Raw genomic sequence first — 57,671 nt, forward strand, 5'->3', positions numbered from 1 at the left:
TGGGCGGGTAGAGCATGGAGAGTTCGCGGCCCACCATCAGGCGCGCCATGTCTTCCTGCGTCACCGCCTCGGCATCATAGGTGCCGATCATCTTGCCGTCGCGCAGGACGGTGATGCGGTTGGCCAGTGCTTCGACTTCGTTGAGGCGGTGAGAAATGTAGAGAACGGCGACGCCGCGGTCGCGGAGGCCGCGGACGATGCCGAGCAGCGTGTCGACTTCGCTGGTGGTCAGAACCGCGGTCGGCTCGTCGAAGATCACCAGGCGATGGTCTTCGAGCAGTGCGCGGGCGATCTGTACGAGCTGTCGCTGTGCAATCGGCAGGTTGCTGACCAGGTCGCGCGGCGAGGCTGTGCAACCGAGATCAGCGAGGCGTTCGGAGGCAATTCGCTCCATGGTGCGATCGTCGACCACGCCGTTGCGTGTGCGCTCGCGACCGAGGAACAGGTTTTCGACCACGGTCAAGCCGTCTGCGAGCAGAATTTCCTGATGCACCAAAGCGATGCCGGCATGTTCGGCCGCAACCGGCGTATTGAAGACCACCTCTTCGCTAGCCAGGCGGATCGTGCCCTTGGTCGGTTTCACATGGCCGGAGATCAGCCGCATCAGCGTCGACTTGCCGGCGCCGTTTTCGCCGATAATGGCGTGTATCTCGCCCGACCGAATATCGAGATCGACATCGGACAGAACCGTCACCGGACCATAGGCCTTGGAGAGCCCCGAAAGCTGCATCAAGGGCGCAGATACTTGCGCTGCAGTTGGCCGGATCATGTCGACCGCGCTCATTCGTCGAATACCGGCAATAGACGATCGCGGGAACGTTCGATGTGGAGGCGCATCGCCTTCTCGGCCGCAGCGGCATCGCGCGCTTCAAAAGCGCTGATGATGGCTTCGTGCTCCGAAAGTGCTTCCTCGGTCACGCGCGAGTGGAACATCAGGCGGAAGATGTGGAAGTGCACATGCTGGTGGATCAGCGTGTCGCGGATCAGCTCGTTGCCCGCGACCTTCATGATCATGTCGTGGAAAACGGCGTCCTGGCGGGCGAACTGGGAATAACGGGCACGCTCGTCGCCTGTCTTGGCGCGGCGGCCCATAACGCCGGCTGCCTCAGCCAGCTCGGCCACCGACTCTTCATCGAGGCGGGCGACGGCGCGGCGGGCAGCGTCGGGTTCGAGCAACAGGCGCAACTCGTAAAGATCGGCGAACTGCTTGGCAGTGACCTGCGGGGCGGCGCTATAGCCGACAAGATGGGTCTTGTTGACCAGACCTTCGGCTTCAAGACGGCTTAGCGCTTCGCGGATCGGGGTCTGCGACACGCGCAGCTCACGCGCCAGATTATCGACAGTAATCCGCGACCCGGGCGCGATCTTGAGCGACATCAGTTGACCGAAAACCGTCTCGTAAACCTCGGTTGCAAGGCTATGGCGCGGGATGGCGGTCGCCACATCGGCGCTGCTGCTCTGTGCTGCTGAAAGCTCTCGGGCCATCTTTTCCTCTTGACTTAACCACTGGCTAACATGATGTTCGCCGCCATGCAATACGATATCGTATAGGATTTCCGATGCGGGTTTTGGTGGATGAGGCGGAGAGGGTTGCAACGGCGCTGCTGACAGCAGCCGGCGCTCCGCTTGCCCATGCCCGCATCCAAGCCGATAGTCTGGTGGGCGCAGAACTGCGTGGACATCCCTCTCACGGCTTGCAGCGGCTGCCGCGATTGCTTGACCGCATCGAGCGCCACTTGGCCGACCCCAAAGCACGTGGCGTGCTGAGCTGGCGCAGGCCAGGCTCGCTCCATGTCGACGGGCAGCAGGGTCTAGGACCAGTGATCGCCTTTGCAGCGATCGACACCCTGCTTGAGCGGGTTGACGACACGGGTATCGCTCTCGCAAGCGTCGGCAATTCCAATCACCTGGGCATGCTGGCGCTTTATGTCGAAGCGGTGGCGCGGGCCGGAAAGATCTGCATCGCCCTTTCCACCAGCGAAGCGCTCGTGCATCCGTTCGGCGGTACCCGCGCCATGCTGGGCACCAATCCAATCGCTATCGGCACTCCCACAGGCGGCGAGCCTTTCGTGCTCGACCTCGCCACGAGCCTTGTCTCCATGGGCAAGATCCATGACCACGCCCTTCGGGCAGCACCTCTTCCAAAGGGCTGGGCGCTCGATGACGAAGGGCAGCCAACCACCAATGCCGAGCGGGCAAAGCGCGGCTCGATCGCGCCGTTCGGCGGGGCGAAGGGCTATGGGCTGGGTCTTGCCTTAGAACTGCTGGTCGCCAGCCTGGTTGGCTCTGCTTTTGCCCCCGATGTTCATGGCACGCTCGATAGCGAGCACGTTGCCAATAAGGGCGATGTGTTCATCATCATCGATCCCGACCATGCCCAGACCAGCCGGATGGCCAACTACCTCGACGCCATTCGCCTGAGCCCAGCCACTGATGCCGAACGCCCCGTCAGCGTGCCTGGTGATGGCGCGCGGCGGCGCCGGCTCGCGGCGCTCGAATACGGCTTTGGTGTCAACGACAATCTCTGGCGCTCGCTTACCGAACGCCTGGATCAGACCTCACCCCCGCTTCATCAGGAACTCTCGTCATGAGCCTATTCGCAGCCCTTCGATTGCCGCGCGAGGTCCTGTTCGGCGCGGGACAACGTCATGCCTTGGGTAAGGTCGCGGCCCGCCTCGGCGAACGCGCCCTCATTTGCACCGATGCGCGTTTGGCCAACGAGCCGGTGTTCGCCGAGATAGTGGCGCAGCTTGAAGCCGAGGGCATCACGGTTGAGGTCGACTCCACCGTCGAACCCGACGTGCCGCGCGACTCCTGCAGCAAGGTGGCCGATGCGGCGCGTGGTTTTGCCCCCGATATGGTCATCGGGATCGGGGGCGGTTCTTGCCTCGACCTGGCCAAGACGGTGGCCTTGCTGCTCCAGCATGGGGGCACGCCGGACCAATATTATGGCGAGGGCAAGGTGCCAGGCCCGATCCTGCCGATGATCGCGGTGCCGACCACCGCTGGCACCGGTTCGGAAGTGACGCCCGTTGCGGTCTTGTCCGACCCTGACCGCGCCATGAAGGTGGGCATTTCGAGCGCGCACCTCATCCCTTCCGCTGCCATCTGCGATCCGGAACTGACCCTCACCTGCCCGGCCGGCCTTACCGCCATTGCCGGCGCTGACGCCCTCACCCACGCTATCGAAGCCTATACCGCCATTCGCCGCCAGCCCGGCCCGGCGCTGGCGCAGGAGCGCGTGTTCGTCGGCAAGAGCGCCCTCACCGACCACTTTGCCCTATTGGCCATCGAACTGCTTGGCCGCAGCCTCGAGCGCGCCTATCGCGAACCCGGCTCGATCGATGCGCGGGCCGACGTCATGATGGGCGCCCTTTGCGCCGGCATGGCTTTCGGCACTGCCGGCACCGCCGCCGCACATGCCATCCAGTATCCGATCGGCACGCTGACGCACACTGCCCATGGACTGGGCGTTGCCTGCATGCTGCCCTATGTTATGACCTTCAACCGCTCGCATGCGACCGCAGAATTCGCTGCTATTGGCCGCGCTCTGGGCTCCAGCGAAACGGACGAAGCCAAGCGCGCCGATGCAGCGATCGAGCTGGTCCGCACGTTGTTCGAGCGCATCGGCATTCCGGTTAATCTCAAGCTGCTTGGCCTCCAAGAAGAAAAACTCGGCTGGACGGGTGAGCAGGCGCTGACCATCGGCCGTTTGATCGACAACAATCCGCGGCCGCTCGATGCGTCCGCCATGCAACGGCTGATCGGGGCCGCCTTCAGCGGCATCCTGCAGCAAGCATCCTGATCCCCACGGAAAAACATCATGAGCACTGCCAACGTCCTGCCGCTGAACAACCCCAATAGCCTCGACTGCTCGCGCTACGCCAAGGGCCTTTACATAGGCGGGAAGTGGATCGCGGGATCGGGCATTCCCGTGGTCGACCCTTCCACCGAGGAGGTTCTGGCCGAGGTCCCGGATGCGAGCGAAGATCAGGCCCGGCAGGCGGTCGATGCTGCCCATGCAGCGGCGCCCGGCTGGCGCGCGACGCCGCCGCGGCAGCGTGCCGAAATCCTGCTGCGCTGCCACAAGCTGATGCTGGAGCGTGCCGACGAGCTGGCCATGCTGATCTCGCTCGAGAATGGCAAGGCGCTGACCGATGCGCGCGGCGAAGTGAACTATGCGGCCGAGTTCTTCCGCTGGTATGCCGAAGAAGCGGTGCGCATTGCCGGCGAATACCGGATGGCGCCTTCGGGCAGCAATCGAATCCTCGTCGACATGGAGCCGATCGGCATTGCCGTGCTGATCACACCGTGGAATTTTCCGGCGGCCATGGCCACCCGCAAGATCGCGCCGGCGCTCGCCGCCGGATGCACCGTGGTGCTGAAGCCGGCGAGCGAAACGCCGCTCACCGCTTATGCCTTGGCCGATCTTTATGCCGAGGCTGGCGTTCCGGCCGGTGTCGTCAATGTACTGACCACCAAGAAGCCCGGGCCGGTCACTGCGGCCATGCTCAACGACGCACGCGTGCGCAAACTCTCGTTTACCGGATCAACAGGGGTCGGTCGTACGCTCCTGGCGGAGGCGGCGAAGACGGTTCTCAGCTGCTCGATGGAGCTGGGCGGCAATGCCCCGTTTGTCGTGTTCGACGATGCCGATCTCGAGGCTGCGCTCGATGGCGCCATGGTCGCCAAGATGCGCAATGCCGGCGAGGCCTGCACGGCTGCTAACCGCTTTATCGTCCAAGACGGCATCTACGACCGCTTCGCTGAAGGACTGACCAAGCGCATGGCGGCACTTCGCGTGGGCGCGGGAACTGACCCGGCGACCGCTTGCGGCCCGATGATCACCAAGAAGGCGGTCGACAAGATCGAGAGCCTCGTCGCCGACGCTGTCGGCAAGGGTGCGCGCGCCCTTACCGGTGGCGAACGGCCGCAAGGTCAAGGGTTCTTCTATCCGCCAACCGTTTTGGTCGACGTTCCGGTCGAGGCCGAAATGGCCAGGGAAGAAATCTTTGGGCCCGTCGCGCCGCTTTATCGCTTCTCCACCGAAGACGAAGCGGTGGCGCTGGCCAATGACACCGAATATGGTCTCGCGGCCTATGTATTCACCGGCGATCTCAAGCGCGGGCTCGCCGTGTCGGGACGCATCGAGGCTGGCATGATCGCGCTCAATCGCGGTTTGGTTTCCGATCCGGCAGCGCCCTTCGGCGGTGTCAAGCAGAGCGGGCTTGGCCGCGAAGGTGGCGTCCATGGCATTGCCGAGTTCATGGAGCCCAAATACATCGCGACCTCGTTCTGATGGTCGACCTGTTCCGCACCCGCGACCATGTTGCGGACTTCGACGGCTATGTTTCCCAGTTCGTCACCCGCAGCGCTGCCACGAGAGCGACGCTGCGGGGGCAGCTGGATGTGGCCTATGGCGAGGGGCAGGACGAAAAGCTCGACCTCTTCTTTCCGGAAGGCCTGAGCGCCCCTGCCCCGGTGCACCTCGTCGTTCATGGCGGCTACTGGCGCATGTTCGCAAAGGCGGACTATTCCTTCATCGCCGACACGATCACCCAGGCGGGTGCCATCGCGGCGATCATGGATTATTCGCTGATGCCATCAGTGCGGATGGAGACCATTGTCGACCAGGTTACCCGCGCAGCGAGCTGGCTATACGAGCACGCGGGAGAGTTTGGCGGCGATCCAGCCCGATTCTCAGTCTCGGGTCACTCTGCCGGCGCGCATCTTTGCGCCATGCTGCTAGAGGGAAAGAGCCCCTTCCGGCCAAATGCCGGTCTGCTCCTCAGCGGCGTCTACGACATCGAGCCTCTTCGCCAATCATTCCTGCAGCCGCTGATCGGCATTACCGAGGAGGAGGCAGCCCGCTTCTCGCCGCTTCGGCTGTCGCTGGAGAAGATCGAGGACGTTCGCATCCTTGTTGGCGATGGGGAAACCGAGCCATTCCACACCCAGGCCGCCAGCTTGGCACACAAACTCGGAACAACGCCCGTGCAGATATCCGGCAACCACATGAGCGTCGTACTCGATCTTGGCGATGCCAGCAGTCCTGCGGGGCGGCACCTTTGGTCGATGTGCAGCAGGCTTTAGCTGACTGATATCGGAGCGCATTGGGATCAAGGCGCCTAATTTCTCATGCCGCTACCCGGCTGTCCGATATCAGCTCTTTGAGAGAATGGCCCGAGCCCTGGCTATGACGGGAGCGTCGACCATCCGGCCGTCGACCTCGAACGCGCCCTCCCCTCCGGCAGCGCGCTTAACGACCTTTTCGGCCCACTCGCGCTCCGAGGCACTGGGGCTGAAGGCGGTGTTGAGCAAGGGGACCAGACTTGGATGGACGCAGGTGGCGCCGTCAAAACCATGCTGGGCCGCTTCCCGCGCGGCAGCTTCGACCCTGGCCTGGTCCGAATAATCTGCGGTTGACTGCAAGAGGCCAAATGAGAGCAAACCCTGCTCTTTGGCGGCATAGTGAACCAAGAGCTTGGGCAGCCGGAGCACGTCGGGGGTCGGCTCCGCGCCGATCGACAGCGCGAGGTCCTCGCCACCAACCGAGAGGCCAAGGAGGCGTGGTGCCTTGGCGATGGCGCGTGCGTCCAGCACAGCGCCGATATTTTCAAGCAGAGCGACAAAGCTCATCGGCGAGCGGCCGGTGTCCGCCTCGGTTTTCTCCAACGCCGCCGCGAGTTGAGCGACTTCGTCGGCATGGCGGACCTTGGGCACATAAAGGCTGACCGCCCCGGCGCGGCATGCCGCCAGTGCGTCCTCGATGCGTCTTTCGCCGCTATTGATGCGCACGAATACGCTGGCGCCGTTTCGGCCTACCGCTTTGACCGTTTCGGCCAGGCCTTGCCGCGCCTCGTCCTTGGCATTTTCGGGCACGGAGTCCTCGAGGTCGAGGATGATCGCATCGGCGCCGCGCTCATGCGCCTTGGCAAGAAAGCGTTCGGAATGCGCCGGGACGTAGAGCAGCGAGCGGATCATGGGGCTTCCAAAGTGCGTGGATCGATCCCGGCTTCACGCAAGATCTCGGCCGTGTGTTCGCCCAGGCCAGGCGCTTGCCGGCGCCAAATGCCGGGCGTTCCAGACAGGCGCGGGACGATGTCGTGCATGGGCAGGGTGCCGAAACCATCATCTTCGGCGTCGACGATGATCTCGCGATCGCGAAAATGCTGGTCCGCCATGGCATCGGCGATGTTGTAGACCGGGCCAACCGTGGCGCCCGCTGCGCGCATCGTCGACAGAGCCTCTTCGCTGCTGCGGGTAGAAAACCAGGTGCCGATCGCCGCGTCGACAAGGCCGCGGTTCTTGACGCGGTCGGAATTGGTGGCGAACCGCGGATCCTCGTTCATGTCCGAACGGCCGATGACCTCGAAAATGCGTCTGGCCACGGCCGGGGTCGAGCCGGATAGCGCCAGATATTTCTCGTCGGCGCATTGGTAGACGTTGCGCGGCGAGGCCGTATTGGAAGCGCTCCCGACCCGCTGCTTGATCTTTCCGGTCACGGCATGGATGGCAGCTTCCGGGCCCAGCACCGAGAACATCGGTTCGAGCAAGGACAAATCGATGACCTGCCCACGCGCCCTGCCCGCCTGGCGCGCATAAAGCGCCATCATCGTCGCCGACGCGCCATAGATGCCGGCGATCATGTCGGCCAGTGCCAGGGGCGGCAGCACCGGCTCGCGATCCGGGAAGCCCGTGCGATCGGCAAAGCCGCTCATCGCTTCGACGATGGTGCCAAAGCCCGGCAGCTGCGAATAGGGCCCGGTCTGCCCGAAGCCGGAAATTCGAACGACGATCAGGTCAGGATTGCGCTCCAGCAGCTTTTCGGGCGCCAGGCCCATATTTTCCAGCGTGCCGGGGCGAAAATTCTCGATGAACACATCGGCCGTGTCGACCAGCCGCCACAGCGCGTCCATCGCCGCCGCCTGACGCAGGTTCAGCATGACCGAGCGCTTGTTGCGCCCATAGGTCTTCCAGAACAGCGAGTGTCCGTCGTCTTTCCAGTCGCGCAACGGGTCGCCCTCGGGCGGCTCAATCTTGACGACGTCTGCGCCAAAGTCTGCCAGCTGCAGGCTCAGCATATTGCCCGCCATCAACCGCGACAGGTCGAGCACGTGAATGCCGTCCAGGGGTCCGGTAGCGGTGGGATCAAAGCGCCTCGTCGCAAAACTCACCGCAGCCTCAATCCCGTCGCCTTGTCGAAGACGAAGAGCTTTTGCGGGTCGATCACGAGGTTGATCCGCTCACCCGGCGACAACAGCGCATGGTCGCGCACGACAATGGAAATGTCCTTGCCGCCGACACGGGCCAGCACTTCCTGTGCATCGCCGGTCGGCTCGACCACCACCACTTCCGCCGGCACACCCTCGGAACCGAGCGTAATGTGCTGCGGGCGCACGCCGTAGACGATCTCGATGCCCGCAACTGTGTCGAGCGGCGCCCCGAGCGGCATGGACTGGCCACCCGTGAGGGTTACCGCTGAACCGCCTTCGTAACGGGCATCGAACAGGTTCATTTCCGGCGAACCGATAAAGCCGGCGACAAAGAGGTTGGCGGGATTGTTGTAAAGCTCGAGCGGCGCCCCCGCCTGTTCGATACGGCCGCCATTGAGCACGACGATCTTATCGGCCATGGTCATGGCTTCGGTCTGGTCATGCGTCACGTAGACCATGGTTTTGCCGAGCCGCTGATGCAGCCGCTTGATCTCGCCGCGCATCTTGACGCGCAGCTTGGCGTCGAGGTTCGACAGCGGCTCGTCGAAGAGGAAAGCGCGCGGATCGCGCACGATGGCGCGGCCCATGGCCACGCGCTGACGCTGGCCGCCCGAGAGTTCTCGTGGCAGCCGATTGAGCAGATCGGTGAGCCCCAAAATATCGGCAGCCTCCGTCACCCGGGCCTTGATCTCCGCCTTGGGCGTGCCGGCGAGCCGCAGCGAGAAGCTCATATTGTCCGCCACCTTCATGTGAGGATAAAGCGCATAGGACTGGAACACCATGGCGATGTCCCGCTCCTTGGCCGGCATGTTGTTGACCACCTTGCCGCCAATGGTGATCTCGCCGGCGCTGATGTCCTCGAGCCCCGCGATCATGCGCAGCAGCGTCGACTTCCCGCAGCCGGAAGGGCCGACCAGCACGACGAATTCGCCATTCGCCATCTCGAGCGAAATGTCGTTGAGCACCTGGACCTGGCCATAGCTCTTGCCGACATGTTTGAGTTCGATTTCCGCCATGCTGGTCTCCTCCCGTTATGCCGTTTCGATGATCTCGAACCGACCCATGCTCAGCCGTCCGATCGCGCCGAGCCGAATGCCGGCCATGCCGTATTCGTAGTCACCATCGGTCGCCGTCAGGAGCTCCTGCCCGTCAACCGCAAAGCTAAGCTTGTCGCCCTTGGCCGTCAGCGCAAACTCATAGCTCCGCCCGATCTCCGGCTTAAACGGCGCGCGGGCGAGGACGGTCGATCCGAAATCCTCCTTGAGGATCACCACCTCGTCGCCCTCAAAGCCCGCCGCATAGAAGCGCCCGGTGCCTTGCACCCGCGCTGTCACCAGCTGCGATGCACCCGACAGCCGCTGCACATCGGTTTTCACCACGACGTCCCGGGCATAATAGTGCCCGGTCCACATATCGGCATCGGTCGCCGTATGGCCCTGGATGCGGCCAAAGCTCTTGGTCCAGTGACCGCGATTGAAGGTGAAGCGGGAAATGGCGCCCCATTCCTGCACCTCGGTTTCTGGCTCGATAACGGTGTGTCCCGCCCCATCGACACGGAAATCGGCAAGAAACAGCCGGCCCAAAAACTTCAGCCGCCCGAAATATTCGATCGAGATCCCGATCTCGTCGATCGCCTCGACGCCCTCCGGCACGACGAAGCTATAGTCCTGCCAGCCTTCCGCCGAGGGCACGTCCCATGCACCCGTCTCCTCGATGGCGCCGCTCATCGTGCGCCGCACGTAAGGCGCCACGCGCAGGTTGCCGTCGCCGTTCCAGGGATCGAGCCAGAGCTTGAAGCTGACGGTCTGCCCCGCATCCACCACCGGCGAGAACATCGGGCGATAGCGCTCGTCGTCGAAATCGCTGCGGCGGTAGAAGGGCTTCCAGAACACCCGACCACCCTGCCCGCGCTCCAGCCGATCGAGCTGGATTTCGAGCGAGCCGCGCGAACCGTCGACATGCCGTTCGCCCGAATGACGCAGTGAGATCTGGTTGAACCCCTCGGTGCGGAAGCCATGCGTCGAGCCCGGCAGGTCGAAGTCGAAGCGCAGCCCGCGGCGAGTGAAATCCTCAAGCCAAAGCGCGGGAACCTCGCGTCCGGCCAGCTGCAATGCCAAGACGGTCAGCTCGCGCGCAAAGCTCGGGATATCCACGATGTTGATGGTGCCGACGATGCCGGAGGCCACGAGAAAATCGTTGATCGGCTTCCGATACTTGCCCCAGCCTTCATCCAGCCCCTGGAAGGTCGCAACGATCGCTGCGGCATTGCCGGCATTGCAGTCGGTGTCCCAGCCCGCCATGGTGGCGATCTCGGCCGTGCGCGGCAGGTCGCCCTTGCCATAGAGGATGGCCATGATGGTCACCCCGGCATTGGGGATGATGTGGCACACTCCCGGATAGCGATCATAGCCCCAGTCCGCCGTCAGCATGTCGCGGCAGGCGCGCCAGTCGTCGGGATTGGCCTTGTGGAAGTCGATGACAGCCCGGCACACTCGCGCATAGGTCGAACTGGCATCGACGGTCGCCATCGCCGTTTCGACGATCTCGTCGATGCTCGTTGCCTCAAAGGCCGCCGCGATCGCCGCCGCGCAGAAGCGGGCGCCGTTGAGACCGTCGCCGTCATGGGCGACAGACGCAGCCATGGCCGACATGTCCGCGGCACGCTGCGGATTGCCCGGGTTTACCCAGCCCCACGAGTCGATGAAGATCTGACCGCCGATCTGCTCTGCGACGGTGGTGCCGTTCTGCGCAATCGAGCCAGACTGCGGCGCTGGAATACCGGCGCGAAGATTGCGATAGGCCGTGTGCTCGGTCGATATGCCGAAGCCGCCCCACCAATACATGCCATGCTCTTCGGCGGCATAATTGAGCCAGGTCTTGCCGACGTCCTCGGCCGTCGCGCCCAGGCCATAGTCTCGCAGCGCACGAATGAAATAGACGGGCCCGTTGGTGTCGTCGTCCGCGGCGAAATTTTTGAAATCGCGCAGGTACTGGGTCACCTCGCCATAGGTCTTCTGGATGCGTTCGTAGCTCCAGATGGTTGGCTCCACCGGGGCGCCGAGACGCACGCCAATGGCCTTGCCGATAAAGCCGGCATAGATCTTTTCGAGGATTTGAGTTTCAGAGAGCATCGTCGTCTTTCGAGTCTATGCGCCGAGAAGGCGCGAATTCGCGAAGACCTAATGGTGAGCTTGTCGAACCACGGGGTCGGGCGAGTGGAGATATCCGGGCACGACCTCGTCCTTCGACAGGCTCAGGATGAGGTCTACTGTTTGTTTCATCAGGCCAAACCCAGTTCCGCCCTGGCCACCCAGCGCGCCTCCGATGCCGCCCGATCGGCGGCGATGATTTTTCTCGCAACATCCGCGAAGGCGTCCGCTGAAGCTTGCAGAGGCATCCGGTTGGCCCGGTCGATCTGCGCCGCGTCCTCGCTTTCGATCACGGCCTCGCCATGCATGGCGCCAAGGATTGCGCCGGCCATGACGCCGATGGAGTCCGTGTCGCGGCCTGAATTGATACCGTCGACGATGCTGGTGCGGAAATCGCCGTCGTTCAGCAGGCAGAAGCCCAAGGCCAGCGGCAGTTCCTCGATCGCCATCAACCGGCTCGGGCGGTAGGCGTCGGACAGGCGGCCTGCCTTGTCGGAGCGATGATTGACGTCGTCGCCCATAACCGAATAGTGGCCGATCACCTCGTGGAAGGCCTTGTAGACCGCTTCATGGTCATCCCGCTGCCCGCGCAGGCGTCGCGCGGTTTCGGCGATATCGGCAATCGCGGCACGGGTGCCGTCCTTGGCCAGGCTCAGAACGGTGTCGACGATCGCCTCGATGGTAGTGTTGGGCACAAAAGCTGCCGCGACAGCTGCGGCCATCACTCCGGCGGCTTCGAGCCCGTAGCTTTCCTGGTGCCCTGCGGCAAAGGCGATGGCCTCCTCATAGGCCGCGCGCGGGTCGGCAGCGTTCACCACGCCGATCGGCGCGATATACATGGCCGCGCCGCAATTCACCATGTTGCCAATGCCGCCCTGTCGGGGATCGCAATTGCTGAGCTGGTGACGCTGGAAAATCCACTTTTCTGGATAGAACAAGCGGTCGATCAGCATGGCTTCGCGATCGAGCTCGGGCACCCAGCGCGGTGTCCAGGCGATCTGGCGCACCATGCCGTCGGCCATGTCCCAGGCATCGAGATGCCGGCCGGTCTCGGCATAGATATCCATCAGCGCCAGCGTCATCAGCGTATCGTCGGTGACGATGCCGTCGCCGCGAATGCGATGGTTCCGTTCGGCTGCCGGCAGGTCCATCTTGTGCCAGCGCGTCATCACCGACGTCACCCGCCCATAGCGCTCGCGAATCTGCGCGGCAGACAGCTTTTCCACCGGCGCCCCAAGCGCATCGCCCAGCGCAATGCCATGCAACATGCCGCGAATGCGAGACTGGAGGGTTGGGGTCATCGGCATAGGTCTTTCGATTTATCTATCAGTCACTGACGTTTCAGTCGACTCCTCCCCCTTCTTCAGGGGGAGGGTCGGGGTGGGGGTGCTGGCGCTTCCACGTGTTGGGAGGTTGCGGAAGGCGAAGAACCCCCACCCAACCTCCCCCTTAAGGAGGGGGAGGAGTCGTTGCGGAGCTAGCCGCCCAGAACCGTCGCCGCATATTCCGCCATGCGTGCACCGCCCGCGGCGTTGTACTCGTCGACGAATTGCTGCCACTGGTCGAGACTGGCTTCACCCGTCACGAAGCGGGCAACCCAGGAGCGATAGACCTGCTCGGCGGCATCGACTTCGGCGGCATATTCGGCCGGCCAGACAAAAGCATTGTCTGCCGTAAAGCCGTTCTTGATGTTGTCGAGTGCGGTCTGCGCCGTCGGCGACAGCAGCGGGGTCGGCGGGGTCCAGTTGGCGGCGTTGAAGAAGCGCGCATACCAAGTCGAAATCTGGTCGGTGAAGGTCACCGCGCCATCTGCGCCCACCGTGTGGTGCACATCGGCAAAGCCCAGGCGTTCGAGGTCCTGGCCTTCCTTGGACGCCATGAAGTCGAGCAGCGCGACGGCTGCTTCCTTGTTCTCGGACAGCGAGGAGATCGCCCAACCGCGCGATTCCTTGGAAACGTCAACCGCAGCCAGACCCTGTCCGCCAGGACCGGTTGGCGCCGGCAGAACGGCCAGTTCGATCTCTTCGCCAGGATGGGCCTGGCGCATCTTGCCGGCATAGATGTCGATGACTTCGGGCGAGGAGCCGAAGATCACCCCGGCCTTGCCGGTGTAGAACTTGTCTTCCTTGACGTCGAAGGTGTTGGTGACGAATTCCTTGTCGAACAGACCCTTTTCGGCCAGACGCGCATAGAACTCGATCTTGGCCTTTTCGGCGTCAGTGACGCGCGAATTGACCCACTGCCCTTCGGCATTCTTCATCCAGGTGCCGGTGACGCCGAACGCCTGGTTGAAGATGGAGTCGAGTTCGCTCGTATTGCCAAAGCCGGTCAGGCCCAGCGTATTGCCCGGCGTGCCGTCGCCGTCGAGATCGGCATCGTGGATGGCCTGGAACAGGGCTTCATATTCCTCGACCGTGGTCGGGGCTTCGAGGCCGAGTTCATCGAGCCAATCCTGACGGATCACCGGCTGCGGTCCGCGCGGCGGGTAGATATAGAGCAGGTAAGGATAGTTGGCGAGGCGGTCGACATTGTGCGGCCAAAGCGCGGCCTTGATGTTTTCGGAGCCTTCGATCCAGGGCGTCAGGTCTTCGAGAATACCCTGTTCGGCCATCTTCTGGTCGCCGCCCTGGAAGTAGATCACATCGGGAATATCGCCCGACAACAGCATGACGCCGAGTGCATCGGCATAGGCCGCGGTGCCGCTGGGCAGGTCGATGGTCTGGATGTCGATGTCGTGGCCCTTGGCCTTGAGCCCCGCTTCGATCTCCTCGATCAGCCGCACGTCATCGGGGTTGGTGGTCAGCAGATCCTTGCTGACCAGGCGCAACGTCGTCTGCGCCATGGCTGGCGCGATGCTCGCCCCCAAAATGGCCGTGGCCGTCGTGGCCAGAAGCAGTTTCTTGAACGTCATTGTTTGTCTCCTCCGTTTCGTCGTCACACCGCTTGCGCGGAATTCTTTTTGGGTGGTGGCACCCCCACCCAACCTCCCCCTTCAGAAGAGGGAGGAGCCAGTTCGGCGTCTGTGGCACCACTTGCGCCAACCACCGGACCACTCCTCCCCCGCCTTACGGGGGAGGCCGGGTGGGGGCTCTTGGCGCGACCATCCCTCATCCCTTGAGTGCCCCCGACATCGTTCCCTTGGTGAAGAACTTCAGGATCAAGGGATAAATCGCCAGAATGGGCAGGATGGTGATGAAGATCATGCCGGCCTTGAGGGCGCGGATGTTGATCTGGGCGGCGCCGATATTGCCGCTGGCATTGGCGGCGCCAACGATGGCTACACGGTCGCCCTCGATGACGAACTGGCGCAGCACCACCTGGAGCGGCCACTTGGTCTGATCGTTGAGGTAGATCATGGACCGGAAGAACTCGTTCCAGTGCAGCACGAGATAGAAGAGCGCGATGGTGGCAAGCGCTGACTTGGCCAGCGGCAGCACGACCAGGAAAAAGGTCTGGAACGGGTTGGCGCCGTCGAGCTCTGCCGCTTCCAGCAGCTCCTTGGGGATCTCCTCGAAGAAGCGCACGAGGATGATCAGGTACCAGGCGCTGACCACCTTATACATGATCACGGCCCAGGGCGTGTTGAGCAGGCCCAGCCGCTTCATCAGGAAGTAGTCGGGGATGATGCCCGGCTCGAAAACGATCGTCACCAGCACCGCAATGAAGATGAAGCGGCGGCCCGGAAGACCCGGCCGCGACAGGCCCCAGGCCATGAGCGCGGTGCCAAGAACGCCGATGGTGACGCTGGTTGCCGTCATCCAGATGGAGTTAAAGAGGCCGCGCTGCACATTGGGGTGCTGCAGCAACAGCGACCAGACTTCGAGCGAGAACCCATCCGGGATGATCGAGAGACCCGAGAACCCGGCGACGCGACTTGGTTCGGTGAACGATAGCGCCAGTAAGTTGAGCAGCGGCTGTAGCGTAAAGACCGTCAGCAACAACAGCGTCGAAACGATGAGGATATATTCGATCCGCTCGAGCGGGGTGCGGCGGGACTGGCTGGCCATCACCATACTCCCTTTCCGGTCAGGCGCTTGCTGACGAGATGCGAGGTGACGATCAGGACCATGCCGATTACCGCCTTGAAGAGCCCCGCCGCCGTCGCCAGCGCATACTCGCCCGTCGAAAGGCCGAGCCGGTAGACATAGGTGTCGAGGATGTCGATCGTGGATGCGTTGACGTCGTTCTGGAAGTTGATGACCTGATTGAGGTCGGCGCTCAGGAACAGTCCCATGTTGAGAATGAACAGCGTCGCGATGGTCGGCACGATGCCCGGAATGGTCACGTGCCAGATCTTCTGCCAGCGGCTGGCGCCATCGATCTCGGCCGCTTCGTAAAGCTGCGGGTCGATGGCAAAGATCGCGGCCAGATACAGCAAGCTGTCCCAGCCGGCGGACCGCCAGATTTCGGAGATCACCAGAACCCAGCGGATCGAGCCGGGATTGGTGAGGTAGTTGCTCGGCGATCCGAAGCCCATGGCCTGCTGGATCTGTCCCACAGCGCCATCGGTCGGGGACAGAAGCGCGATGAACACGCCGGCGATCACCACCCAGGACAAGAAATGCGGCAGGTAGATCGCCGACTGGATGGTGCCGCGCAGTTTGCCGTTGCGGATTTCGTTGAGCAGCAGCGCGACGATGATCGGCACGGGAAAAACGAAGGCGATCTTCATCGCCGAGATGATCAGCGTATTGGCCAGCACCTGATAGAAGATCGGCGACGCGAACAGCTGCTGGAAGTTCTTGAGCCCCACCCAGATATTGGGCGGGATGATGCGCACCTGCTCGAAAGCCATCTTGGCTTCCCAGATCGGGACGTAGTGCCAGATGAAGAAGAAGAGGAGGCCCGGCGCCATCATGGCGTAGTAGGGCCACCACTGGCGCAACTTGGCACGCCAGTCTTGTGCGGATGCCGCTCCTGAACGTTTGTCCAGGACCCGTTCATGCAGACCCTCCCGGCTTCCGGGAACGTTCCCATCCGAGAGTACGGCAGCGACCTTTTGCCCGTCCTTGGCAACCATGCCTAGCTCCTCCCTGCCCCAGCAACTCGCTTGGGCGCCATGCTCGACAGATCGGCGAGTGATCCCCGCTCTAAGAGGCGGCATGGCATGTAGATGCGCCGGTGTTCCGGCTTGTGTTCGATCTCGTCGAAGAGACCCTCGACTGCCCGCTCGCCGATCGCGCGGCCGGGCTTGGCGACAGTCGTCAGCCCCGGCCAGGCGAACTCGCCCGACGGAATGCCGTCAAACCCGAGGATCGACACATCGCGCGGGCAATCGAGCCCGGCGTCGCGCACGGCCATCATGGCGCCCAGGGCCATCATGTCATTGGCCGCGAAAACCGCAAGATGGCCGACGCGTGGCTGCGCCAAAAGGCGCTTCATCGCCTCGCGCCCGCCCTCCACCGTATATTCACCGTCCTCGATCGGCAGGATCGCCGGATCGATATCGCGCTCGACGCAATGTTCGTGCACAGCGCGCAGAAATCGCGCCCGGGCAAGGCGAGACTTCGGCCCGAGGATCAAGGCCGGTGCGAGATGTCCTTTGCCAACAAGGTGGTCCAGACCCAGGCGCACGGCTTGAGCAATATCGGAGCCGACGCTTGAAATGCCCGGGAAACGCTCGGCGCTCGACCCGATAAAGACGCAAGGGAGACCAAAGCGGTCGAGATCGTCGAAACTGTCGGAAACCGGATTGACGATGGCGCCGTCGACGCGCGCCCGGCGTAGCGTGCGCAAATGCGCCGCCTCCGCCTCGGGATCCCAATCGGACGAGAAGACCAGAAGCGAAGCCCCTGCCCGCGTCGCCCGATCCTGCGCCCCACGCGCCACATCGGCCCAGAACGGATTGGTGATATCTGGAATAACCAGCCCCAGCATGCCGCTGCGGCCCGATCGCATACCCACAGCCAGGTGATTGCGCTCGTAACCCACGGCCTCGGCCGCCTTGACCACGCGCTCCCGCGTTTCCTCGGTAATATTGGACGAACCCGCGAGCGCCCGCGCCGCAGTGCTCTTGGACACTCCCGCGCGCTCGGCAACATCAATAATGGTAGGCCGTCGATTCCGGCTCGGTCCCATAACTCTTCCCAAAAGCCAGATCCTCCTCCAGCCTCGTGGGAACGTTACCGCAGCCACACCAAATGTCAACCACCCCCGCCCGCAGCTCCATGATCCGTTTTGAAACCTTCGGGCTCGGCAGCGCATCAACTCGCTTCTGGTCTTTGCTCCGGGTCAGTCCGCGTCGATCATCTACAAAGCCACAGCAAACCCGCCCTGTGATCTGATCCCAGGCTTGGGCGAATGCTGCAGACACCACTTGTGCCCGCAGCTTCGTATCAATTGTCGCCGGCAGCGTCGCTTGATGCCCTGCCAATGTTAGCGAACGCTCTCAAGCTGAATAACGGACAAGACCGTCAGCACATGCTTTTTACCGTCACGAGCGAGCCATGTGATCGATTGGCCAACACGAAGACCAATCAGGGCTGCGCCGACGGGGGTCAGCACCGATACCCTGCCGGCGGAAATGTCGGCCTCGGAAGGATAGACCAAAGTCACTTCAGTAAGATCGCCTTCGCTCGTGCGGTACTGCACTCGAGATCCCATCCGCACAGTGTCAGTCGGTAGCTTGGCATCGGGGACGATGTGCGCTCGCTCCATCTCGTCTAATAGGGTTTCCGCAGCTACTGATGAGCCGCCGGCGGCCATGGCGAGCAACTGACGGTGTTCTGTTGCGGCGACAACGATCTTCGGCCTCAGGGTTCGGCTGTGCATTTTCGTGTTCTTTCGCGGTTCAATAAACGTGGCGGTTGGGCGCGTTCGCGACCGAGACTACTTCCACCCAGCTCGATATTCCCTCAGGGCTGAGCCAGGACAAAGTTTGGCCGGGACGCAACCCAAGGAGTGCGGCCCCATGTCGAGAGGTCACCGATAGTCGATAGCTTGCTTGACCGATGCGGCCATTTTCGTCGGGCACGACCAGCTTCACCGTGCACTCCCCGTCCTCTGACCTGAAGCGGACGATGCTGTTGAGCCGCACAACGTCGAAAGGCAGGCGATCGTCAGGAATGACCTTTGCTCGGTCGAGTTCGTAGAGCAGGAAATCGATGCGGTCTGCATCTTGAGTGATGTCCGTCAAGGCCGCCACTACCAAGCGTTGGCGCTCTCTTTCACCCACCAGAATGTCTGGCGATTGCATCATCGGCACGATCAAGGCCGTCATTTTTGCAATCTTCCCTTGGCGCCACTGCGGTCGAACGTTGCGAAGAGGTGTTCCGGAGTTGAACGGCTTGAGGAATAGTCCTTCAAGCACCATGGACAACGACGAGCCGCGCGTGGTCGCGGTCCTGAACAGGACCGGCAAAATCTCAAGACCTGCATGATCGGCCCTTAGCGTCCGGCTCGAACGGCGCAACCAGGCGCTTTCGAAGAGTTCGGAACGCAAGAAGAAATAAGAATAGTCATCGCGTGTTCCTCATATAGTCGCACGTCAACACCAACCAATGCTGTTGGCGAAACCTGCGAGATGATAATTTCGGAAATTTAGAGCACCCTGGCGCCACTCTTGCCTTGCAGGCAGGTAGCAGCACCAGGCAATCAGCCTGCCTGGCGACGACCGGAAATCAGTTGGCGATTGATAAATGACTTATGGCTCATGGCGGAGATCATGGCCATATTTTCCAATTTGTCAAATCCGGCACCGGTAGACTACTCAACAGTGCCGTCTACAACGCGGATGACCGCATCAATCGCAGCCTGCGGTGTGCGACCACCATCTTGGGCTGAGCCGCATCGAGTTGAGCGATTGCGCCAAGTTCGCGATCCCAGATCACCGACACCTCGGCGGTGGGTGTCCTATCGCTCGGTGAAAGACGCCTTTACCGATCCTAAACCCGGCGCTTGAGCTTCCGCATGCGTACCTTGAAACACAACTGGTCCCAGGCGAGCACCAGTGATGACCACCATTCCTGCGGTCAGCGGCGTGTTCCGGGCAGCGCTGTGTCTGACGAGCCATGTAAGTGCTGACAGCATGTTGGATGTTGTCGGCCCACTCTCCGTGGAAGCGCCATGCCGACCGTCGAGCGACAAGGTCATTGCCTGGTTGCCAAATTCGGGAAGTGTCGCGAAGGACACCGGAGCGCCGAGCACGATGGCGCCATTGCTTTGCAAGTCGGCAAAAGCTGCCAACTGCGGCACCGACCTTCGATCGGCGAAACGCGATGACAGCAATTCTAACGCCGGGTGCACCGAACCGATCGCGGCCCGGACCTCGTCCTCGCTCGCCGTGCCGCGCAGATCGCGGGAGAGTTTTACGGCGACTTCGACCTCGATAGCCAGTCCGGGCAGGTCGCTGTGTCTGAGCCGGACGCCGTCGGGATGAATAGCGCTGGCGAGAAGTGGCGAGCAGGCTGGCTCGCCTGTCTCCGGAAAGGGTGCGACTTTCCAGGCGCCAACCTTGCCCAGCGCGACGATGGTTTCGTCCTGGATGGCATAGGCCGATTTCAGATCGGCCGGTACCAGTTCTGCCGGCAAGGCATCCACCGTGGTGCCCGCCTTGCGGTGGGCGAGCAATAGCTTGGTCAGTTTATTGCTCATCCCAACGCCTCTCTAGGATATGCCCGAGCTTAGACTGGCTCAAAAGCCATGACGAAGTGTCCGTCAGCGACTTCCTGGTAGTTGCGGAGGGGCGGCGCGTAATCGGCCGGCCGCATGGGGCTGCGAATATCTTCATTGGTCAGTCCGCGCATGCGATGACGCTGCGCCGGGTCGGCCACTGGGACAGCTGCAAGCAGCTTTTTCGTGTAGGGGTGCTGCGGATTGGCGAAGATATCGGCGCGCAGGCCGATTTCAACGATCTCCCCCAAATACATAACGGCCACGCGGTGGCTGACGCGCTCCACGACCGCCATGTCATGGGAAATAAACAGGTAGGACAGCCGCAGGCTTTCCTGCAGCTCGAGAAGCAGGTTGACCACCTGCGCCTTCACCGAAACGTCCAGTGCCGAGACGCTTTCGTCGGCAACGATGACGCTTGGCTCAACCGCCAGGGCGCGCGCGATGCAGATGCGCTGGCGTTGGCCGCCGGAAAGCTGATGCGGATAGCGTGTCGCCATGGATGGGGAAAGCCCGACGCGCTCCAGCAGCGCCGAAACCCGGCTGGGGGCTTCCGAAGCACTTGCCATGTTGTGCAACAGCATCGGTTCGGCGATGGCGGTGCCCACCGTCATGCGCGGATTGAGGCTGGCAAACGGGTCCTGGAAGATCATTTGCATGCGATGGCGCTTGGCGCGCATCTCGTCTTCGTTGAGCCCGGCGATTTCTTCGCCTTCAAGCTTTACCGAACCTGCAACCGGGGTCACCAGCTGAAGGATGGAAAGGCCGGTCGTCGACTTGCCGCAGCCCGATTCACCGACCAGCGAAAGCGTTTCGCCGCGCTTGAGCGTGAACGAGATATTTTCGACCGCATGGACGCGTCCTGAGACGCGGCCCAGCATGCCGGAGCGAATGGAAAAGCGGGTCGAAAGATTGTTAACCTCGAGCACGGGCGGCGCGGCGTGGTCGATGGTGTCGACACTGGCTGCGGCTTCGCCCAGCTGGCCAGTTTTGGCATCGGCGATGGCAAAGCGGCGGGGACGCGGCTCACCAGTCATCGAGCCTAGCTTGGGAACGGCCGAGAGGAGCGCCTTGGTATAGGGCTGCTCGGGCGTCGTAAAGATTTCGGTCGTCGGACGATCCTCGACCACAACGCCATGCCGCATCACCACCGTGCGGTCCGCGATTTCGGCCACTACGCCCATGTCGTGGGTGATGAACAGGACCGACATGTTCTCTTCGGCCTGCAATTGCTTGATCAATTCAAGGATTTGCGCCTGGATGGTGACGTCGAGCGCGGTCGTCGGTTCGTCCGCGATCAGCAGCTTCGGTCCACAAGCGAGAGCCATAGCGATCATCACGCGCTGACGCATGCCGCCGGAAAATTGATGTGCATATTCGCCAAAGCGGCGAGCGGCATCTGGGATACGAACGCGGTCGAGCTGCCGGATCGCCTCGGCCTTGGCGGCCGTCCGCGACAAAGCGCGATGCGCCAAGAGCGCTTCGACGATCTGCTCGCCGATGGGCATTACAGGGTTGAGGCTGGTCATCGGCTCCTGAAAAATCATGCCGATCTGCTTGCCGCGCACGTCGTTCATCTGCGCGTCGGTGAGGCTGAGAAGTTCACGCCCATCGAGCTTTATACTGCCCTCGATCCGGGTCAGCCCTGGATTGTGAAGCTGCATGATCGACATGGCGGTGACGCTTTTGCCGGACCCGGATTCACCAACCACCGCCACCGTTTCGCGTGGGCCGACCGAAAAATCGATTCCGTGAACAACCTCGGACCACTCGCCACGCGTGCGGAAGGCAGTCTTGAGGCCCGATACAGAAAGAACCGGGTTGATCATTGATGTGGCTCCTCTACGGTGGTGTGCGCATAAAGAAACGCAGTACAAGGATTGTCAAGGTTCTATTTACAAGTGAGCATGGCGCCTTCCCTTGGAAAAGGCTTGGATTTCCGGGTCTTTCTCGAGATTGAAGCGGCTTGCATGTGAGTTTCGACCGAAATAATTTGACAGGTTGGCATCCGAGTTTACAACCAGAAGGGTCTGGTGTTGAGGATCAGGTCCATCGCTCTGCTTGTTGCCATTGTTGCTGACGATCTTACTGGCGCCCTGGATGTGTCGGCGCCGTTTGCACGCCTTGGGCTGAAGGTTCAGATCGCCGTGTCACTGGCCGGGTTGCCTTACGCACTCCAGGCAGGCGCCGAAGTCGTTTGCGTCACTACCGCCAGTCGCGAACTGCCCGCCGGGGCGGCAGCGCAACGGATGGCGGAAGCGGCGTCCAAACTGGCCGAGGCCAGGCCTGCCATCGTTTTCAACAAGATTGACTCCCGGCTCAAGGGGCATGTGCGGCTCGGCATTCAAACTTGTCTTAAGGCTTTCGGCAGAAGAGACGTAGTCGTGGCGCCGGGTGTTCCGGCGCAGGGGCGGCTTGTCCGGAATGGCTTGATTGTTGGCAGCGGTGTGCTCGCGCCAATCGATATCGCATCCCGTGTCGACGGCATTGAAAGCCTTTCCATCCCCGATAGTGCTACCAACGAGGACATGGAGCGCATTGCCCGCCGGATTGACTCCAGCACCACTCTCTTCGTTGGCGCCAGCGGGCTCGGCGCGGGCCTTGCTCGTGCGCTGACCGACGGCGCTGCGGCGCCTTTTCTACAACCCAGCGCGCCGATGCTGTTTGCGATCGGCTCGCATGACCCGGTAACCCACGCGCAGGTCGACAGCCTTACGGCGCTTGCAGGGTGCGATCTGGTCAGAACTACTGACGGGGCATTCGCAAGCGACCTGCCGTGGAGGCGCATAACATTGGTTCGCGCCATGAGCCAACCCGACCATCCAGAGCACGGCTCACGGCTGGCGCGGTTTGGACGATCTATCGCCGAGCAGTTGCGCCGTGATCGTTTCGAAAGCGTGCTGTTGTGCGGCGGAGAGACTGCGCAGACGGTGCTGGATGATCTGGGCATCACAACACTTCTTCTACGCGGCGAAGCTGCCTCGGGTATTCCGCTTTTCGAAGCGCAGTTGCGTGGTCGGTCACTCACGATATTGACGAAATCGGGTGGGTTCGGCACACCAGATGATCTTTTGCGGCTCGCCGAAGTTGCACACCCAGTTGCGCCAGACATCAGCTCCAAGAGTGCAGGAATTTATCAATGACACAGACCGGCAGCAGCCTCGATGTTGAACCCCGTCACAGGACGCTGTTTGCCGATCGTGTGTATCAATTGCTGCAGACCCGGATTTCCAACGGCGAATACGCATCCGACGAGAAGCTGCCAAGCGAGAAAGAACTTTCAGATCAGTTCGATGTTTCGCGTCCCATCGTTCGCGAGGCGCTTGATCGGCTGCGCAAGGAAGGGATGATCTATTCGCGCCAGGGCGCCGGCAGTTTCGTGCGTTTGCGCACCGAACCGCGCTCGCTTGGCTTCCCGCCCGTCGAAACCATCGCGGATATTCAGCGCTGCTATGAGTTCCGGCTAACCATCGAGCCCGAGGCTGCCTTTTTTGCGGCGAAGCGACGGAACGAAGCCGCTATTTCCAGCATCGGCGAGGTGGTGGAGCTCTTGAGCAGCGCGACCGACCAGCAGCGGCATCGAGAAGACGCCGACTTTGCTTTTCACAAGGCGGTCGCTGATGCCTCAAACAACCATTATTACAGCTCCGCCATGCAGGCCTTGCGAAGCCACATCGCCGTCGGCATGAAGCTGCACGGACTTGCGCTCATGGGACCGGGTCGTGGCCTTGAAAAGGTGCTCGACGAGCACCGCCATATCTACGAATGCATTCGTGATGGCGATGCGGAAACCGCGCGGCAGCAGATGCGCACGCATCTCGAAGGCTCGCGCAACCGGTTGTTCGAGGATCGCGTCCTCGATCTCTCACTCTAAAGGGCAGCGCGGTAGATTTGAACGATGTCGGCAACGCTCATGTCGCGCGGATTGTGATCAAGCAAGCGGCGAATGGCGTGAGCTTCCTGCGCCATCGAGGGAAGATCGGTCTCGGAAACCCCAAGCTTGCCCATTTGCATCTCAACGCCAAGGCCGGCGCAATAGTCGTAGCTCGCGGCCCGCAGATCGCCACCGGCGATCCCCAGGAGTTCGGCTACCAGCTGACTTTTTTCCGGGCGTACCGGCGCGTTAAAGGCCAGGGTGTGCGGGAAAATAACCGCATTGGCGAGGCCATGCGGAACCCCGAAACGGGTGCCAAGCGGATAGGACAGGGCATGGCCGGCGGTGGTGTTGACCGGTCCAAGGCAGAACCCGCCATAGAGCGCCGCCATTGCAAGGCCGGCGCGTGCTTCGACATCGGAGCCGTCAGCCACGGCGCGGGCAAGATAGCGTCCAACGAGGCTAATACCTTCGCGGGCGTAAAGATCGACCAAGGGATGCGACCGCCGGCTGGTAAAGGCTTCGACACAGTGAGCTAGCGCATCTATGCCGGTCGCCGCAGTGACGGCCGCTGGCAAGGACGTGGTCATCTCCGGGTCAACGATAGCGATGTCGGCGACCATATGCCGGCTATCGGCAGCGAGCTTGGCCTTGCTCGCTGGGTCCGTAATCAAGGCCCGGGCGCCCACCTCGCTGCCCGTTCCCGCTGTGGTGGGGATCGCGACCAGCATGCAGCCGCGCGCCTCCGCTTTGTCGACGCCGACAATGTCGCGAAATTTTTGAGTGCTGCCGCAAAGAACTGCAGCAAGCTTTGCAAGATCCATCGCACTGCCGCCGCCGAAGCCAACGATCACGTCGGGAGCAAACGCTTTGGCCTGATCGATGAGACGTTCAAGGTTCGGCAGGTCGGGCTCTGGCTTAACCTCGGAAAAGATGTGGCTCTGCCCTGGCAGGGCCAGCAGGTCGGCGCGGCCGGCATTGAACGCGTCGGCGACAACCAGGACACGTTTTTCGGCCCAACGGGGCACGAAATCGGCAAGGCGGCGCGCCTTGTTGGCCCCGTATTCTATGCGCCCAGGCTGCACGAAGGTGAGTGGCTGCAGAAGAGGGACGGCTTGCGCAACAGTTGCGGTCTGGAGGGCCGAAGACATTATTTGGCGCCTTTTGGATTTAGAGCGTCGTTGAGGCCATCGCCGATGAAGCTGAAGGCGACCGAGGCAATGGCGAGGGCGATAGCTGGCGCTGCCAGAAGGTGGGGATATTGCTGCCAGGTGCGCAGACCATCCGAAATCATCAGGCCCCAGCTCGGCGTTGGTGGCTGTACGCCGACGCCGAGGAAGCTGAAGGCGCTTTCGAGCACCATGGCGCCGCCGAGTCCGGCGCTGACCACGACGATCAGTGGGCCGATCGAATTGGGAATGAGGTAGCGCAGAATGATCTGACGTGTCGGCAGGCCTAGCGAACGCGCTGCAAGCACATAGGGCTGGCTGCGCACGGTGAGGATTTGCGCACGAACGGTGCGGGCGTAGGGCGGCCACATCACAAGGGCAATGGTGCCAAAGACCATGATGAAGTCGGCGATCACCGTATTGCGGAAGATGACGTTTTCGGTGGCCAGGTACATGCTGTCCATCCACCGGCCAAGCTGCGGCTTGAGGGAAGTGTTGATGACGATGACCAGCAGCAGGTTGGGCACTGACATGAAAACGTCGGTGAACCACATGATGGTGGCGTCGATTTTGCCGCCGGCATAGCCAGCAACGGCGCCAAGCGTCGCGCCGATCAAAACGGAGATGGCTGTGACGATGATGGCGACGAAAAAGGCGGTACGGGTGCCGTAAATGACGCGGCTTGCGACATCGCGGCCCAGTTCATCCGTCCCAAGCCAGTGGGTCCAGGATGGTGGCGCATTGCGGGCATCCAGCGACTGCGTGAGGAAATCGTAAGGCGTCAATAATGGGCCGAAAATAGCGATCAGCACCAGGATGAAGATTGCTGCAAGGCCGACCATGGCGATGCGATTGGCGCGCAGCCTCGCCCAGGCGTCGGTCCAGAGGCCAACAGGGGGCTCGCTGGGCTTGATCAGGCCAGCAGGTTCGGTGGTTACGGTCATGGGTCTACCTCTTCTCGGCAGCGCGTGGATCGAGGAGCGGGTAGGCAAGATCGATCACGAGATTGGACACCATCACGAGGGCCGAGGCGATCAGGGTCACCGCAAGAATGACCGGGTAATCGGAATTCAGCAGCGACTGGATTGCGAGGCGACCAAGGCCAGGGAGGCCGAACACCAGCTCCACGAAGACGGCGCCATTGACGAGGGTGATCATGATCAGGCCGAGCTGCGTCAGCACGGGGGTGAGGATGGGGCGCAGAATATGACGCATGACGATGCGGCGCGGCTTGAGACCCTTGGCGCGAGCGGTGCGCACGAAATCTTCGGTCAGTACTTCGATCACTGCTGAACGGGTCTGGCGCACGATCAGCGCAATGGGGTGGAAGGACAACACCAGGAGGGGCAGGATGACGCGGACATCGAAGAGGCCACCCCACCCATAGGGCACGGCGCCACCGGGCAGGACGAGGATCAGCAGCACCATCAGGATGGGACCGGCGACATAGGATGGCACCGCGTAAAGAAACAGCGCGGAGCCCAGGATAGTATAATCGAGCGCCGTGTTCTGGCGCAGCGCCGCGATGACGCCGAGAGGGATCGCGACTACCGTAGTCAGGACAATGGCGAGGATGCCGAGCGATATGGACACCGGGGCGGCGGCGGCAATGGTGCGCCCGACGGAGCGGCCCGACGTCAGCGAGTTGCCGAAATTGCCCTGCAGCACATTCCAGACATAGTCGGCGAACTGAAGGAAGAACGGGCGATCGAGACCCGCCGCTTCGCGGATGGCGGCGAGGCGGTTTGGATCAAAGGCAATGCCGCCAGGTTCACGCAGGAAGATCAGCTTGATCGGGTCGCCCGCGCCATAGAACGCCAGGGCGTAGACCGCGAGCAGCACCAGCAGCACTGATGGGATCCATAACAGCACGCGCTTCAGGGCATGGACGAGCATTCATAACCTCCTAGAAAGGGGCCGCACAGCGCGCGACCCCTTCTTGCTTATTGGCGAAAGCTACTGGATCTCGATGTTCCAGGGAGCGAACACCTGCCAGTCGAGGTTCTTCTCCATGCCGGCAACATTGGGCAGAGCCCAGCGGGACATGGCCTCGATGTACCAGGGGAGGAGCTGGTAATCTTCGCGGAAGACGCGCTGCGCTTCCTGCGCAAGCTCGTCACGACGCGGATCGTCGGTAGGCAGGGGCGCAGCTTCGTCGAGCAGACGATCGACTTCGGGATTGTTGTAGCCATTCATCTTGTTGATGGCGACGCTGGAGGTCGAATGGATGGCGGTGCGGAGGAACTCGGTTGCGTCGGGGACGCGCGAGCCGGCATCGTCGCGGACGATGTGAACGTCGGCTGGCGAGAAGTTGTCCAGCGTCGGTTTCAGCTCGATCGCTGTGATACCGAGGTTCTGGCGCCACTGCTCGATGGCAAACTGCGCTGCTGCCTGTTCGGCAGGAGCGATGATGCCGGCGAAAATGATACGCGGCAGCTTGTCGGGCGAACCGTATTTAGACGCGGCAAGCGCCGCCTTGGCTGCTTCGGGATCGTAAGGATAGGGTTCCCAGTTCGGATCGACACCCTGCACGCCAACCAGGATCTGCTCGGCCTGCTTGTGCGGCCCCTTGGGGAAGGATGCGCGCATCATCTCGGCACGATCGACAGCAAGGATCAGCGCCTTGCGGACATTGACGTCATCAAACGGCGCGGTCTTGGAATTGAAGTAGAAGTGCTGGCCATTGGGAATTTCGGTACCCTGGCTGAATTCGACGCCGAGATCGTCGACGATGGTCGGCGTCACGAGAGCCGTATGGGCATGGTATTCGCCCTGTTTGAGCAGCGTGGTAGCAGTGACCGAGTCCTCGATCACGCGCAACTCGATGCGGTTGAGCTTCACTTCTGGCCCAAAGAAGTTTTCGTTGGGCTCCCAGACGACAAAGCCGTCATCGAGGTTCATCTCGACCAGCTTGAACGGACCCGAGCTGATGACGCCACCTTCGGGCGTATACCAGTCAGGGTTCTGGTTGCCATCAGCACCGCGCGACTGCGACACCTTGGTGATCGGCACGAGGTGGTTGCCAAGGCGCATGTGGAAGATCGGGTCGGGCTCGACCAGGGTAACCTGGATTGTGCCCTCATCGATGATACTGACGCCCGGAAGCTCGGTGCCGTTGCCCGCCGATAGTTCGGCATAACCCTGCACGCCTTTCAGCACCAGCGGCACGCGCTGGCTGGCGCTCAGTGGCATTGCGGCCATTTCCCAGGTGCCCTTGACGTCTTCCGGTGTGATCTTGGAGCCATCGGAGAATACGGCCTTAGGGTCGAGCTTGAAGGTCCAGACAGTCCAGTCCTCGTTGGGTTCCCAACTGGTGAAGACATAGGGCTGCAGTTCGGCCTTGTCGTCGAAATACATCGGCGAGGCCCACCACAGCGAGTGCCAGCGCAGCGCCGCACCACCGCCACGCAAGGGCGACCAATTCATGTCGAACGAGGGGTGAATGATCTTGAATGTTTGTTCTTGTGCCGCGGCCTTACCGGCCAGCATGCCGAATGCCGTGAGGCCAATAACGAGGCCGGCGCCGCCGCGCAGCACGTCGCGACGCGACGGTAGACGGTTTGCAGTCGAAGTATCGACCATAGGACTTCCTCCCTTATCCGCCGCCCTACCCTTCACGGTTCATCATGCGGCATTGGCCGGGATCATGTCATAGCGCACTTGCATGTCAACATGTATTTCTATAACTACCATACCAGTAGCACAAGTGGTGTCAGTCGCTTGTGTTCTGGCCTGTCTCTTGGTACTTCGCCCATCTGATAAGCTTGAAAAATCACTTTACAACTTTAGTCGAGGAGGATGCTGTGGCCCATTCTGAGGTGAATACTGATGGCAAGATCGCCGTGCTGGGGAATGACGCCGGGCGCGAAGAAGCCTTTCTGCCCATCCATGTCGCCCAGTCCCATGCAGCCTTCCTGCTGACGCTGAAAAACGGTGATATCGGGTGCACCTGGTTTGCCGGTACTGAAGAAGGCAAGCCAGATGTCTCGATCTACTTTTCCCGCCTGCCAGCCGGTGCATCGGCATGGGAGCCCGAGATCAAGATATCGGATGATCCTGATCGCTCGGAGCAGAACCCGGTCCTGTTCGAGACACCAGCGGGTGAACTTTGGTTGCTCTACACAGCGCAGATCTATGGTGGACAGGACACTGCCATCGTGCGTCGCCGCATCTCCCGCGACGGCGGGCTGACCTGGGATCCGATCGAAGTCCTGTTCGACGAGCCGGGCACTTTCATCCGCCAGGCCATGGTGGTGCTTTCGAGCGGTGAATGGATCCTGCCCATCTTCCACTGCCTGCCCGTACCCGGCGAGACCTGGCATGGCCAGAACGATGTCAGCGCCGTCAAGATTTCCACCGACAATGGCCTGAGCTGGACGGAACACAGCGTACCCGACAGCAAGGGCGCGGTGCACATGAACATTGTCGAGCGCCAGGACGGCACGCTGCTCGGCCTCTTCCGCAGCCGCTATGCCGACAACATCATGCAGTCGATTTCGTCCGACAAGGGCCGTACTTGGTCTGCCCCTTCCCCGACCTTATTGCCGAACAACAACTCGTCCATACAGTGCCGCCGCCTGCCGGATGGCACGCTAGCCCTGGTCTTCAACAACATTGCCGCAACCCAGGCCGTGCGCGATGAAGCGAAGGACGGTCCAATCTGGGGCGTTCCCCGCACGCCGCTTTCCATTGCTCTCTCGATGGATGAAGGCCGCACCTGGCCCCATATCCGCGACATCGAAGTGGCCCCGACACCTGCACCCGACCTCAATCCCGACAAGCCGGACCGTCGGGCGCGCGAACTCTCTTATCCGACAGTGACAGGCGATCACGAAGGGCGCATCAACGTGGCCTTCACCTATTTTCGCAAGGCCATAAAGTTTGTGCGGATCCGTCCGGAATGGGTCAAAGGCGCCTAAGACCTTCAAGGGAGAATGCGCATGGCTGACCAAGCCGAAATGCCGATCGCCATAACCATGGGCGATCCAGCCGGGGTGGGTGCCGAGGTCATCGTCAAAGCGGCGGCCGAACTGCCCGCTGCCGAACGCGCCGGTTTGCTGGTTGTTGGATCGGCGGAGACGCTGGAACGCGCCATCGCCGCGACCGGAGTGGACCTGCGGCTCGTGACTGGCGTGGTCGAGGATGATCGCGCCTTGCGGCTCGACGCTGTCGAGGTTCCCGGCACGCCATTGCCGTTCGGAAAGCTCGATCCGGTGGGCGGGGAGGCAAGCTATCGCTTCATCGCCCGCGCAGTCGAGCTGGCGCAGTCGGGGCGCGCTGCCGGCATCGTCACGGCTCCGATTAACAAGGAAGCACTTAACCTCGCCGGGCACCACTTTGATGGGCATACCGGCATGCTGGCGCACCTTACAGGTTCGCGCTCGTCCTTCATGCTGCTCGCCTCGGAGCGGCTCAAGGTCATCCACGTGTCCACCCACGTGTCGCTGCGCGATGCCATTGGTCGCGCCACGCCGGAGCGGATCCTCGAAACCATTCGCACCGGGCATGCCCATCTGGTGCGGACCGGCTACAGCAAGCCGCGCATCGCCGTTGCCGGCATCAATCCGCATTGCGGGGAAAACGGGCTTTTCGGCCGCGAGGATGACCTGCAGGTGGCGCCCGCCGTGGAGATGGCGCGCCAGGAGGGCATCGACGTTGTCGGCCCCATCTCCGCTGATACCCTTTACTATCGCGCCTATTCCGGGGCCTTTGACCTGGTAGTGGCTCAGTACCATGACCAGGGCCATATCCCGATCAAGCTCGTCGCCTTCGACACTGCGGTGAACGTGTCGCTTGGCCTGCCGATCGATCGCACCTCCGTCGATCATGGTACGGCGTTCGATCTTGCCGGCACCGGCAAGGCCAAACACGTCAACATGCTTGCCGCCATCGCTTATGCCCGCAAGCTCGCCGACAACAAGGACCAGGCCAAATGAGTATTCGTGGAGTTTTCAGTGCCGCTGCGACGCCGCTCAATACGGACCTCAGCCCCGATCATGGCGCCTTGGCTGCCCACTGCCGGCAGTTGCTGGACGACGGCTGTCACGGCGTTGCCATGCTCGGCTCGACCGGGGAGGCGAATTCGTTTTCGGCCGATGAACGCCGCGCCATGCTGGAAGCCGTTGTCAGATCCGGCATTTCACCCGATCAGCTCATGCCCGGCACCGGCCTGTCGGCGCTGCCCGAAACTGTTGCACTGACCCGGCATGCCCTTTCGCTGGGCGTTACTAAGGTCGTCATGCTGCCGCCCTTCTATTACAAGGGCGTCAGCGATCAGGGGCTGTTTGTTGCCTATTCGCAGGTGATCGACGCGATTGCCGACGACCGGCTGCGCGTCGTGCTCTACCACATTCCGCCGATTTCGCAGATTCCGCTCAGTCATGAGCTAATCGCCCGGCTGTGTGAACGCTACCCAAACACCATTGCTGGGGTAAAGGATTCAGGCGGCCAGCTCGAGCATATGGCGAGCCTTGCCAAGACCTTCCCGCAACTTGCGATTCTCGCCGGCGCCGATCCATTCCTCCTGCCGCTGATGCAGGCTGGCGGCAGTGGCTGCATCACGGCGACGTCCAACCTTGCGGCGCGCCAATTGCGGGTCGTGTTTGACAAGCATGCAGACCCGGCGGCCACGGCCGAAGTCGAAGCCGCTCAGAGGCGGATCATTGCTCTTCGCGAGGCCAGCAACAGCTTTGCTCAGATCCCCACCATCAAGGCGATGATTGCCCGCCGCAATGATGCACCGGGCTGGCGGCGGATGAGGGCTCCATTGGTTGCCTTGACCGATGCGCAGGCCGATCAGCTCGCCACCATTCTCGAGGGCGTCGACCAGAGCCATCCGGCATGATGATTGTCGACGACCTGCTCCGTACCGGGCGCCGCGGCCTGCGCACAAGGCCTGGCAGCCTGCTGCTCGGACCAACAGGCGCCCGGTTGTGGGCAGAGATGCTGCATGACGCGCCAGGGTTTACCGGCGCCATAGATTTCATTCACAAGCTCAACATGCCGATGCTGTTCGGCATCGCCTATGACCAACCGCAGGCGCCGCTGCCTTCAGAAGTGGAATGGCGGCCGAGCCATCTCACGACGCGAAGCCGGTTCGGAAGCCTCGAACTAGAAGAACGCCGTTTTGTGACCTGGGACGATGAAGCGGTATCGCTGCAGCGCTGGCACAATGATGGCGCTGCGCCAACGCAGATCCGGCTGCTCACGGACGATCAATGGGTGACCGTGGGAGGCGAGCACGCCACGGGCGAGCGCCTCATCGAACCACATCAGTTCACCCTTCGCGTGCAGATCGGCACAAGCCATCCCGCGCTTTGGTCAGGCATCACGCTTGCACCGGGCGAGACGATCGAGTTCGTCGTCGCCGCGGCGGTCGGTACTTCCGACGAGGACACCTGGCCCGCCCTGACGCGAAAAGTCGAAAGGCTCGTCGCCCAGCTCAGCCAGTCGCTGCTGGCGCGGCAAGTCGCCGACTACCAGTCCTGGTTCGATGCCGTGCCGCATTTTACCAGCAGCAGTCCCGTTCTCGACCGGCTTTATGCCTATCGCTGGTTCTTGCTGCGCCACAACCTTGCAAAGCCCGGTCGCGCCCCGCTCGATGGGACCTACTTTTACGAAGGCCGGTCGCACAAGATGAGCAAGACGGCGTGGAAGCCCGAGGGCTGGGAATTCAGCAAGCTTATTCCGCTATCGACGCCGATGCATCTGATCGAAGCGCGCTGGCACCACGATGCTGGACTTGGCACCGGCGTCTACCCGCTGCTGGCCGAAGCACAGCGGGAAGATGGCCAGTTCGATGCGCGCACCCTCAGTCGCGTCATCCATCCCTATGCCAATTTCCTCGGCTGGGGCAGCTATCAATATGCGCTGGCGCAGGGCCTAAGCGAGGTGCTGCGAGAGGCCATCCCGATGCTCAAGCGACAAGTGCTGGGAGAGGCAGAGTTTCTGGCGACGGGCGAAGACAACCTGCCGATCCAGCAGCGGCATCAACTCACCGGCAAGGAATACCAGCCCAGCTACTGGTACTTCCACGATTACCCCGATGATCCGCTGGACCAGTCCACCTACACGCCGCTCAAACGGGTTGACCGTGCGATCTATCACCATCTCAACGCGCGCGGTGTCGCCGGCCTTTGCCGGCTGGCCGGGGACAGCGAGGCGGATCGGTTCGACCAGCTCGCGGAAGATATCGCCCGGGACGTGCTGACAAAGCAGTGGGACGGCGAGACCGGGTTCTTCTACGACCTTCATCACCAGACCGACGAAAAGGCCATGGTGCGAAACGTTGTCGGCTTTTACCCCTATTGGGCAGGCTTAACTGGCGAGGAGCATCTGCCCGGCTTCCTCGAAGCACTAGGCCCGCATCACTTCGATACGCCCGCCCCGCTTCCCTCGGTGTCTCCAGAATGCCCGGTGTTCCAGTCCGGCGGCAGTTGGAAAGGGCACTTCCTCAAGGGCCGTAATGGCTGCATGTGGGATGGGCCGACCTGGCCCTATACCAACAGCGTCGTCATCGACGGCATAGGTGCAGTCAGCCGCGCCAATGGTCACCAGCACGACGACCTCTTTGCCCATTTTTTCTGGAAATATGCGCTGCTGCATTTCCGCAATGGCGATGGCGAGACGCCGTATCTGGTCGAGCATTATGACAGCATGACCGGCGAGCCGATCAGCGACGAACCCGATTACAACCATTCCTACTTCGTCGACCTGATCATCCGGCAGGTGGTTGGCATCGAAATAGCTGATAACGGCGACATCACCGTGGACCCCATCGACGTCGGTCTCGAGTTCTTTTCCCTCGAACGATTAAAGGTTCAAAACCAGATGGTTGAAGTGAGCTTCTCCCGGCAGAACGGAACCAGCATACGGGCTGTTTGAATTGCGAGTGCTTGGTCACAGCAAGATCAAGAAAATGGGCGGCCGACCGCGGTCGGTCTCATTAGCTCATTGCCGGCGTGAGAAGCAGCTGCCGCGCTATCGATCCAGCCCGCTCAGTCGCTGGCAGGTGTCAATGAAGGCCCGCAAGGGTGCCCCGGCGAAACGGCTTGGATAATAGAGCCGCGGGCCGTCAAGAGTTACCCAGAACGGCTCAAGGATGGGTACCAGTGTGCCAGCCTTGAAATCAGCATCGCACCAGTTGCGAAAAGCGCCAATGATCCCGAGTCCGGCGCGGGCGTAGGCAAGACCACCGCTGACGGCGTTGACGCTGATGACGAGGGCAGACAGCGGCTCGACTGTGATGAATTGCGCGTCCTGCCGCAGCCGCCAAGCAAGCAGCGTGCCCCCATTGAGCCGGTACCGAATGCCGGCGTGCCGGGTAAGGTCGTCCGGCGCTTGCGGCATGCCGTTGGCTTGCACATAGGCCGGCGATGCCGCGAGCGCCAACTGCTGCAGGCGTGGCCCGATGGGGATGGACACCATGTCCTTGTCAAGGTGGGCGCCATAGCGGATACCGGCATCGCATCCCGCCGCGATGATATCGACGCGATCATTATCGACCACGATCTCAACCTCGACCTCAGGATGCAGCCTACGGTACTCGGCCAGCAAAGGCGGCAGAATATCTGGAACAACGGCTCCGGGAACATTGAGCGAGAGCCTGCCCCGGACAGTTCCCATGGAATTGGCTGCTTCGGATACAGCCGTGTCCATGCCTTGGAACAGCGGCCGTATTTGATCGGCGAGGCGCTGCCCCTGCTCGGTTGCCCGCACACTTCGGGTTGACCGTAGCAGCAGCGGCACCCCTAGGTCAGCTTCTAGCCGCGATATTGTTGTGCTGATCCGGGATGGCACTGTGCCAAGTCGCTGCGCGGCCGCACGAAAGCCGCCGCTATCCAGTACAGCCAGAAAGATCTTGAGGTGATCCGGCGACGGACTGTTCTTCATCAAGAACAACCTATTCTCCACACGGCAGATTTTCAACGCATGCCAGAACAGTCAGTGTCTGTCTAACACGGAGACAGACATGTTCATTATAAGTGGCGCCACAGGGCAACTCGGTCGCAAGATCGTTCAAAATCTGTTGCAGCACGTCCCGGCGGAGCGCATCGCCGTCAGTGTGCGCGACCCCGCCAAGGCAGACGATCTAGCAAAGGCAGGCGTGCGCGTTCGCCAGGGAGACTATGGCGACGCCGCAAGCCTGCGCCATGCGTGGGAAGGGGCGACTCGGCTCCTGCTCATCTCGTCGAACGCGTCGGCTCATGGGGGTGATCCGCTGGCGCAGCACGCTACAGCAATCGCCATTGCGCGGGAGCTTGGCGTTCAGCGCCTCTTCTACACGAGCCAGATTGCGAGTTCTGCCAACTCGCAGTTCCCTCCGGCGAGGACCCACGCTGCAACCGAACAGATGCTGGCTCAATCGGGACTGGCCTGGACCGCAATGCGGCACGGTTTTTATGCAGACAGTGCGCTCGCCATGAATGCACGCGGCTTCGCCAGCGGCAACCTATCCGCCCCCGCGGACGGCAAGGTGTCCTGGACGACCCATGACGACCTGGCAGCAGCCGATGCCATGCTCCTCGCCGGCAAGGATATATACGACGGCCCAACCCCGGCCCTAACCGGCACCGAAGCGCTTGACCTCGCCAATCTTGCCGAAGCTGCCCAGACTATTCTGGGCAAGCCGGTGGTTCGTCGCGTGCTTGATGACGCAGACATGATCTCGTCTGCAGAGGCTTCAGGCGCGCCGTCAGACCGCATCGCGATCATGATGGGCTATTATAGGGCTGCCAGAGACAGGGAATTTGCTCACGTCGATCCCACACTCGCCAGGCTCATCGGCCGCCGCCCTCAATCGATGCGCGAGTTCATGGCTGAACGGCTCAGATAGCGGCAGCGGCATATCGATCGCTAGATAGGGTGTGGCGAAGGTAGACAGGCACATCGCCAGCCGGCGCGGATCCTACTCGTTCCAACCAGCGACCTCATGGCCGCCAAACAGCATCGATCGCAAACCGCGCATGGTGAGGCTGGAGCTGAACGTCGGCAGTGGCGCGCTGGCCTCGTTCAACCGTTGGGTCTGGCTTTGGCTGAAGCGTATTTCAGTGGCCGCGATGTTGCTTTGCAACTGAGCTACCTTGCTGGCGCCTATCAAGGTCGATGCTACGCCAGGGCGCGCCATAACCCAGGCCAGCGCAGTTTCTGCCATCGAGCGATCCAGCTCGGCTGCGACCTCGCGCAAGACCTCTAAAATGGCCCAATTCTGATCGGTGAATTTGCTGTTGCCGAATGGATTGGGTCCGCTCAGACGGCCCGAACCGCCGGTATCTGCCCTGTTGTACTTGCCGCTGAGGAAGCCACCCGCCAGAGGGCTCCAGGGCAGGACACCCATGCCAGCCTCGCGGGCAACCGGCAGATGTTCGCTTTCCACATCGCGCGCCACCAGCGAATATTCCAGTTGCATGGCGATCGGGCCGGGAACACGGCGTTCCGCCGCTATGGTTGCAGCCTTCATCGCCAGCCAGGCTGGCATGTCGGAGAAGCCAAAATATCGGATCTTGCCGGCAGTAACGAGGTTGCCCAGGGTTTGCACGATCTCCTCGACTGGGGTCACGCCATCCCAGACGTGCATCCAGTAGAGATCGATGTAGTCGGTTCCGAGACGCTTCAACGACTGTTCAAGTGCGCGGTGAATGTTCTTGGCTCCTGCGCCGCCAGCATGAGGATTGCCTCCCCTGCCCCGCGGTGCCGTCAACGGGCTCGATGAGGCGTTGAAGCCAAACTTGGTCGCCAGCACGATTTCGTCGCGTGAGCGGGTCTCCCTGATGAACTTGCCAACCAATTCTTCGCTGACGCCTCCAGAGTAGATATCTGCGGTATCGACAAAATTGCCGCCGCCGTCGCGATAGGCATCGAAGATAGCCCGCGAGGTCCTCTCATCGGCGCCGAACGGCCCCGGGCCAAACGTCATCGTGCCGAGAGCCAGCGGGCTGACGACCAAGCCGGAACGTCCAAGGGTTCGAAAATCAGTGAGAGGCATGGTTCTAATCCATAGCGATCGATATGAAATTAGCTACTTCCCTTGTACCGATGGGTCAAGCACTTTATTAGTGATCGTTATGAAACCAGATGCTGTCCCTGCGAGAAGAACCGGACGACCATTGTCCTTCGATCGAAAGCACGCGCTCGAACAAGCGATGCTGACCTTCTGGCGCTATGGTTACGAGACAAGTTCGATCAGCGACCTAACTGCGGCCATGGGCATAACTGCGCCAAGCCTCTACACTGCCTTTGGCGACAAGAAGCAGCTCTTCCTTGAAGCGATGCGGCTCTATGCCGGCTCACCCTACGATATGGAGCAGGCGTTATCGGACGCCCCGACGGCGCGCGAGGCTGCGGAGCAAATGATGGTGGCTGCAGTTGAAGCTTTTACTGGTGAACTGACGCCGCGCGGCTGCTTGCTGGCCAGTGCTACGGCAAGTGGCTCGGAAGCATCAGCAGAGGTGCAGCGCGAGGTAGCGCAGGTGCGGCACCAGATACAGCAGCGGATCAAAGAGCGGATCGATCGAGATGTCACCGCAGGCCTATTGCCGGATAACACCGACAGCGAAGGTCTCTCCGGGTTGGCCATTGCAGTTATTCAGGGACTATCGGTCTTGGCTCGGGACGGCGCAGACCGTTCGCACTTGATGGCCATAGCGCGAGCCGCGACAAACGCCTGGCCGACGCCAGTGCCAAGCACCCGCGATCTCTAAATCTTGTCCACGGGCTAAGCAGCGAACGCCAGAGAAGTAGTCTCATCCGTGCCGATCAAACGCGCTGCTTTGACCGAGGCCCGCACAGACTGCACGGGCCTTTCTTTTTGGCGCTCCCGAGCCCCCAACGTAGAGTGGCAATTTTAGTTTACGGCTTCAGGCACCCAGACAACCATGGAACCCTGTTCACGATTGGCCCAAAGAAAATACGGAAGAGCGGTGAGTGTAGATGGTGCCTCGTGCGGCGGGGTAGTTCGGTAGAGCTGGTGGAAGTCTGCTTCATCAATGGAGACGGCTTGGGCCTTAAGGGTCACAATGCCACCGAATAGATCGCTCCTCGTTTCCGCGCGCAGTTCCGCGTTGCGCGGCAGCTTCAAGCGCTGCACCCGGCCGCCCGGGTTGTCGGTTTCTTCGAGGCAATAGACCAGGGGACCGCGCTTTAAAGCGACGCGACCGGCGTCCATGATGACGCCAGGATGGGCGTAGAGGCGGACCGGGGGCATGGGCAGGTCAAGGGCGATGACATCGCCTTTCTGCCATTCGCGGTTGAGGGTCAGATAGCCCTTCTCGGCAGTGGAAAGATCGATGGTTTTCCCGTTCACCGACACGCTCACGCTTTCGCTCCAGCCTGGAATGCGGAGTTTGACGTCGAAGGTGGCCGGCGTTTCAGGATCGACATGGATCTTGATGTCGCCCGACCAAGGATAGGTCGAGACCTCGCGCAGGGACACTTTGGTGCCCGCGATTTCCACTTCCGAAGCGATACCGCCATAGAGGTGGAAGGCGACACCGTCTGCGGCGGTGGACAGGAAGTACTGGCCGACAGACGCTACCAAACGCGACACGTTCATGGTGCAGCAGGGGCAGGTGTGCCATTCCCAGCGCGTCGGCGTGCCATCGCTCTCAAGCGGATTGGCATAGAAATAATGCTCGCCATCGCGGCTGAGGCCTGAGAGTGCGCCGTTGAACATGGCGAGCTCGAGAATGTCGGCATATTTGCCGTCGAGATCGAGATGCAGCATGCGCTGCGCCCAAAAGATCAGCGCCACCGAAGCGCAAGTCTCGGCATAGGCGGTCTGGTTGGGCAGGTCGAAATCGTGGGTGAAGCCTTCGTTGTGCGCCGATGGGCCAAGACCCGCCGTCACATACATCTTGGTTTGCATAACGTCGTCCCACAGCACTTCGCAGGCACGCTTGAGATCGGGATCGTTGAGCTCGGCGGCGAGGTCAGCCATGGCGGTATAAAGATACATGGCGCGCACGGCGTGGCCGACGACCTTTTCCTGATCCCGCACCGGCTTGTGCGATTGCGAATATTCGTAGTTGCCGTGGACATAGGGCTGACGCGTGTCGCCACCCTCGCGCCGCTCGCGCTCGATGTCGAAATAATGCGGCGGCTGCTGGCCGCGCTCGTTGATCATGTAGGTGGCGAAGTCGAGATGCTTGCGCTCGCCGGTAAGGTAATAAAGCTTCATCAGCGCCAGCTCGATTTCCTCGTGACCGTCATAGCCGCGCCGCTGGTCGGGCCCGGTGCCGAAGGTGGCGTAGATGTGGTCGAGGTAGCGTTCCATGATATCGAGGAAGCGCCGGCGACCCGTCACCTGGAAATAGGCCACGGCACCCTCGAGCAGGTGGCCGGCATTATACATTTCATGGTTGTCGCGCAGGTTGGTCCAGCGCTTTTCAGGCTCGCGGCCCAGATACCAGCAGTTGAGATAGCCATCGGGCGCCTGCGCCTTTTCGAGGTCGTCGATGGCCGCCTCGATCTTGGCTTCGATATCGTCGTCGCGGCGATGCGCGAGGGCATAACTTGCCGCCTCGATCCACTTGCCGACATCGCTGTCCCAAAACACCTGGACCGTAAAGCCATTGGCGTGACGCGGGAAACGCAGCGGCGGTGGCGGCTGGGGGAGTTTTAGGGAGTCGAGGATGCCGTATTCGCCGAGCTTCCTGTGCTGGCTGGGCACCGTGCGGGCAAGGACAGTATCGAGGCGCTCATGCCAGAATTGGCCTTCGAGCTTGACCTCGGGAAAGGGAACAGGGGCGTAGCGGGACATGGTGGGGCCTTAAAGTGCGATACCGGTCGTGGGATCGAAAAGGTGGACTTGGGCTGGGTCGATGCGCAGGCCGACACGGTCGCCGGCGGCAAGGTCGGTTCGCTCGGACTGGACGAGCTGAAAGCTGCCATCTTGTGAGGTGAGATAAGTCGCCGAGCCCGTGGACTCGACCGTTCCGACATCGCGGTGGAAGGTCGCCGCATCATGGCTGACAACAAGGTGCTCCGGCCGCACGCCGGCGATCACCGCTCTGCCCGGCTCGAGCCGACGGGTCAGCGGCAACGTGCCACCGGCATCGAGCATAACGGCATCGCCGCTCCCGGCGATCTTGCCGGCCAAGAAGTTCATGGCCGGAGAGCCGATGAAGCCGGCAACGAAGCGATTGACCGGCCGGTCATAAAGGTCGAGTGGCCTGCCCTGCTGCTCGATAACGCCATCGCGCATGACCACGACCCAATCGGCCATGGTCATGGCTTCGATCTGGTCATGGGTGACATAGACCGAGGTGGCGCCAAGACGATCATGTAGGGCGCGGATTTCCTTGCGCATTTGCACGCGGAGGGAAGCATCGAGGTTGGACAGCGGCTCGTCGAACAAGAACGCCTTGGGATTGCGGATGATGGCACGGCCCATGGCGACGCGCTGCCGTTGCCCGCCCGAAAGCTGGCGCGGATAGCGGCCGAGCAGATGCGTCAGCCCCGTGGTTGCCGCGACCTCCGCCGCCTTCTGCTTGGCTTCCGCCTTGCCGACGCCGTGGAGGCGCAGCGAGTAGGTGAGGTTTTCCTCGACAGTCATGTGCGGGTAAAGCGCATAGCTCTGGAATACCATGGCGATGTCACGGTGGCGTGGCGGCACGCCGGTCATCTCCTTGCCGGCAATGCTCATGCGGCCAGAAGAAATGGTCTCAAGCCCGGCAATGGAGCGCAGCAGCGTGGACTTGCCGCAGCCCGAGGGCCCGACCAGGGCGACGAAGCTCCCCTTGGGAATCGTCAGCGAAATGTTCTTGAGGGCGTAGAAGCTGCCGTAATGCTTGTCGATGCGGTCAAGCTCGATCTGGGCGGTCATTTGAGGGCTCCCGAGGTGAGGCCGGAAACGATGCGGCGCTGCAGGATGACAAAGGCGACAAGGATCGGCGTCACATAGATCGCTGAATAGGCCATGATGGCGTTCCAGTCGGTGGAATTGGGCCCGAGGAACCCCGAAAGTCCGACGCTGGCGGGCTGTTGCGAAGGGTTCTGGATGATCGACTTGGAATAGATGTATTCGCCGAAGGCGCTCATGAAGGTGAGGATGGCGCAGACGAGAATGCCGTTGCGCGCCAGCGGCAAGACGATGTTGAAGAAGGCCCCGACGCGGGAATTGCCATCCACCAGCGCCGCTTCCTCCAGCTCGCGCGGCACGCTCATAAAGGTGGCGCGCACCAGGACGACGAAGAAGGGCATGGCCTTGGCGGCGGCCGCCAGCACCACTGCAGTGCGAGGAAAGTTGAGCAGGCCAATCTGGTTGAAGCCGACAAAGAGCGGCGTGATCATCACGGAGGCCGGCAGCACCTGCAGCATCAGGATGGCGAAGAGGCCAACGTCGATCCAGGGATTGCGATAGCGGGCGAGCACATAGGCGCAGCCGGTGCCGAGCACGACGGTGATGAGCGTCACGCCGCCTGCAATCAGCACCGAGTTCCAGAGATAAGTCGGCATGGTGCGCCGGGTCCACACATCGGCGAAGACGCCAAGGTTCGGGTTTACCGGCCAGAAGGTGGGCGGATTGGCGAAGATTTCCGAGCCCGATTTGATGGAGGTGACATACATCCAGTAAAGCGGGAAGAGGTAGATCGCGGCCAGTGCCAGCGCCACGACCAGCAACAGCCAGGGGGTGTAAGTCCTTGTCATCCGCGCACCTCGTGGCGGGTTGAGCGCACATAGATGACCGAGGCGAAAAGAACGAGCAGGAACATCATCACCGAGACGGTTGCGCCCTTGGCGAAGTCATAAAGCTGGAAGCTCAGCTGCCAGGACCAGTAGCCGGCCACGTTCGAGGTGTTTGCCGGACCGCCCTCGGTGAGCGCGGGAAAAAGATCGAACTGCTGCAGCGTGCCGATTAGCCCCAAGGACAGCACTGCGCCGATGGTGGAGCGCATCATGGGCAGGGTGATGGTCCAGAAGCGCTGGAAGGCATTGGCGCCATCGAGCTCTGCGGCTTCATAAAGATCGCGCGGAATGGCGGCGAGACCGACCGAAAGCAGCAGCATGTTGAAGGCAAGACCCAGCCAGATATTGGCGATGATCACGGCCCAGATGGAAAAATTGGGGTCGGACTTCCAGAAGACATTGGAGCCGATGATGCCGAAACTGCGCAGGATGACGTTGAGCACGCCATAGTCGCCGGCAAGGATCAGGCTCCAGATGCCGCCGACCACGAGGCCCGGCATGACCCAGGAAACGAGGAAAAGGCCGCGAATGGTCGAGGCGCCGGGAAAGTTCTGCGCGAAGAAAAGGGCCAGAGCAAAACCCAGCACGAATTGGCCGGTCATCGAGCCGAAAACAAAGATCAGCGTATTGCGGGTGACGAGCCAGAATTCAGGCTGCTGCACAACGGCAACATAGTTGTCAAAACCTACAGCGGGGCGGAACAGCGAGCCCAGGGTGAACATGTCCACCTGCTGGAAACTCATCAAGACGTTGTAGACCAGCGGCGCGCCGGCAAGCGCCAGAAGAAAGAGCAGAGCTGCGCCGACCAGGATGATATCGAAACCGATACCGTCCCTGAGCCCGCTGAAATATCGCGACACCGAAAGCCTCCGTGACCTTGCCTGAGAAAAATGCCGGCCAGAGCGAACTCCGGCCGGCCCAGTCAGGGAGGACTACTGCTTGAAGATGGTGTCGATGGTGGTCTGCGCCTGGTTGAGCGCGTCCATGGCCGGCATCTGGCCGGTCAGGGCCTGCTGTTCGGCGTCATAGATGGCCTTGGAGATTTTCTGCCATTCCGGGTGCGGGCCGCGCGGCTGCGCGTATTGCAGCTGGTCCTGGAAGACGACCAGTGCCGCGTCCTTCTTGGCTTCGCCGGTGACCGGCAGTGCGATATCGCCGCGGGCCGGCAGGTTGCCGAATTCGGGGAAGATACGGTCTTCCTGTTCGACGAAATATTCGAGAAGGCGGAAGGCTTCATCGGGGTGCTGGGTATTAGCCATGATGCCCCAGTTGAAACCGCCCAGTGCCGACGATTTCTGGTCGTCTTCGTTGATGGTGGGGAGCAGCGCCACGCCCCAATCGAACTTGGCGTCTTCCACCATGCGGTCGATTTCCCACGGGCCGGAAATGGCCATGGCAGCATTGCCGGAATTGAAGACGCCGGTCGAATCCCACTGGCCGAGGCTCAGCACGTCGCGGCTGGCATAGCCATTGTCGATCAGGCCCTTCCAGATATCGAGGACCTGGGCTGCGCCCTCGGTATTGACCTTGTTGGCGCCGCCACCCGACATCTGGATGATGGGGAGGAACTGGAAAGTGCCTTCTTCGCCGGCACGGGCCGAGAAAGTCACGCCATAGACGTTGTTGGCCGGGTCAGTGAGCTTGGCGGCATCTTCAGCCAGTTCAGCCCAGGTGCTGGGCGGCTCGGAGATCCCGGCCTTGGCGAAAAGGTCCTTGTTATAGAAGAGGCCGATTGTGTCGGTATATTTGGGCAGGCCATAAAGCTTGCCTTCCCAGGTCACGGAATTGAGCGGGCCTTCGAAATACTCGGCCTTGCTGATGATCTCCGAATTGGCGACGCGATCGGTGATGTCGAGCATGGCGCCGCGCGACGAGAAGAGCGCAAAATCGGGATTATCGAAGGAGACGATGTCGGGCGCATTGCCGGTCGCGAAGGCGCGCAGCGTTTCGTTGACGATCTCGTCAAAGGGAATGGCGCGATATTCGACGACGATGTCGTCATTGGCCTCGTCGAATTCCTTGGAGAAAGTGTCGGCAATGCCGGTCCGGTCGACACCGTCGATGGACCAGACTTTGAGCGTCACCTGTGCATAGGCGGGCGTGGCCGCGACCAATGCGCCAAAGGCGAGACCGGCTAATAGACCGAGCTTGGTAAACTGCATTATATCCTCCCTTGCGGCCTTGGCCGCGTCCTGTGCCGTTTTGGATTTCCTCTTTCCAGACGGCGCTTTCCTCCGCTGCCATGGGCACGCCAATGCCTGTGGCAGCACTCCCTAAACCTCCTGAAGCACCTCTTCTTCCGCGCGGTTCGCGACACGGTCGCTTCCGCAGGATTGGCGCAACACGAGCTTGCATGGCAGCGTGCGGATGCCCGGCTCGACCGGCTTGCCCTCGGCAAGGTCCAGGATCAGGCGTCCGGCTTCGCGGCCGAGTTCCTTGAGATTCATGTCGATCGTGGTGAGCGGCGGGCGCGTCGCCGCCGAGACGATTTCCCAATTGTCGAAACCGACCACCGAAACCTCGGCAGGCACATCGATGCCGCGCTCGCGCAGCGCATCGACGACGCCGCGGGCGATCTGGTCATTGCCGCAAAAAATGCCGTCTGGCCCATTGAGCTGTGCCCAAAGTTTTGCGACGGCCTCATGCCCCCAGGCTTCCGACCATGCGCCATACAGCACCTTGGCGTCTTGGCCCGCCGAAGCTCGGAAGGCCTCGGCGCGGTTCTGGACGGAGGCGAAGCTATCCGGCCCGGTGACATGGACGAGGCGGCGACGGCCATGGGCCAGCAGGTGCTCGGTGGCTTCCCGCGCACCTTGCCTATCGTCGGAAACCAGCGTCACTGCATCGGCCGGACCTTCAGTAAAGGCATAAACCACCGGCACGGGGAGATCGGACAGATCCACCGGCAGGCGGCGGTCGATGCGCTTGCCAGTGGCGATGATGCCATCGACCTGCTTGTCGAGCATGGCATCGACATGGATTTTGCCGAGCGCCGCATCGTCCTCGATCCCGCACAGGAAAACCGATACGCCCTGGTCGACCAGCGCTTCGTTGATGCCGGCCATCACCGGCAGGGTGAACCGGCCATAGGTGTCGTTGGTCAGAAGTCCGATAGTAAAGCTGCGCTGACGCGTCAGCGCCCGCGCCATGGCATTGGGCCGGAACCCCAGAGCGGTGGCCGTTTGTTTGACGCGGGTGCGTGTCGCCTCGGTCATCCTGCCAGTATCGTTGAGGGCCTTGGAAGCAGTCGCAACGCTGACGCCAGCCACGCGGGCGACGTCATAGATGCGAATGCGCTCAGCCTTTGCCACGTCGGCGTACCTCAAAGGAAAACCCTTTTCTCACTCTTGGTAAAACGGTTTCTCATATTTGGTCAATAGTCATACTTATATGTGGACAAAACTGCCGCCGCGGGCATTCTGCAGGTGTTTGAGCGCGTAAAGCTGCCCGGTCATTTCCAGTTCGTCGCGATAAACCGGATCGTGCCAGCCTTCGATGTCGATCGAGCCTGACCATCCAGCCAGACGCAGCTCGGAAATGATGTCGGTCCAGTTGCTGTCGCCAAAGCCGGGCGTGCGCATGAAGACGAAGGGCAGCTTGCCGAATATGCCGTGCTCGCGAATGACGTCCCAGCGGATGGTCGCGTCCTTGCCGTGCACGTGGAAAATCTTGTGCGCCCATTTGCGGATCTGCGGCAGCGGATCGATCAAGTAGACCATCTGATGGCAAGGCTCCCATTCGAGCCCGATGTTGTCCTGCGGCGTCTCGTTGAACATCAGCTCCCAGGCGTCGGGATTGTGGGCGATGTTCCAGTCGCCGGTCTGCCAATTGCCGTCCATGGCGCAATTTTCGAAGGCGATGCGGACGCCCTTGTCGGCAGCGCGCTGCGCCAGTTCGGTCCAGACCTTTCTGTATTGCGGCAGGCTGTCGGTCAGCGGCTTGCCCCGCACCCGGCCAGTGAAGCCAGCGACACAGGTGGCGCCGAAGTGGTGGGCGTTGTCGATGCAGTCCTTCCAGCCCTGGAGGGTCTGCCGGTCCATCTCCTGGTCTTCGAGCGGATTGCCGAACATGCCGATGGTCGAAATGGTGATGTCGCGATCCCCGATCGCATCGAGGCTGCGCTTGCCGAGTTCGGCAATGTCCTGGCCATTGGTGGTTTGCCAGAAAAAGGGCTCGAAGCTTTCAAAGCCCTGGTCGGCAATCTCGGCAATGCGCTCGGCGGCCTTGCCGGACGAGGCAGAAATCATGGTGCCGATGCGAATGGTTTTTGCAGGATCGCTCACTTGGTCTGTCCTAGGTCGATAGTGACGCGCTGGCCGGTTTTTGCGCTTTCGATCGCGGCAAAGACCATGGCGAGGCTCTTGATGTTGTCGGTAGAAACCGTTTCCGGCTGCCGACCGCTCTCGATGGCGTCGAGAAACTCGGCGATGACGCTGGCATGGCCGTGCGTCTGGTCCTCATCTGCCGGCGGCGGGACGTCCATGGTTTCAAGTTCGCGGAAAAAGCCGGTGTCGCTGGCGGCGACCTTGGCATCGAACCTTTCGTCTCCATCCCACAGCAGCGTGCCCTTACTGCCGACGACGCGCCATGAGCTCTCCCACGACGTGTTCGCGCCTTCCGCAGCCCAGGAGCCGCGATAGTTGAAGACGACATTGTCGGCAAATTCGAAGATCGCGTTGGCGGCAGCGCCGTGGCGGTACCAGGAGCCCGGCGGATTGGTCTCGAGGCAATAAACCGCCTCAGGCAACTTCCCTGACATGAAGCGCGCGGCATCCAGCGTATGGATGGCCATGTCGAGCAGCAGCACGTTTTCCATCTCGTCGCGAAAGCCGCCGAAATGGGCGCCGATGAAGAAGTCGCAGTTGAGGCTCGCGAGCTCGCCGATGGCGCCGCTCTCGATCAGCCGGCGAATGCGCCGCACGCCCGAGATGAAGCGCCGGTTCTGCACCACCGCATGAACGCGCCCGGCCGCCTCGGCCTCGGCGATCATTTTTCGACCCTCGTCGAGACTCGTCGCCATCGGCTTTTCGCTCAGGACGTGGCAGCCATGGCGGAGGCCGGTCGCCACCACACCGTCGCGGGCCGCCGGGATGACAACGTCGAACAGGAGATCGGGCTTGGTCTTCTCCAGCACGGCATCCAGGTCGGTCCCGACCACCGCTTCTGCCAAGCCGAACTCCGCCGCCCGCGCCTCTGCTGTCGCGCGGTGGAGATCGACCAGGCCCACGACCTTCACCCGCCCCTGCAGCAGCGGGTGCTCGGAAATAGCCGACAACCAGCCTTTGGACATGCCGCCGCAACCGGCTAGCACCGCCGTAAACACCAAGATTTCCTCCCTGGGCCTCGCGCGCCTGCCATCTATCGCAGCTTTCGGCACAATGTCCCGTAAACGTTTACGACGCTATTCTTGGCAGACCAGACGTGTCAATACGAAATCGTAAACGTTTCTGGAGCCAACCAGAACGGTGGAGATCCTTGTGGAAATGACCGGCATCAGGCGTCTCGCGCAGGAGCTCAACGTCTCGATTGGCACGGTGTCGCGCGCCCTGAATGGCAAACCGGACGTCAACGAGGAAACGCGCAAACGCGTGCTCGAAACCGCCGCCGCCATGGGCTATGTCGCCAACCAGGCCGGCCGCGCCCTGCGAAAAGGTTCGACGGGCGTCATCGGCTTCATGATGCAGACCGGCCACGAAATCACCGGCGAGGGCGACGTCTTCTTCATGAGCGTTTTCGATGGCGTGCAGACCGTCTTCGCCCGCCATCAGCTCGACCTCGTCGCCCTCCTTTGCTCATCGGAAGAAGATCCGGACGCCTACATGCAGCGCGTCGTCGCCCGCGGTTTTGCCGATGCCCTGATCATCTCGGCGACCAAGCGCGAGGATCATCGCATCGATTTTCTCGCCAGCCGCAACATCCCGTTCATTGCGCTAGGCCGGTCCGAAACCGATGCCGGCCATCCCTGGCTCGACCTCGACTTCGAAGGCATGGCGGAAGTCGGTGTATCAAGGCTAATCGACAAAGGGCATCGCCGGATCGGCATTTCGGCGCCGCTTGATGACACCAATCTGGGCTTTGTTCTGGTGGATGCCTATCAAGAAGTGCTGGCTCGACACGGCATTCAGTTCGACCCTGACCTTGTGTTCCGCGCTAACCCGAACGAGCGCGGGGGCCATGCCATTGCTCATGCCATTGCCGCTATGCCGGACGATCGGCGTCCCACTGGAATTTTGCTGACCAACGAGGTCATGTCCCTTGGGCTTTACAATGGTCTATACGAGGTTGGTCTCCCCCCCGGGCAAGCCATTGCCGTTATAGGCCGAAACAGTCCGCAGGCGCATTTTCTTGTTCCGAAGCTGACCTGTTTCACGCTGTCCTTGCGCGAACTCGGCATATCCTTGGCAGAAGCGCTATTGGCGACCATGCCGGGTTTTCGGGAGCACTATCCGCTAGGCACCGTCCGAAATGTCGTATCGTTAGAGCTTTTGGTCGGTGAGAGCGACGACCTTGTCGTGGAGACTGGTTCGCCCCGTCCTGCTTGACCCAAGATCACACGTCAGCGCCCAAACCTGCTGAAAGCTGCATGCCGAGAGCGGATACTGGCCGGCACTCTAAGCTACGCCATTTTAGACCACCTTTAGCGCAGCCTGCGTGTTTGCTCTACTATGCCCGCGACAGCGCGATACATGCTGGCCGTGGTGTCGCCGGTAACAATCGCGCCCAGCAATGGCGCCGCAACACCAATGTCCTTTAGAGCCGCCGCGTCCTCGGGCGTGAGTTGAAGCTGGCTTGGTACAATAACAGGAACGTCCACCGCATCGACGATCTCGCGGTATTTCTGCAGATCAGCGTCCGACATGTTTGTACGATAACGTTCGAACGGCATGATCGAGGCTTCGATGATGCAGCCGGGAATGGCGGCAATCCTGCTCACATCTTGCGCACCGCTGGTGGAGGCGAGTGCCGGCATTGGCCGCAGCTTGGACCGGAGCAAGTGTGGCTGCAGGTGGTCGACATAGACGTTGAAGCCTTTAAACCCCAAGTCATGGAGCGCGTCCATCTCCCCTTCGGTCGGGACGGTTTCCTGGCCGGCCATAACCAGCAGCGGGCAGCCGAGCTTGCTCAGTTCTTCAAAGAATGGGCGCTCCTCAGTAAAAGAGCCAAAGGTGGTTCCCGTAGCGCGGTGATAGGCGTTGAGATGGGTCTTGATGGCCGTGGCACCGGCGTCGAGCGCCGCCTTGGCGAGATCGAGATCATGGCGTGCCAGCGAAACGATCACCGGAAAGCTGCCGTCGACCAGCGAGCGATAAAACGGGGTCTCGGCGTACATCAGTTGATCCTTTGACCCTGAGCATCGAAAAGGTGGATGGAGGAGAGGTCGGGCTGGATGCGGATGGTTTGGCCTGGTGCAACGCCGATCCGCTCGCGGAACACACCGATAATCGTGTGCTCGCCCAGAGTCATGGTGACCTGGGTTTCCGAGCCGGTGGGCTCGATCAGCAGGACCCTGGCTTCAAGGCCTGCAGGATCAAGCATCAGATGTTCTGGCCTTATGCCATAGCTTGCCTGTCCAGCGGCGGCTACGCCCTCTGACAGCGGCAGGGTGACGCCCGCGGCCAGAAAACCCTCCGGGCCGATGCTGCCGCCGATTATGTTCATGGCCGGTGAGCCAATGAATCCTGCGACGAAGAGATTAGCGGGACGGTCGTAAAGCTCCAGCGGAGCTCCGATCTGCTCCACTCGGCCGGCATTCATCACCACAATGCGATCTGCCATGGTCATGGCTTCGATCTGGTCATGCGTCACATAGACAGTGGTGACACCGAGCCGCTGATGGAGGCCTTTGATCTCGCCGCGCATGACGACGCGCAGCTTGGCATCGAGATTGGAAAGTGGCTCGTCGAACAAGAACACCTGCGGGTTGCGCACGATGGCGCGGCCCATGGCGACACGCTGCCGCTGGCCGCCGGAAAGCTGGCGCGGATAGCGGTCGAGCAGGTGCGAAAGATCGAGGATATCGGCCGCCCATTTCACCCGCTCGGCGATCTCGCTCTTGGAGGCGCCGCGGTGTTCGAGCGAGAAGCCCATATTGGTGGCGACGGTCATATGCGGATAGAGCGCATAGTTCTGGAACACCATGGCGATGTCGCGATCCTTCGGCTCGAGGTCGTTGACCACCCGATCGCCGATGGCGATTTCGCCCGAGGTGATGGTTTCCAGCCCAGCGATCATGCGCAGCAAGGTTGACTTGCCGCAGCCGGACGGTCCGACCAGGACGATGAACTCGCCATCGGCGATCTCGACGTCGATGCCATGCAGCACATTGACATCGCCATAGGACTTGCGCGCGGCGGAAAGGGTAACGGGTGCCATGGGATCAGCCTTTCAGACCGGTATGAGCAAGACCTTCGACGAACTGTTTCTGCGCCACGATGAAGACCAGCAGCACCGGGATAGCCGTCATGGTGGCGGCCGCCAGCTGGATGTTCCACATGGCGCCGCCATAGGCGTCGGTGAACTGGGTCAGCGCCTGTGGCAGGGTGAACATGTGGGTGGAGGACAGGAACACGATTGGCTCGAGATAGAGGTTCCAGGAGTGGAGGAAGGTGAAGATGGCCACCGCGCCGAGCGCCGGCTTGGCGAGCGGCAGGGCTATGGTCCAAAAGATCTTGAAGCGGCCAAGGCCATCGACGCGGGCGGCTTCCTCGAGCTCGCCGGGCAGCGAGATAAAGAACTGGCGCATGACGAAGGTGGCAAACACCGACGGCGCACCAAAGATCGGCACAAGGATCAGCGGCCAATGGGTATTGATCATGTTCCAGCCCAAAAACATCTGGAACAGCGGCACGATGGTGACTTCGGAGGGGATCAGCAGGCCCAGGAGGACCACCATGAATAGGGCATTGCTGAAGGGAAACTTGATCCGGGCAAAGGCGTAGCCAGCCATGGATGAGACCACCATGGTGCCGACGGTGACGATCGCGGCGATATAGGCCGAGTTCCAATACTGCCTTCCGAACGGCTGCAGTTCGAAGACGCGCTGATAGGTCAACCAGTCGAAGCGGCGCGGCCAGAGGTCCGGCGGAAAGGCGAAGATGTCGCTGATCGGCTTGACCGACGAGGTGATCATCCACCACGTCGGAAAAACGAAGGGGATCAGCAGCACGCACATGAGGCCGTAAAGGGCGACCTTGGCGCGGGGCGAAAGCTCAGTTTTCATAGAAGACGATCCGCTTGCGCATCTGCCACTGGATAAAGGTGAGCACCGCGACGATCAGGAAGAGAAGGATCGACAGGGTCGAGCCATAGCCGAAGAAGTTGAACTGGAAAGCCTGCTGGTAGAGGTAATAGACCAGCACTGTTGTGGAGACGCCGGGCCCGCCCTTGGTCAAGATCGCGATCTGGGCAAAGACCTGGAGCGACCCCACGATGGTGATGATCGAGGTCAGAAGGATCGTCGGCGAGATCATCGGCAGGGTGATGCGGCGGAATTGCTTGAAGCGACCTGCCCCGTCGACGCGTGCGGCCTCGTAGAGTTCCTTGGGCACGCCTTGGAGGGCTGCAAGGAACAGGATCATGTTGAGGCCAACGTTCTTGAGCACCTGCACCACGACCACCGAGACCATGGCGGTTGACGGGAGGCGCAGCCAATTGGGGCCCTCGATGCCGATCATGGCCAGCATGCCGTTGATGCCGCCATTGGCCTGCAGCAGAAAGCTCCAGACGATGGTCCAGGCGACCAGCGACACAACCACTGGCGAAAAGAATAGCGTGCGGAAGACGACGATGCCTTTGAGCTTTTGGTCGAGCAGCACGGCTAATAGCAGCGCCAGGCTCATGTTGAGGACGACGAGGCCGGCAGAAAACACGGCGGATGCCCAGAGCACCTGCGGCAGGTTGGGATCACGCAGCAGGAGCTGGTAATTGGCATCGCCGACAAAGGTGAAGGTGTTGGCGAGCACGTTCCATTCGTGCAGCGAATAGTAAAAGACCAGACCCAGCGGGATCAGCACGAAAGTAATGATGCCCAGCAATTGCGGCGCGATGAACAGATAGCCTGCTGCGGCGTCGCGGCGGTGCATCGTCCAGAACGCTGGCTTACGCTTCGTGTCGATCGGCTGAGACATAGTTGGTCCTCAGGTCTAGCTTGGGTTCCACCGCGCCGCCGAGACAGCGCGGTGGAAGAACAGGATGGGAGCTGACCTGTTCTGATGGGCGCGCCTTAGCGCATCAGCAGCGGGTTGATGCTGGTGCAGACATTGCCCAGCACGGCAGGCACGTCGGCATCGGCGACCCAAAGGGCGTCGAGAGCGGCGCGCACGCTTTGCTGGATCTGGGCAAAGTTGGTGCGCCCGGCGATCACCTGGCCATTGGTGATGCCGTTGACCACCACGGTTTCGATCTGCTCAGGCGTCAACAGCGGATTGGTGGCGGACAGCGTTTCAGTGTTGAGAAGGCTTGCGCGGGCCGGCGGGAAGAACTGGGCCAGCTTCTGGCTGTTTTCCGGATTGGTCATGTAAGCGAGAAATTCGACCGCCGTTTCGGTGTTGGGGCGATTGGCGAAGACGCCGACGCCGGCCTGGCCAACCACGGAATAGGACCCCGCCGGACCTTCCGGCAGCGGCACCAGATCCCAATCGAAACCATCCTGCGGCAGCAGCGACGCACGCGAAATCTGCGTCACGGTCATTGCAGCATCACCGGCAAAGAAGTCGACGTTTTCGCCTGGACCCGGGATCGAGCCATCGACGAAGACTGCATTGTGGAAGGCTGTCATGGCGTCGATCATCGGCTGATCAGCGAAGGTGCAGGTCTTGCCGTCGGCGCTCCAGCTATCGGCGCCCCATCCACGCCAGAACGAGGTGAGGTTCTGCCAGGTCTGGTAGTTGAAATCGCGGATCACAAGGCCTTCATTGCCTGCATCGGCTACGGCCTTGGCAGTGGCAAGAGCGTTGTCCCAGTTCCATTCACCGGCTTCGATCAGCTCAGCAGGCGTGCGGGCGCCTGCTGCAGTGATGAGGTCGTTGTTGGAAAAGACGGCGAATGGCGAGGTCGAGAACGGATAGGCATAGAGCTGGCCCTCGCGGGTCCACAGGGCCGTTGCGCTTTCGGTGACGTCGTCGAGTTCGTAGCCATCGGTGGCGCCGAAAGCGTCGGTCAACGGCGCGAGGGCATTGGAGGTGACGAAATCGGCAGCGCTGGTCTCAAAAATCCAGGCCAGGTCAGGTGCGTTGCCGCCAGCGATCTGGGTGGTCAGCGTCGTGGTGTAGTTTTCGAACGGCAGCGGCTCGAAAGTGACGGAAACGTTGGGGTGCGTTTCCGTAAAGCCTGCGGCGATCTCGTTGAAGAGGGCCAGGTGCGCTTCGTTGGCGCTCCAGATGGTCATGCGCAGGTTGACTGCATCCTGCGCCCAAGCAGTGCCGGACGCTGCAAGCGGCAGCAAAATGGCAGCCAGTGCAGCTGTGTTCTTGAGATAGGCGAATTTGGACATGTGTTCCTCCTGTTGTCCCTTGATTAGTAGCCGCGCACGTCCGGCCAGCGGATCTCGATCCCCTCGCGATAGAGCTGGGCCTGGAAGTCTTCGAGCTTGGCGTCCTCGGCCTGCACCTGGTGCGGCGTCAGGCCGTTGTTGAGGCAGTGCGCGGCGAGCAGACCGGCCACTTCGCCCACGTTCCACTCCACGGGATGGAGCCGGTAGCAACCGTTGGTGATGTGGGTCGTGCCCATGTTCTTGCCGCCGGCGAGCAGGTTCTTGACCCGGCGCGGCAGGAGCGACCCCAGCGGAATTTCGAAGGGGGCGGACTCGACATCGACATAGTTGTCGCCACCCGTCGATGGATGAAGGTCGATGCGGTACATGCCGATGCCGACGCTGTCGCGGTAATGCTTGGACAGCGCATTGCCGTGGATGGTCATCGACACGTCCTGCTCGACGATGCGCGTCACCGGCAGAATGCGGCGGCTTTCGCGAATATAGGGGGCCATGGCGAGGCCATGGTCGGTGCCGGTGACGTCGCCGCGCAGGCGCAGACCCGGGAAGCCCTGCCCGCCATCAACCCGCGGCGCCTCGGTCTGCAGCCAATAGAACATGGAATAGGAAAGCTCGGCTGCACGCTTGAGATGCGCCGCCTTTTCCTCTTCCGACACGTCGATAATGGTGTGTTCCATGTAGTCGATCATCGGCCAGTTCACGAGGCAGATGTCGGACTGGTAGGCGCCGGGTAGAAAATTGCGGCGCGCGGCAATGCGGCGGAAGGTCCAGAGATTGCCATCGCCCGGATTGCGGCGCTGGTCGGCGTCGACCAGGGTCGGATCATCATCGGGATTGGGCGTAAAGCTGCGCGTTGTCAGCTCCAGCGTGCGCGGATGCGGCGCCGTGAAACTGACCAGCGGCGCACCCCAGAAATCGGGCTGATACTTGCGCCAGAATTCGTAGTTTTCCGGCTTGTCGATCACCTGGTTGCCATCGACATGGTCGACGGCAAAACAGACGGAGACTGCCTGGACATTGTCTGGTTGCGCCACGGCGGGAGCACTGGGTTCGCCGGTGTCGGACTGCGCTTCGAAACCCTTGGCGTATTCGGTGCCGGTCATGGGCAGGAGATCGCCCAGTTCGGTGGCATCGACCACGTAGGCGGCCGAACACACGATCTCGACGCCGCTGTCGCGGTGGCGCAATGTGATTGAGCGCACGGTGTCGCCGTTTACATCGGCGGCGACCGGGCGGTAGGGCTGCAACACGGTAAGCTTGCCGCCACCGCGCCAAGGGGCAAGCATCGCCTCGATCACGGCAACGCCGACACGCGGCTCGGCACACAGCCGGCTGACGAAACCGGCGCCGGGATTGAGATCGCCCCAGGGGCGGCTTTCAGCGGTCAGCGGGTAATGGTCGCGATAATATTGGCGGATGCCGGTGCGCAGCTGCCGATATGTCCGGGTAATACCGAACTGCTCGACCCAGGAATGCTCGTCGGGTGGCACGGCCTGGCTGGTCAGCTGTCCGCCGAGCCAGTCGAACTCCTCGCTCATGATGACGGTGCGGCCGGAGCGCAGAGCGCCCAGGGCCGCGGCGACGCCACCAAGTCCGCCGCCAACGATGAGAATATCTGCGTGAAGCTCTTTGGTCATGTGGTCCGATTGGTTCTGGTAGAAACAGGCCCGAGGGTGTCGCCCTCGAGCAATTCGCAGGGCAGCAACACCTGTTCGACAGGGGCGTCGTTCTCGACGCGGCGCACCAGCATCTCGGTGGCGGCACGGCCCATGGCCTCCCGCGGGATAGCGAAGGACGTGAAGCGCCGCCCCGGCTCTTCGGCGCGGATGTGGTTGCCCAGAACAACGATCGAGAGGTCATCGGGCACTGAAAGCCCGCGCTCGCGCGCTGCCGCTTCGACGCCGATGGCGTCGGCCAGTTCAGTGAAGAAGACGCAGGTTGCGCCAGATCGAAGGACGTCATCGAGCGTTTGCGCCGCCGCCCCACCAACCGAGAAGCGGGAATAAACCAGCGATGCATCGCCGAGTGCCGGCTGGAAGCCAGACCAGCGATCAGCGGTCGATTCCGCGCCCTGGTTGAGGCCGATAAAAGCAATTTTAGCGTGACCAAGCTGACGGGCCCGGCCGACCAGCGCACGCGTTGCAGTCACATATTCACCGCCGACATACGGCACCGGGCCGCCCGCATCGTCGCGTCGTCCAACGGCGACAAAGGGGAAATCACCCCCCACCAGCCTTGCCAGTTCTTCGCGGTCGAACTGCCGGCCAAGAATGATGCAGCCATCGGAGAGGCGAAGGCGAACATTCTCCCCGAAGATGCGCCGCTGTATGCCGGCGCCGGTCAGCAGCAGGAGATCATAGCCCAGCATCTGCGCCGCTTCCTCGATACCAAGAAGAAACGGAGTGAAAAAGTCCGCCTGCGCCGAGGGAAAGGCAGGCTCATAGGTGAAGACACCAAGGATGCGATTGAGCCCCTTGACCATGCGCCGCGCGACCGGATCGGCAACGTATCCGGTTTCCCGAATAACTTTTTGCACCCGCTCACGCGTGTCCGGCGGAATGCGGTTGGCATTCTCCGGTGAGCCGTTGAGCACAAACGATACCGTCGCCTGACTGACGCCAGCCAGCCGCGCAATGTCCTTCTGTGTCAAACGCTTTGCCGTTGCCAAAGCACCTCCCCCATTTGCTAATGCGTATTAGCGCTGATACGTATTAGCTTGGTAGTTGGGTTTTTGCAAGCGGGAGTTTGAAGATCAATTCGAGGCGGTCGCATCAATCATGGGCGCCAGCGTAGAAAGCAAATTGGCTGCTTTCGGCACACCCTCTGGCGGGCTGACCAAGCGTTGTTCTCTGTGAATGTTAAATCTTTAGGGACAATCCACGCAGATCGCCAACTTCAACATGACACCTTTCTCTCGTTAGGCGACAGAGGGAATGACCATGGGAATGGTGGAGCGGCTTAGAGGCTCGCTGGTTGCGAAGGTGTTCGGCGTAAGCTTCTTGGCTATCCACGTGCCCCTTCTTTCCCTCAGCCTTTATCTCGGCCTAGGACGTCCGGCAGACCCAATCTCGATCCTTGTCGTCGCGCTTATCGCCACGCTGCTTGGTTCGGTTCTGTCCTATCTTGCGATCTTCCAAATGGTCAGCCCGATAGATCGCCTTGTCAGGGCGGTAGACCGTTATCAGGAAGAAGGCATCGAGCCTTTCGTCGAGGTTCGCGGCAGCGACGGTGTGAAAAGGCTTGCGGAAAAGGTCTCAAGCCTGGTGCGAGCTCAAGAGCAGTCTTTGAGTGCCCTAAGAAGGCAGGCAAACAGCGATCCGCTCACGGGCCTCGGCAACCGTCGTTGGCTACAGAATGCTGTTTCGCTTGAGATCAGCCGTGCATTGCGACGCAATCAATGGGTTTGGGTTATCGCCTTCGATCTCGATCGATTCAAGGAAATCAACGATCGCTTCGGTCACGCGGCTGGCGATGAAGTGCTCATGATCGTTGCCGAAGTGACCCAGCGCCAGCTCAGGCCCTACGATCTCATAGCCAGGATCGGTGGAGAGGAGTTCTGCGTCGTCTCCGCGGATGCCAGCGATGATTTCGGCATCAAGGCGGCTGAACGTATCAGACAGGCGATCGAGGCGTGGCAACCTGCCCTGGGCGGAGTCGCCACGACAATCACGGCAAGTTTTGGCGTGTTTCGAGGTGATCCTGCCACCCATAGCTTCAACGAAATGCTGCGCTTGGCAGATGACAGGCTCTATTCAGCCAAAGCGAGAGGCAGAAACCAGGTGGTCGCTGCCTAAGCAGGGCTTGGCATCAACATATGCCTGAGCTGGAGCGATCTTTAGCCGGCCAGCTGAGTGGGGCGCATTTGCGTTCCCGAACGCGCATCAGGTCGGATGAGCTTGCGGATCGTCTTTGGTCGGATCTATGTCGCGCTCGAATCGATCAAGAGCGTCAGCGACCTTCATGGCGATGGTTGGATTGCCATCACTCTCAGACTTTGCGTGTTCGTATGCGGTAAGCTCGTCAACAGATATGCCAGCACGAGCGGCGAGATCATCGACGCTGATGCCGAGTTGCTCGCGACGGTCCCGATCTGATGCCGGCGAACGGTCGGTGATGTTGATGGTCATGGATCGCCTCTTTCTCTGCGAAGCTTGAACCACCAAAGATCGAGCTTCGTTCCGGACCACCTTTCGTCGGGAGGGACGCATACTGTGCGACTGCTATGCCGGCTCAGCACATCGTCACAGGTCCCGCGCTCCAATGAGATTACCGATCATGGCGGGGCACGACCTTGGATGGATCCAGCCGTTCTGGCCGGCCGGTGAGGTCTAGAGCGCTGATGCGAGGTGCGGTACGGGAAATCACCTTGCCAGATTTTATCACTGCCAGGCGTGTCGCCTTTAGACGGATGGCTTCGATCGGGTCGGCTGCCTGGAGCAGCACCATGTCCGCCTTGCAGCCAACATTGATGCCATAGCC

At 61.5% G+C, this 57,671-nt stretch carries 52 protein-coding genes (2 of these 52 running past the window's edge); 14 read left to right on the top strand and 38 right to left on the bottom strand.

What is annotated here, in order from left to right; all coding sequences use genetic code 11:
- On the bottom strand, positions 1-769 hold the 5' end (the start) of the coding sequence (locus JI748_RS10865; protein WP_407644951.1) for a sugar ABC transporter ATP-binding protein. Its footprint begins 776 nt before the window's first position; the window shows 769 of its 1,545 coding nt (coding positions 1-769); its start codon is at positions 767-769; its stop codon lies off the left edge, out of view.
- Between the two features lie 11 nt (positions 770-780).
- Complete coding sequence (locus JI748_RS10870; RefSeq protein ID WP_201630423.1) at positions 781-1,485, bottom strand: GntR family transcriptional regulator; 705 nt, start codon at positions 1,483-1,485, stop codon at positions 781-783.
- A 74-nt stretch (positions 1,486-1,559) separates the two neighbouring features.
- On the opposite strand from JI748_RS10870, the gene JI748_RS10875 reads away from it, so the two are divergent.
- From JI748_RS10875 to JI748_RS10890, 4 genes are read left to right on the top strand one after another with little or no spacing between them, the layout of a single operon-like run.
- Complete coding sequence (locus tag JI748_RS10875; protein ID WP_201630425.1) at positions 1,560-2,591, top strand: Ldh family oxidoreductase; 1,032 nt, start codon at positions 1,560-1,562, stop codon at positions 2,589-2,591.
- Positions 2,588-3,805 carry an iron-containing alcohol dehydrogenase gene (locus JI748_RS10880; protein ID WP_201630427.1) on the top strand — a complete coding sequence of 406 codons (1,218 nt, stop codon included), beginning with the start codon at positions 2,588-2,590 and terminating at the stop codon, positions 3,803-3,805. The genes JI748_RS10875 and JI748_RS10880 overlap by 4 nt, the downstream gene beginning before the upstream one ends.
- A gap of 18 nt (positions 3,806-3,823) precedes the next feature.
- Positions 3,824-5,299, top strand: coding sequence for an NAD-dependent succinate-semialdehyde dehydrogenase (locus JI748_RS10885; RefSeq protein ID WP_201630430.1), 1,476 nt, complete (start codon positions 3,824-3,826; stop codon positions 5,297-5,299).
- The gene (locus JI748_RS10890) at positions 5,299-6,093 is read left to right on the top strand and encodes an alpha/beta hydrolase (RefSeq protein WP_201630432.1); all 795 of its coding nucleotides are present in this window, start codon (positions 5,299-5,301) and stop codon (positions 6,091-6,093) included. Before JI748_RS10885 ends, JI748_RS10890 begins: the two co-directional genes overlap by 1 nt.
- 69 nt (positions 6,094-6,162) lie before the next feature.
- Here the strand turns inward: JI748_RS10890 and JI748_RS10895 are convergent, their stop codons facing one another.
- The 13 genes from JI748_RS10895 to JI748_RS10955 all read right to left on the bottom strand — a co-directional run bounded on the left by JI748_RS10895 (position 6,163) and on the right by JI748_RS10955 (position 21,804).
- Complete coding sequence (locus tag JI748_RS10895; protein WP_201630434.1) at positions 6,163-6,984, bottom strand: HpcH/HpaI aldolase/citrate lyase family protein; 822 nt, start codon at positions 6,982-6,984, stop codon at positions 6,163-6,165.
- Positions 6,981-8,177 (bottom strand): CaiB/BaiF CoA transferase family protein, encoded by a 1,197-nt coding sequence (locus JI748_RS10900; protein WP_233280499.1) that lies wholly within the window; start codon positions 8,175-8,177, stop codon positions 6,981-6,983. Before JI748_RS10900 ends, JI748_RS10895 begins: the two co-directional genes overlap by 4 nt.
- A complete protein-coding gene (locus JI748_RS10905; protein ID WP_201630436.1) occupies positions 8,174-9,232 on the bottom strand; it encodes an ABC transporter ATP-binding protein in 1,059 nt (352 codons plus the stop codon). The genes JI748_RS10900 and JI748_RS10905 overlap by 4 nt, the downstream gene beginning before the upstream one ends.
- A gap of 15 nt (positions 9,233-9,247) precedes the next feature.
- Positions 9,248-11,347 (bottom strand): ADP-ribosylglycohydrolase family protein, encoded by a 2,100-nt coding sequence (locus JI748_RS10910; RefSeq protein WP_201630438.1) that lies wholly within the window; start codon positions 11,345-11,347, stop codon positions 9,248-9,250.
- Between the two features lie 149 nt (positions 11,348-11,496).
- Positions 11,497-12,666: an ADP-ribosylglycohydrolase family protein gene (locus tag JI748_RS10915; RefSeq protein WP_233280500.1), complete on the bottom strand. Its 1,170-nt coding sequence runs from the start codon at positions 12,664-12,666 to the stop codon at positions 11,497-11,499.
- Positions 12,667-12,842: 176 nt separating this feature from the next.
- Complete coding sequence (locus tag JI748_RS10920; RefSeq protein WP_233280501.1) at positions 12,843-14,276, bottom strand: extracellular solute-binding protein; 1,434 nt, start codon at positions 14,274-14,276, stop codon at positions 12,843-12,845.
- 196 nt (positions 14,277-14,472) lie between these two features.
- Positions 14,473-15,372, bottom strand: coding sequence for a carbohydrate ABC transporter permease (locus JI748_RS10925; RefSeq protein WP_201630448.1), 900 nt, complete (start codon positions 15,370-15,372; stop codon positions 14,473-14,475).
- The gene (locus JI748_RS10930; protein ID WP_201630449.1) at positions 15,372-16,385 is read right to left on the bottom strand and encodes an ABC transporter permease; all 1,014 of its coding nucleotides are present in this window, start codon (positions 16,383-16,385) and stop codon (positions 15,372-15,374) included. The genes JI748_RS10925 and JI748_RS10930 overlap by 1 nt, the downstream gene beginning before the upstream one ends.
- Positions 16,386-16,387: 2 nt before the next feature.
- Complete coding sequence (locus JI748_RS10935) at positions 16,388-17,443, bottom strand: LacI family DNA-binding transcriptional regulator (protein ID WP_201630451.1); 1,056 nt, start codon at positions 17,441-17,443, stop codon at positions 16,388-16,390.
- Positions 17,444-17,740: 297 nt separating this feature from the next.
- Positions 17,741-18,136 (bottom strand): nucleoside diphosphate kinase regulator, encoded by a 396-nt coding sequence (rnk, locus tag JI748_RS10940; RefSeq protein WP_201630453.1) that lies wholly within the window; start codon positions 18,134-18,136, stop codon positions 17,741-17,743.
- A gap of 19 nt (positions 18,137-18,155) precedes the next feature.
- Positions 18,156-18,806, bottom strand: a complete 651-nt coding sequence (locus JI748_RS10945) for a GreA/GreB family elongation factor (protein ID WP_201630455.1) — start codon at positions 18,804-18,806, stop codon at positions 18,156-18,158.
- 410 nt (positions 18,807-19,216) lie between these two features.
- Positions 19,217-19,957: a 2-keto-4-pentenoate hydratase gene (locus tag JI748_RS10950; protein WP_201630464.1), complete on the bottom strand. Its 741-nt coding sequence runs from the start codon at positions 19,955-19,957 to the stop codon at positions 19,217-19,219.
- Between the two features lie 29 nt (positions 19,958-19,986).
- Positions 19,987-21,804: an ABC transporter ATP-binding protein gene (locus JI748_RS10955; protein ID WP_201630466.1), complete on the bottom strand. Its 1,818-nt coding sequence runs from the start codon at positions 21,802-21,804 to the stop codon at positions 19,987-19,989.
- A gap of 204 nt (positions 21,805-22,008) precedes the next feature.
- Here JI748_RS10955 and JI748_RS10960 point away from each other — a divergent pair, with 204 nt between their 5' ends.
- Both JI748_RS10960 and JI748_RS10965 read left to right on the top strand, forming a co-directional pair.
- Positions 22,009-23,118, top strand: a complete 1,110-nt coding sequence (locus tag JI748_RS10960; RefSeq protein ID WP_201630468.1) for a four-carbon acid sugar kinase family protein — start codon at positions 22,009-22,011, stop codon at positions 23,116-23,118.
- Positions 23,115-23,849, top strand: coding sequence for a FadR/GntR family transcriptional regulator (locus tag JI748_RS10965; RefSeq protein WP_201630470.1), 735 nt, complete (start codon positions 23,115-23,117; stop codon positions 23,847-23,849). The genes JI748_RS10960 and JI748_RS10965 overlap by 4 nt, the downstream gene beginning before the upstream one ends.
- On the opposite strand, the gene JI748_RS10970 is transcribed toward JI748_RS10965, so the two are convergent.
- The 4 genes from JI748_RS10970 to JI748_RS10985 are packed head-to-tail and all read right to left on the bottom strand — an operon-like array spanning position 23,846 to position 28,600.
- Positions 23,846-25,000: an iron-containing alcohol dehydrogenase gene (locus tag JI748_RS10970; protein ID WP_201630472.1), complete on the bottom strand. Its 1,155-nt coding sequence runs from the start codon at positions 24,998-25,000 to the stop codon at positions 23,846-23,848. The two genes, JI748_RS10965 and JI748_RS10970, sit on opposite strands and share 4 nt — an antisense overlap.
- A complete protein-coding gene (locus tag JI748_RS10975; RefSeq protein ID WP_201630474.1) occupies positions 25,000-25,962 on the bottom strand; it encodes an ABC transporter permease in 963 nt (320 codons plus the stop codon). Before JI748_RS10975 ends, JI748_RS10970 begins: the two co-directional genes overlap by 1 nt.
- Before the next feature lie 4 nt (positions 25,963-25,966).
- On the bottom strand, positions 25,967-26,914 hold the full coding sequence (locus tag JI748_RS10980) for an ABC transporter permease (RefSeq protein WP_201630476.1): 948 nt from the start codon (positions 26,912-26,914) through the stop codon (positions 25,967-25,969).
- A 60-nt stretch (positions 26,915-26,974) separates the two neighbouring features.
- Entirely contained in the window at positions 26,975-28,600 is a 1,626-nt protein-coding gene (locus JI748_RS10985) for an ABC transporter substrate-binding protein (protein WP_201630478.1), read from the bottom strand.
- Between the two features lie 221 nt (positions 28,601-28,821).
- On the opposite strand from JI748_RS10985, the gene JI748_RS10990 reads away from it, so the two are divergent.
- From JI748_RS10990 to JI748_RS11005, 4 genes are read left to right on the top strand one after another with little or no spacing between them, the layout of a single operon-like run.
- Complete coding sequence (locus JI748_RS10990; RefSeq protein WP_201630480.1) at positions 28,822-29,937, top strand: sialidase family protein; 1,116 nt, start codon at positions 28,822-28,824, stop codon at positions 29,935-29,937.
- A 21-nt stretch (positions 29,938-29,958) separates the two neighbouring features.
- Complete coding sequence (gene pdxA / locus JI748_RS10995) at positions 29,959-30,954, top strand: 4-hydroxythreonine-4-phosphate dehydrogenase PdxA (RefSeq protein WP_233280503.1); 996 nt, start codon at positions 29,959-29,961, stop codon at positions 30,952-30,954.
- Positions 30,951-31,862, top strand: a complete 912-nt coding sequence (locus JI748_RS11000; protein WP_201630483.1) for a dihydrodipicolinate synthase family protein — start codon at positions 30,951-30,953, stop codon at positions 31,860-31,862. Before pdxA ends, JI748_RS11000 begins: the two co-directional genes overlap by 4 nt.
- The gene (locus tag JI748_RS11005; protein ID WP_201630485.1) at positions 31,859-33,901 is read left to right on the top strand and encodes an MGH1-like glycoside hydrolase domain-containing protein; all 2,043 of its coding nucleotides are present in this window, start codon (positions 31,859-31,861) and stop codon (positions 33,899-33,901) included. Before JI748_RS11000 ends, JI748_RS11005 begins: the two co-directional genes overlap by 4 nt.
- A gap of 96 nt (positions 33,902-33,997) precedes the next feature.
- Here JI748_RS11005 and JI748_RS11010 read toward each other — a convergent pair whose 3' ends face one another.
- A complete protein-coding gene (locus JI748_RS11010; RefSeq protein ID WP_201630486.1) occupies positions 33,998-34,909 on the bottom strand; it encodes a LysR family transcriptional regulator in 912 nt (303 codons plus the stop codon).
- Between the two features lie 79 nt (positions 34,910-34,988).
- Between JI748_RS11010 and JI748_RS11015 the strand changes: the two genes are divergently transcribed.
- Positions 34,989-35,852: an NAD(P)H-binding protein gene (locus JI748_RS11015; RefSeq protein ID WP_201630487.1), complete on the top strand. Its 864-nt coding sequence runs from the start codon at positions 34,989-34,991 to the stop codon at positions 35,850-35,852.
- Between the two features lie 72 nt (positions 35,853-35,924).
- Here JI748_RS11015 and JI748_RS11020 read toward each other — a convergent pair whose 3' ends face one another.
- Entirely contained in the window at positions 35,925-36,962 is a 1,038-nt protein-coding gene (locus tag JI748_RS11020; protein ID WP_233280504.1) for an aldo/keto reductase, read from the bottom strand.
- 196 nt (positions 36,963-37,158) lie between these two features.
- Here JI748_RS11020 and JI748_RS11025 point away from each other — a divergent pair, with 196 nt between their 5' ends.
- A complete protein-coding gene (locus tag JI748_RS11025; protein WP_201630489.1) occupies positions 37,159-37,716 on the top strand; it encodes a TetR/AcrR family transcriptional regulator in 558 nt (185 codons plus the stop codon).
- A 143-nt stretch (positions 37,717-37,859) separates the two neighbouring features.
- Here JI748_RS11025 and JI748_RS11030 read toward each other — a convergent pair whose 3' ends face one another.
- From JI748_RS11030 to JI748_RS11065, 8 genes are all read right to left on the bottom strand, one after another.
- Complete coding sequence (locus JI748_RS11030) at positions 37,860-39,773, bottom strand: glycoside hydrolase family 127 protein (RefSeq protein ID WP_201630490.1); 1,914 nt, start codon at positions 39,771-39,773, stop codon at positions 37,860-37,862.
- Positions 39,774-39,782: 9 nt separating this feature from the next.
- Entirely contained in the window at positions 39,783-40,838 is a 1,056-nt protein-coding gene (locus JI748_RS11035) for an ABC transporter ATP-binding protein (RefSeq protein ID WP_201630491.1), read from the bottom strand.
- The gene (locus tag JI748_RS11040; RefSeq protein WP_201630493.1) at positions 40,835-41,662 is read right to left on the bottom strand and encodes a carbohydrate ABC transporter permease; all 828 of its coding nucleotides are present in this window, start codon (positions 41,660-41,662) and stop codon (positions 40,835-40,837) included. The genes JI748_RS11035 and JI748_RS11040 overlap by 4 nt, the downstream gene beginning before the upstream one ends.
- Positions 41,659-42,561: a carbohydrate ABC transporter permease gene (locus tag JI748_RS11045; protein ID WP_164533274.1), complete on the bottom strand. Its 903-nt coding sequence runs from the start codon at positions 42,559-42,561 to the stop codon at positions 41,659-41,661. Before JI748_RS11045 ends, JI748_RS11040 begins: the two co-directional genes overlap by 4 nt.
- Before the next feature lie 72 nt (positions 42,562-42,633).
- Positions 42,634-43,863, bottom strand: a complete 1,230-nt coding sequence (locus JI748_RS11050; RefSeq protein WP_201630495.1) for an ABC transporter substrate-binding protein — start codon at positions 43,861-43,863, stop codon at positions 42,634-42,636.
- A gap of 111 nt (positions 43,864-43,974) precedes the next feature.
- Complete coding sequence (locus JI748_RS11055; RefSeq protein WP_233280505.1) at positions 43,975-45,012, bottom strand: LacI family DNA-binding transcriptional regulator; 1,038 nt, start codon at positions 45,010-45,012, stop codon at positions 43,975-43,977.
- A gap of 75 nt (positions 45,013-45,087) precedes the next feature.
- Positions 45,088-45,984, bottom strand: coding sequence for a sugar phosphate isomerase/epimerase family protein (locus tag JI748_RS11060; RefSeq protein WP_201630499.1), 897 nt, complete (start codon positions 45,982-45,984; stop codon positions 45,088-45,090).
- On the bottom strand, positions 45,981-47,027 hold the full coding sequence (locus JI748_RS11065) for a Gfo/Idh/MocA family protein (RefSeq protein ID WP_201630501.1): 1,047 nt from the start codon (positions 47,025-47,027) through the stop codon (positions 45,981-45,983). The genes JI748_RS11060 and JI748_RS11065 overlap by 4 nt, the downstream gene beginning before the upstream one ends.
- Positions 47,028-47,184: 157 nt before the next feature.
- On the opposite strand from JI748_RS11065, the gene JI748_RS11070 reads away from it, so the two are divergent.
- On the top strand, positions 47,185-48,243 hold the full coding sequence (locus tag JI748_RS11070) for a LacI family DNA-binding transcriptional regulator (protein ID WP_201630503.1): 1,059 nt from the start codon (positions 47,185-47,187) through the stop codon (positions 48,241-48,243).
- 95 nt (positions 48,244-48,338) lie between these two features.
- Here JI748_RS11070 and JI748_RS11075 read toward each other — a convergent pair whose 3' ends face one another.
- From JI748_RS11075 to JI748_RS11105, 7 genes are all read right to left on the bottom strand, one after another.
- The gene (locus tag JI748_RS11075; RefSeq protein ID WP_201630505.1) at positions 48,339-49,031 is read right to left on the bottom strand and encodes a hypothetical protein; all 693 of its coding nucleotides are present in this window, start codon (positions 49,029-49,031) and stop codon (positions 48,339-48,341) included.
- Positions 49,031-50,074: an ABC transporter ATP-binding protein gene (locus tag JI748_RS11080; RefSeq protein ID WP_201630507.1), complete on the bottom strand. Its 1,044-nt coding sequence runs from the start codon at positions 50,072-50,074 to the stop codon at positions 49,031-49,033. The genes JI748_RS11075 and JI748_RS11080 overlap by 1 nt, the downstream gene beginning before the upstream one ends.
- 4 nt (positions 50,075-50,078) lie before the next feature.
- Positions 50,079-50,921 carry a carbohydrate ABC transporter permease gene (locus JI748_RS11085; protein ID WP_201630509.1) on the bottom strand — a complete coding sequence of 281 codons (843 nt, stop codon included), beginning with the start codon at positions 50,919-50,921 and terminating at the stop codon, positions 50,079-50,081.
- Positions 50,911-51,828 carry a carbohydrate ABC transporter permease gene (locus JI748_RS11090; protein WP_233280506.1) on the bottom strand — a complete coding sequence of 306 codons (918 nt, stop codon included), beginning with the start codon at positions 51,826-51,828 and terminating at the stop codon, positions 50,911-50,913. Before JI748_RS11090 ends, JI748_RS11085 begins: the two co-directional genes overlap by 11 nt.
- A 95-nt stretch (positions 51,829-51,923) precedes the next feature.
- On the bottom strand, positions 51,924-53,192 hold the full coding sequence (locus tag JI748_RS11095) for an ABC transporter substrate-binding protein (protein ID WP_201630511.1): 1,269 nt from the start codon (positions 53,190-53,192) through the stop codon (positions 51,924-51,926).
- A 23-nt stretch (positions 53,193-53,215) separates the two neighbouring features.
- On the bottom strand, positions 53,216-54,829 hold the full coding sequence (locus JI748_RS11100; protein WP_201630513.1) for an FAD-dependent oxidoreductase: 1,614 nt from the start codon (positions 54,827-54,829) through the stop codon (positions 53,216-53,218).
- Positions 54,826-55,860, bottom strand: a complete 1,035-nt coding sequence (locus tag JI748_RS11105) for a LacI family DNA-binding transcriptional regulator (protein ID WP_201630515.1) — start codon at positions 55,858-55,860, stop codon at positions 54,826-54,828. Before JI748_RS11105 ends, JI748_RS11100 begins: the two co-directional genes overlap by 4 nt.
- 265 nt (positions 55,861-56,125) lie before the next feature.
- Here JI748_RS11105 and JI748_RS11110 point away from each other — a divergent pair, with 265 nt between their 5' ends.
- Positions 56,126-56,986, top strand: a complete 861-nt coding sequence (locus JI748_RS11110; protein WP_201630517.1) for a GGDEF domain-containing protein — start codon at positions 56,126-56,128, stop codon at positions 56,984-56,986.
- Positions 56,987-57,073: 87 nt separating this feature from the next.
- Here the strand turns inward: JI748_RS11110 and JI748_RS11115 are convergent, their stop codons facing one another.
- Both JI748_RS11115 and JI748_RS11120 read right to left on the bottom strand, forming a co-directional pair.
- Complete coding sequence (locus JI748_RS11115; protein WP_201630519.1) at positions 57,074-57,319, bottom strand: helix-turn-helix domain-containing protein; 246 nt, start codon at positions 57,317-57,319, stop codon at positions 57,074-57,076.
- A 139-nt stretch (positions 57,320-57,458) separates the two neighbouring features.
- Positions 57,459-57,671 carry the final stretch of an amidohydrolase family protein gene (locus JI748_RS11120; protein WP_201630521.1) on the bottom strand. The gene runs 1,080 nt beyond the window's last position, so only the last 213 of its 1,293 coding nucleotides appear in the window; the start codon falls outside the window, past its right edge; its stop codon occupies positions 57,459-57,461.

This window comes from Devosia rhizoryzae (assembly GCF_016698665.1).
Classification (GTDB): Bacteria; Pseudomonadota; Alphaproteobacteria; order Rhizobiales; family Devosiaceae; genus Devosia; species Devosia rhizoryzae.

Coding starts and splice junctions, on each gene's coding strand:
- JI748_RS10985 (WP_201630478.1), bottom strand. CDS start 28,600: ATGGTCGATACTTCGACTGCAAACCGTCTACCGTCGCGTCGCGACGTG.
- JI748_RS11075 (WP_201630505.1), bottom strand. CDS start 49,031: ATGTACGCCGAGACCCCGTTTTATCGCTCGCTGGTCGACGGCAGCTTT.
- JI748_RS10930 (WP_201630449.1), bottom strand. CDS start 16,385: ATGGTTGCCAAGGACGGGCAAAAGGTCGCTGCCGTACTCTCGGATGGG.
- JI748_RS11010 (WP_201630486.1), bottom strand. CDS start 34,909: ATGAAGAACAGTCCGTCGCCGGATCACCTCAAGATCTTTCTGGCTGTA.
- JI748_RS11115 (WP_201630519.1), bottom strand. CDS start 57,319: ATGACCATCAACATCACCGACCGTTCGCCGGCATCAGATCGGGACCGT.
- JI748_RS10970 (WP_201630472.1), bottom strand. CDS start 25,000: ATGTCTTCGGCCCTCCAGACCGCAACTGTTGCGCAAGCCGTCCCTCTT.
- JI748_RS10915 (WP_233280500.1), bottom strand. CDS start 12,666: ATGACCCCAACCCTCCAGTCTCGCATTCGCGGCATGTTGCATGGCATT.
- JI748_RS11110 (WP_201630517.1), top strand. CDS start 56,126: ATGACCATGGGAATGGTGGAGCGGCTTAGAGGCTCGCTGGTTGCGAAG.
- JI748_RS11015 (WP_201630487.1), top strand. CDS start 34,989: ATGTTCATTATAAGTGGCGCCACAGGGCAACTCGGTCGCAAGATCGTT.
- JI748_RS11025 (WP_201630489.1), top strand. CDS start 37,159: ATGCTGACCTTCTGGCGCTATGGTTACGAGACAAGTTCGATCAGCGAC.
- JI748_RS10905 (WP_201630436.1), bottom strand. CDS start 9,232: ATGGCGGAAATCGAACTCAAACATGTCGGCAAGAGCTATGGCCAGGTC.
- JI748_RS10965 (WP_201630470.1), top strand. CDS start 23,115: ATGACACAGACCGGCAGCAGCCTCGATGTTGAACCCCGTCACAGGACG.
- JI748_RS10955 (WP_201630466.1), bottom strand. CDS start 21,804: ATGATCAACCCGGTTCTTTCTGTATCGGGCCTCAAGACTGCCTTCCGC.
- JI748_RS10895 (WP_201630434.1), bottom strand. CDS start 6,984: ATGATCCGCTCGCTGCTCTACGTCCCGGCGCATTCCGAACGCTTTCTT.
- JI748_RS11090 (WP_233280506.1), bottom strand. CDS start 51,828: ATGTCTCAGCCGATCGACACGAAGCGTAAGCCAGCGTTCTGGACGATG.
- JI748_RS10910 (WP_201630438.1), bottom strand. CDS start 11,347: ATGCTCTCTGAAACTCAAATCCTCGAAAAGATCTATGCCGGCTTTATC.
- JI748_RS10920 (WP_233280501.1), bottom strand. CDS start 14,276: ATGACGTTCAAGAAACTGCTTCTGGCCACGACGGCCACGGCCATTTTG.
- JI748_RS10885 (WP_201630430.1), top strand. CDS start 3,824: ATGAGCACTGCCAACGTCCTGCCGCTGAACAACCCCAATAGCCTCGAC.
- pdxA (WP_233280503.1), top strand. CDS start 29,959: ATGGCTGACCAAGCCGAAATGCCGATCGCCATAACCATGGGCGATCCA.
- JI748_RS11095 (WP_201630511.1), bottom strand. CDS start 53,192: ATGTCCAAATTCGCCTATCTCAAGAACACAGCTGCACTGGCTGCCATT.
- JI748_RS10880 (WP_201630427.1), top strand. CDS start 2,588: ATGAGCCTATTCGCAGCCCTTCGATTGCCGCGCGAGGTCCTGTTCGGC.
- JI748_RS10925 (WP_201630448.1), bottom strand. CDS start 15,372: ATGGCCAGCCAGTCCCGCCGCACCCCGCTCGAGCGGATCGAATATATC.
- JI748_RS10980 (WP_201630476.1), bottom strand. CDS start 26,914: ATGCTCGTCCATGCCCTGAAGCGCGTGCTGTTATGGATCCCATCAGTG.
- JI748_RS10975 (WP_201630474.1), bottom strand. CDS start 25,962: ATGACCGTAACCACCGAACCTGCTGGCCTGATCAAGCCCAGCGAGCCC.
- JI748_RS11050 (WP_201630495.1), bottom strand. CDS start 43,863: ATGCAGTTTACCAAGCTCGGTCTATTAGCCGGTCTCGCCTTTGGCGCA.
- JI748_RS11085 (WP_201630509.1), bottom strand. CDS start 50,921: ATGAAAACTGAGCTTTCGCCCCGCGCCAAGGTCGCCCTTTACGGCCTC.
- JI748_RS11005 (WP_201630485.1), top strand. CDS start 31,859: ATGATGATTGTCGACGACCTGCTCCGTACCGGGCGCCGCGGCCTGCGC.
- JI748_RS11100 (WP_201630513.1), bottom strand. CDS start 54,829: ATGACCAAAGAGCTTCACGCAGATATTCTCATCGTTGGCGGCGGACTT.
- JI748_RS11030 (WP_201630490.1), bottom strand. CDS start 39,773: ATGTCCCGCTACGCCCCTGTTCCCTTTCCCGAGGTCAAGCTCGAAGGC.
- JI748_RS11000 (WP_201630483.1), top strand. CDS start 30,951: ATGAGTATTCGTGGAGTTTTCAGTGCCGCTGCGACGCCGCTCAATACG.
- JI748_RS10875 (WP_201630425.1), top strand. CDS start 1,560: ATGCGGGTTTTGGTGGATGAGGCGGAGAGGGTTGCAACGGCGCTGCTG.
- JI748_RS10890 (WP_201630432.1), top strand. CDS start 5,299: ATGGTCGACCTGTTCCGCACCCGCGACCATGTTGCGGACTTCGACGGC.
- JI748_RS10950 (WP_201630464.1), bottom strand. CDS start 19,957: ATGAGCAATAAACTGACCAAGCTATTGCTCGCCCACCGCAAGGCGGGC.
- JI748_RS10870 (WP_201630423.1), bottom strand. CDS start 1,485: ATGGCCCGAGAGCTTTCAGCAGCACAGAGCAGCAGCGCCGATGTGGCG.
- JI748_RS11070 (WP_201630503.1), top strand. CDS start 47,185: ATGACCGGCATCAGGCGTCTCGCGCAGGAGCTCAACGTCTCGATTGGC.
- JI748_RS10935 (WP_201630451.1), bottom strand. CDS start 17,443: ATGGGACCGAGCCGGAATCGACGGCCTACCATTATTGATGTTGCCGAG.
- rnk (WP_201630453.1), bottom strand. CDS start 18,136: ATGCACAGCCGAACCCTGAGGCCGAAGATCGTTGTCGCCGCAACAGAA.
- JI748_RS11040 (WP_201630493.1), bottom strand. CDS start 41,662: ATGACAAGGACTTACACCCCCTGGCTGTTGCTGGTCGTGGCGCTGGCA.
- JI748_RS11080 (WP_201630507.1), bottom strand. CDS start 50,074: ATGGCACCCGTTACCCTTTCCGCCGCGCGCAAGTCCTATGGCGATGTC.
- JI748_RS11035 (WP_201630491.1), bottom strand. CDS start 40,838: ATGACCGCCCAGATCGAGCTTGACCGCATCGACAAGCATTACGGCAGC.